Source organism: Pseudonocardia sp. GCM10023141, assembly GCF_042653605.1.
The window spans coordinates 167,193-224,414 of sequence record NZ_JBHSIR010000056.1 but is presented as its reverse complement, the minus strand read 5'-3'; the positions used below and the strand labels follow the sequence as shown (position 1 = coordinate 224,414).

The 57,222-nt window shown below is 72.8% G+C and carries 52 protein-coding genes and 1 pseudogene (2 of these 53 running past the window's edge); 19 read left to right on the top strand and 34 right to left on the bottom strand.

The genetic code is table 11. The annotated features are described in order from the left end of the window. Together ACFPFQ_RS32960 and ACFPFQ_RS32955 are read right to left on the bottom strand one after the other, a co-directional pair. On the bottom strand, positions 1-5 hold the beginning of the coding sequence (locus tag ACFPFQ_RS32960; protein ID WP_379625913.1) for an enoyl-CoA hydratase-related protein. 832 nt of this gene lie to the left of the window's left edge; 5 of the gene's 837 nt are visible here — the first part of the coding sequence; the start codon lies at positions 3-5; its stop codon lies off the left edge, out of view. A gap of 14 nt (positions 6-19) precedes the next feature. Further along, positions 20-988 (bottom strand): LLM class flavin-dependent oxidoreductase, encoded by a 969-nt coding sequence (locus ACFPFQ_RS32955; RefSeq protein WP_379625911.1) that lies wholly within the window; start codon positions 986-988, stop codon positions 20-22. 121 nt (positions 989-1,109) lie between these two features. Between ACFPFQ_RS32955 and ACFPFQ_RS32950 the strand changes: the two genes are divergently transcribed. From ACFPFQ_RS32950 to ACFPFQ_RS32940, 3 genes are read left to right on the top strand one after another with little or no spacing between them, the layout of a single operon-like run. Then, positions 1,110-1,871: a FadR/GntR family transcriptional regulator gene (locus ACFPFQ_RS32950; protein ID WP_379625909.1), complete on the top strand. Its 762-nt coding sequence runs from the start codon at positions 1,110-1,112 to the stop codon at positions 1,869-1,871. Continuing rightward, a complete protein-coding gene (locus tag ACFPFQ_RS32945; protein ID WP_379625907.1) occupies positions 1,872-2,534 on the top strand; it encodes a GntR family transcriptional regulator in 663 nt (220 codons plus the stop codon). 41 nt (positions 2,535-2,575) lie between these two features. Beyond that, complete coding sequence (locus tag ACFPFQ_RS32940; protein ID WP_379625905.1) at positions 2,576-2,845, top strand: hypothetical protein; 270 nt, start codon at positions 2,576-2,578, stop codon at positions 2,843-2,845. Between the two features lie 38 nt (positions 2,846-2,883). Here the strand turns inward: ACFPFQ_RS32940 and ACFPFQ_RS32935 are convergent, their stop codons facing one another. The 11 genes from ACFPFQ_RS32935 to ACFPFQ_RS32885 all read right to left on the bottom strand — a co-directional run bounded on the left by ACFPFQ_RS32935 (position 2,884) and on the right by ACFPFQ_RS32885 (position 16,982). Then, positions 2,884-4,434, bottom strand: a complete 1,551-nt coding sequence (locus ACFPFQ_RS32935; RefSeq protein ID WP_379625903.1) for a class I adenylate-forming enzyme family protein — start codon at positions 4,432-4,434, stop codon at positions 2,884-2,886. Positions 4,435-4,442: 8 nt separating this feature from the next. Then, positions 4,443-5,924 carry an aldehyde dehydrogenase family protein gene (locus ACFPFQ_RS32930; protein ID WP_379625901.1) on the bottom strand — a complete coding sequence of 494 codons (1,482 nt, stop codon included), beginning with the start codon at positions 5,922-5,924 and terminating at the stop codon, positions 4,443-4,445. Continuing rightward, positions 5,912-7,168, bottom strand: coding sequence for an FAS1-like dehydratase domain-containing protein (locus tag ACFPFQ_RS32925; RefSeq protein WP_379625899.1), 1,257 nt, complete (start codon positions 7,166-7,168; stop codon positions 5,912-5,914). Before ACFPFQ_RS32925 ends, ACFPFQ_RS32930 begins: the two co-directional genes overlap by 13 nt. Before the next feature lie 50 nt (positions 7,169-7,218). Further along, positions 7,219-8,862 carry a PEP-utilizing enzyme gene (locus ACFPFQ_RS32920; RefSeq protein ID WP_379625897.1) on the bottom strand — a complete coding sequence of 548 codons (1,644 nt, stop codon included), beginning with the start codon at positions 8,860-8,862 and terminating at the stop codon, positions 7,219-7,221. Between the two features lie 152 nt (positions 8,863-9,014). Then, a complete protein-coding gene (locus ACFPFQ_RS32915) occupies positions 9,015-9,866 on the bottom strand; it encodes an endonuclease domain-containing protein (protein ID WP_379625896.1) in 852 nt (283 codons plus the stop codon). A 168-nt stretch (positions 9,867-10,034) separates the two neighbouring features. Beyond that, on the bottom strand, positions 10,035-10,811 hold the full coding sequence (locus tag ACFPFQ_RS32910) for an enoyl-CoA hydratase/isomerase family protein (RefSeq protein ID WP_379625894.1): 777 nt from the start codon (positions 10,809-10,811) through the stop codon (positions 10,035-10,037). Beyond that, complete coding sequence (locus ACFPFQ_RS32905; protein ID WP_379625892.1) at positions 10,808-12,022, bottom strand: acyl-CoA dehydrogenase family protein; 1,215 nt, start codon at positions 12,020-12,022, stop codon at positions 10,808-10,810. The genes ACFPFQ_RS32910 and ACFPFQ_RS32905 overlap by 4 nt, the downstream gene beginning before the upstream one ends. Positions 12,023-12,032: 10 nt before the next feature. After that, positions 12,033-13,463, bottom strand: a complete 1,431-nt coding sequence (locus tag ACFPFQ_RS32900; RefSeq protein ID WP_379625890.1) for an aldehyde dehydrogenase family protein — start codon at positions 13,461-13,463, stop codon at positions 12,033-12,035. Beyond that, complete coding sequence (locus tag ACFPFQ_RS32895; protein WP_379625956.1) at positions 13,460-14,566, bottom strand: acyl-CoA dehydrogenase family protein; 1,107 nt, start codon at positions 14,564-14,566, stop codon at positions 13,460-13,462. The genes ACFPFQ_RS32900 and ACFPFQ_RS32895 overlap by 4 nt, the downstream gene beginning before the upstream one ends. 5 nt (positions 14,567-14,571) lie before the next feature. Next, the gene (locus ACFPFQ_RS32890) at positions 14,572-15,732 is read right to left on the bottom strand and encodes an acyl-CoA dehydrogenase family protein (RefSeq protein ID WP_379625888.1); all 1,161 of its coding nucleotides are present in this window, start codon (positions 15,730-15,732) and stop codon (positions 14,572-14,574) included. Further along, the gene (locus ACFPFQ_RS32885) at positions 15,729-16,982 is read right to left on the bottom strand and encodes a cytochrome P450 (protein ID WP_379625887.1); all 1,254 of its coding nucleotides are present in this window, start codon (positions 16,980-16,982) and stop codon (positions 15,729-15,731) included. The genes ACFPFQ_RS32890 and ACFPFQ_RS32885 overlap by 4 nt, the downstream gene beginning before the upstream one ends. 54 nt (positions 16,983-17,036) lie before the next feature. On the opposite strand from ACFPFQ_RS32885, the gene ACFPFQ_RS32880 reads away from it, so the two are divergent. Genes ACFPFQ_RS32880 through ACFPFQ_RS32870 form a run of 3 tightly spaced genes read left to right on the top strand, consistent with a single transcriptional unit; the run spans position 17,037 to position 18,916 of the window. Beyond that, the gene (locus ACFPFQ_RS32880; protein ID WP_379625885.1) at positions 17,037-17,231 is read left to right on the top strand and encodes a ferredoxin; all 195 of its coding nucleotides are present in this window, start codon (positions 17,037-17,039) and stop codon (positions 17,229-17,231) included. A 22-nt stretch (positions 17,232-17,253) separates the two neighbouring features. Continuing rightward, positions 17,254-18,009 carry a FadR/GntR family transcriptional regulator gene (locus tag ACFPFQ_RS32875; RefSeq protein WP_379625883.1) on the top strand — a complete coding sequence of 252 codons (756 nt, stop codon included), beginning with the start codon at positions 17,254-17,256 and terminating at the stop codon, positions 18,007-18,009. 52 nt (positions 18,010-18,061) lie between these two features. Then, positions 18,062-18,916 (top strand): mycofactocin-coupled SDR family oxidoreductase, encoded by an 855-nt coding sequence (locus ACFPFQ_RS32870; protein ID WP_379625881.1) that lies wholly within the window; start codon positions 18,062-18,064, stop codon positions 18,914-18,916. Positions 18,917-18,931: 15 nt separating this feature from the next. Here ACFPFQ_RS32870 and ACFPFQ_RS32865 read toward each other — a convergent pair whose 3' ends face one another. After that, positions 18,932-20,533 (bottom strand): pyruvate, phosphate dikinase, encoded by a 1,602-nt coding sequence (locus ACFPFQ_RS32865; protein ID WP_379625879.1) that lies wholly within the window; start codon positions 20,531-20,533, stop codon positions 18,932-18,934. Between the two features lie 54 nt (positions 20,534-20,587). Here ACFPFQ_RS32865 and ACFPFQ_RS32860 point away from each other — a divergent pair, with 54 nt between their 5' ends. Further along, positions 20,588-21,196 carry a MarR family transcriptional regulator gene (locus ACFPFQ_RS32860; protein WP_379625877.1) on the top strand — a complete coding sequence of 203 codons (609 nt, stop codon included), beginning with the start codon at positions 20,588-20,590 and terminating at the stop codon, positions 21,194-21,196. Between the two features lie 27 nt (positions 21,197-21,223). Here ACFPFQ_RS32860 and ACFPFQ_RS32855 read toward each other — a convergent pair whose 3' ends face one another. Beyond that, the gene (locus tag ACFPFQ_RS32855; protein WP_379625875.1) at positions 21,224-22,075 is read right to left on the bottom strand and encodes a mycofactocin-coupled SDR family oxidoreductase; all 852 of its coding nucleotides are present in this window, start codon (positions 22,073-22,075) and stop codon (positions 21,224-21,226) included. A 273-nt stretch (positions 22,076-22,348) separates the two neighbouring features. Continuing rightward, positions 22,349-23,437 carry a VIT1/CCC1 transporter family protein gene (locus ACFPFQ_RS32850; RefSeq protein WP_379625873.1) on the bottom strand — a complete coding sequence of 363 codons (1,089 nt, stop codon included), beginning with the start codon at positions 23,435-23,437 and terminating at the stop codon, positions 22,349-22,351. Positions 23,438-23,561: 124 nt separating this feature from the next. Here ACFPFQ_RS32850 and ACFPFQ_RS32845 point away from each other — a divergent pair, with 124 nt between their 5' ends. After that, positions 23,562-25,280 (top strand): cation acetate symporter, encoded by a 1,719-nt coding sequence (locus ACFPFQ_RS32845; RefSeq protein WP_379625872.1) that lies wholly within the window; start codon positions 23,562-23,564, stop codon positions 25,278-25,280. Here the strand turns inward: ACFPFQ_RS32845 and ACFPFQ_RS32840 are convergent, their stop codons facing one another. The 4 genes and pseudogenes from ACFPFQ_RS32840 to ACFPFQ_RS32825 all read right to left on the bottom strand — a co-directional run bounded on the left by ACFPFQ_RS32840 (position 25,281) and on the right by ACFPFQ_RS32825 (position 30,540). Continuing rightward, entirely contained in the window at positions 25,281-27,020 is a 1,740-nt protein-coding gene (locus ACFPFQ_RS32840; protein ID WP_379625870.1) for a PEP-utilizing enzyme, read from the bottom strand. A gap of 250 nt (positions 27,021-27,270) precedes the next feature. After that, positions 27,271-27,993, bottom strand: a complete 723-nt coding sequence (locus ACFPFQ_RS32835) for a TetR/AcrR family transcriptional regulator (RefSeq protein WP_379625869.1) — start codon at positions 27,991-27,993, stop codon at positions 27,271-27,273. A gap of 62 nt (positions 27,994-28,055) precedes the next feature. Beyond that, a pseudogene (locus ACFPFQ_RS32830) lies at positions 28,056-29,341 on the bottom strand (aldehyde dehydrogenase family protein). Beyond that, entirely contained in the window at positions 29,338-30,540 is a 1,203-nt protein-coding gene (locus tag ACFPFQ_RS32825) for a cytochrome P450 (protein WP_379625868.1), read from the bottom strand. Before ACFPFQ_RS32825 ends, ACFPFQ_RS32830 begins: the two are co-directional and overlap by 4 nt. 108 nt (positions 30,541-30,648) lie before the next feature. Between ACFPFQ_RS32825 and ACFPFQ_RS32820 the strand changes: the two genes are divergently transcribed. The 5 genes from ACFPFQ_RS32820 (at position 30,649) to ACFPFQ_RS32800 (ending at position 35,996) form a co-directional block, all read left to right on the top strand. After that, entirely contained in the window at positions 30,649-31,446 is a 798-nt protein-coding gene (locus ACFPFQ_RS32820) for an SDR family oxidoreductase (protein WP_379625866.1), read from the top strand. A gap of 63 nt (positions 31,447-31,509) precedes the next feature. Further along, on the top strand, positions 31,510-33,033 hold the full coding sequence (locus ACFPFQ_RS32815) for an AMP-binding protein (protein WP_379625864.1): 1,524 nt from the start codon (positions 31,510-31,512) through the stop codon (positions 33,031-33,033). A 34-nt stretch (positions 33,034-33,067) separates the two neighbouring features. After that, on the top strand, positions 33,068-33,727 hold the full coding sequence (locus ACFPFQ_RS32810) for a histidine phosphatase family protein (RefSeq protein ID WP_379625862.1): 660 nt from the start codon (positions 33,068-33,070) through the stop codon (positions 33,725-33,727). Beyond that, a complete protein-coding gene (locus ACFPFQ_RS32805; protein WP_379625860.1) occupies positions 33,724-34,359 on the top strand; it encodes a MarR family transcriptional regulator in 636 nt (211 codons plus the stop codon). Before ACFPFQ_RS32810 ends, ACFPFQ_RS32805 begins: the two co-directional genes overlap by 4 nt. Before the next feature lie 26 nt (positions 34,360-34,385). Then, positions 34,386-35,996 carry a pyruvate, phosphate dikinase gene (locus ACFPFQ_RS32800; RefSeq protein WP_379625858.1) on the top strand — a complete coding sequence of 537 codons (1,611 nt, stop codon included), beginning with the start codon at positions 34,386-34,388 and terminating at the stop codon, positions 35,994-35,996. Positions 35,997-36,091: 95 nt separating this feature from the next. On the opposite strand, the gene katG is transcribed toward ACFPFQ_RS32800, so the two are convergent. The 3 genes from katG to ACFPFQ_RS32785 form a co-directional block, all read right to left on the bottom strand. Continuing rightward, positions 36,092-38,311: a catalase/peroxidase HPI gene (gene katG / locus ACFPFQ_RS32795; RefSeq protein ID WP_379625954.1), complete on the bottom strand. Its 2,220-nt coding sequence runs from the start codon at positions 38,309-38,311 to the stop codon at positions 36,092-36,094. Between the two features lie 63 nt (positions 38,312-38,374). Next, a complete protein-coding gene (locus ACFPFQ_RS32790; protein WP_379625856.1) occupies positions 38,375-38,806 on the bottom strand; it encodes a Fur family transcriptional regulator in 432 nt (143 codons plus the stop codon). A gap of 79 nt (positions 38,807-38,885) precedes the next feature. Beyond that, on the bottom strand, positions 38,886-39,197 hold the full coding sequence (locus ACFPFQ_RS32785; protein WP_379625854.1) for a hypothetical protein: 312 nt from the start codon (positions 39,195-39,197) through the stop codon (positions 38,886-38,888). Positions 39,198-39,470: 273 nt separating this feature from the next. On the opposite strand from ACFPFQ_RS32785, the gene ACFPFQ_RS32780 reads away from it, so the two are divergent. After that, positions 39,471-39,755, top strand: a complete 285-nt coding sequence (locus ACFPFQ_RS32780) for a hypothetical protein (protein WP_379625852.1) — start codon at positions 39,471-39,473, stop codon at positions 39,753-39,755. Between the two features lie 35 nt (positions 39,756-39,790). Here ACFPFQ_RS32780 and ACFPFQ_RS32775 read toward each other — a convergent pair whose 3' ends face one another. Beyond that, positions 39,791-40,201 (bottom strand): hypothetical protein, encoded by a 411-nt coding sequence (locus tag ACFPFQ_RS32775; protein ID WP_379625850.1) that lies wholly within the window; start codon positions 40,199-40,201, stop codon positions 39,791-39,793. Between the two features lie 25 nt (positions 40,202-40,226). Then, complete coding sequence (locus ACFPFQ_RS32770; RefSeq protein WP_379625848.1) at positions 40,227-41,420, bottom strand: acyl-CoA dehydrogenase family protein; 1,194 nt, start codon at positions 41,418-41,420, stop codon at positions 40,227-40,229. Positions 41,421-42,459: 1,039 nt separating this feature from the next. Here ACFPFQ_RS32770 and ACFPFQ_RS32765 point away from each other — a divergent pair. Both ACFPFQ_RS32765 and ACFPFQ_RS32760 read left to right on the top strand, forming a co-directional pair. Continuing rightward, positions 42,460-42,813, top strand: coding sequence for a DUF222 domain-containing protein (locus tag ACFPFQ_RS32765; protein ID WP_379625846.1), 354 nt, complete (start codon positions 42,460-42,462; stop codon positions 42,811-42,813). Next, positions 42,810-43,694 (top strand): HNH endonuclease signature motif containing protein, encoded by an 885-nt coding sequence (locus tag ACFPFQ_RS32760; protein WP_379625844.1) that lies wholly within the window; start codon positions 42,810-42,812, stop codon positions 43,692-43,694. The genes ACFPFQ_RS32765 and ACFPFQ_RS32760 overlap by 4 nt, the downstream gene beginning before the upstream one ends. A gap of 93 nt (positions 43,695-43,787) precedes the next feature. Here the strand turns inward: ACFPFQ_RS32760 and ACFPFQ_RS32755 are convergent, their stop codons facing one another. From ACFPFQ_RS32755 to ACFPFQ_RS32740, 4 genes are all read right to left on the bottom strand, one after another. Next, positions 43,788-46,415: an ATP-binding protein gene (locus tag ACFPFQ_RS32755; protein ID WP_379625842.1), complete on the bottom strand. Its 2,628-nt coding sequence runs from the start codon at positions 46,413-46,415 to the stop codon at positions 43,788-43,790. 143 nt (positions 46,416-46,558) lie between these two features. Next, positions 46,559-47,338 carry an enoyl-CoA hydratase/isomerase family protein gene (locus tag ACFPFQ_RS32750; RefSeq protein WP_379625840.1) on the bottom strand — a complete coding sequence of 260 codons (780 nt, stop codon included), beginning with the start codon at positions 47,336-47,338 and terminating at the stop codon, positions 46,559-46,561. Next, positions 47,335-48,516: an acyl-CoA dehydrogenase family protein gene (locus ACFPFQ_RS32745; RefSeq protein WP_379625952.1), complete on the bottom strand. Its 1,182-nt coding sequence runs from the start codon at positions 48,514-48,516 to the stop codon at positions 47,335-47,337. The genes ACFPFQ_RS32750 and ACFPFQ_RS32745 overlap by 4 nt, the downstream gene beginning before the upstream one ends. 90 nt (positions 48,517-48,606) lie before the next feature. After that, entirely contained in the window at positions 48,607-49,635 is a 1,029-nt protein-coding gene (locus tag ACFPFQ_RS32740) for a phosphotransferase family protein (RefSeq protein WP_379625838.1), read from the bottom strand. A gap of 132 nt (positions 49,636-49,767) precedes the next feature. On the opposite strand from ACFPFQ_RS32740, the gene ACFPFQ_RS32735 reads away from it, so the two are divergent. Further along, positions 49,768-50,622, top strand: coding sequence for a helix-turn-helix domain-containing protein (locus ACFPFQ_RS32735; RefSeq protein WP_379625836.1), 855 nt, complete (start codon positions 49,768-49,770; stop codon positions 50,620-50,622). 22 nt (positions 50,623-50,644) lie between these two features. On the opposite strand, the gene ACFPFQ_RS32730 is transcribed toward ACFPFQ_RS32735, so the two are convergent. After that, positions 50,645-51,982 (bottom strand): PucR family transcriptional regulator, encoded by a 1,338-nt coding sequence (locus tag ACFPFQ_RS32730; RefSeq protein WP_379625834.1) that lies wholly within the window; start codon positions 51,980-51,982, stop codon positions 50,645-50,647. Positions 51,983-52,097: 115 nt separating this feature from the next. On the opposite strand from ACFPFQ_RS32730, the gene ACFPFQ_RS32725 reads away from it, so the two are divergent. Together ACFPFQ_RS32725 and ACFPFQ_RS32720 are read left to right on the top strand one after the other, a co-directional pair. Continuing rightward, complete coding sequence (locus tag ACFPFQ_RS32725; protein WP_379625832.1) at positions 52,098-53,189, top strand: LLM class flavin-dependent oxidoreductase; 1,092 nt, start codon at positions 52,098-52,100, stop codon at positions 53,187-53,189. Between the two features lie 107 nt (positions 53,190-53,296). Next, on the top strand, positions 53,297-53,905 hold the full coding sequence (locus tag ACFPFQ_RS32720) for a TetR/AcrR family transcriptional regulator (RefSeq protein ID WP_379625830.1): 609 nt from the start codon (positions 53,297-53,299) through the stop codon (positions 53,903-53,905). 7 nt (positions 53,906-53,912) lie between these two features. Here ACFPFQ_RS32720 and ACFPFQ_RS32715 read toward each other — a convergent pair whose 3' ends face one another. The 4 genes in view from ACFPFQ_RS32715 to ACFPFQ_RS32700 are tightly spaced (at most 15 nt apart) and all read right to left on the bottom strand, a layout consistent with a single transcriptional unit that may run on beyond the window. After that, positions 53,913-54,641 carry an SDR family NAD(P)-dependent oxidoreductase gene (locus ACFPFQ_RS32715; protein ID WP_379625828.1) on the bottom strand — a complete coding sequence of 243 codons (729 nt, stop codon included), beginning with the start codon at positions 54,639-54,641 and terminating at the stop codon, positions 53,913-53,915. Position 54,642: 1 nt separating this feature from the next. After that, entirely contained in the window at positions 54,643-55,452 is an 810-nt protein-coding gene (locus ACFPFQ_RS32710) for an alpha/beta fold hydrolase (protein WP_379625826.1), read from the bottom strand. A 15-nt stretch (positions 55,453-55,467) separates the two neighbouring features. Further along, the gene (locus tag ACFPFQ_RS32705; protein ID WP_379625824.1) at positions 55,468-57,003 is read right to left on the bottom strand and encodes a long-chain-fatty-acid--CoA ligase; all 1,536 of its coding nucleotides are present in this window, start codon (positions 57,001-57,003) and stop codon (positions 55,468-55,470) included. Further along, on the bottom strand, positions 57,000-57,222 hold the 3' end of the coding sequence (locus ACFPFQ_RS32700) for an LLM class flavin-dependent oxidoreductase (protein ID WP_379625822.1). It continues 821 nt past the right edge of the window; 223 of the gene's 1,044 nt are visible here — the last part of the coding sequence; the start codon falls outside the window, past its right edge — the gene reads right to left on this strand; it ends in the stop codon at positions 57,000-57,002. The genes ACFPFQ_RS32705 and ACFPFQ_RS32700 overlap by 4 nt, the downstream gene beginning before the upstream one ends.

Genomic DNA, 57,222 nt, shown 5'->3' with positions numbered 1-57,222 from the left:
TCCATCGGGCGAGACTCCATCAACCGACCGCCTTCCGGAACGCGCGCAGGTCGGCCAACTGGTCGCCGAGATCGGGTTTGCGCAGCTCGACGACCAGCTCGTCCACGCCGGCCGCGGCGTAGCGCTCGATCCGGTCCCGGATCCGCTGCGGCGACCCGAACAGCCCGATCGCGTCGGCGTAGCCGTCGGGGACGGCGTCGCGGGCGGCCCGCCGGTCACCGTTGCGCCAGTGCTCGCGCACCGCCGCCACCGCGTCCCCGAAGCCCATCGCGCGCGCCGCGTCGGCGTAGAAGGTGCCCATCCCGCCGAGGTAGAGCCCCGACCAGCCCTTCTCCAGCGCCAGCAGCGCCGTGACGTCGGAGCCCATCGCCACCGGGCACACGGGCGCGATCGCGACGGTGCGCCCGTTGCCCGCCAGCCGGTCGACGAGCGGTGCGGCGAAGGTGGCGTGGTGGTCGGGCGAGTACGGCGTCGGCGTCCACCCGTCGGCGGCGTCGGCGGTGAGGCGCTGGTTGCGGGGTCCGAGCGCGCCCAGGTAGATCGGCACGGTGAGGGATCCACCCGTCCACGCCGTGCGCAGCGGCCTGCTGCCGCCCTGCTGCAGCGGCTCCCCCGCCAGCGCGGCCCGGACCACGGCGATCGTCTCCCCCGTGACCGCCACCGGACGCTCGAACGCGACCCCGTGCCAGCCCTCCACCACCTGCGGACCCGACGTGCCCAGCCCCAGCCGGAACCGGCCGTCCGAGAGCGTCTGCAGCGACGTCGCCAGCCCCGCCGTCGCGGCGGCCGTGCGCGCGAACACCGAGACCACGTGCGTGCCGAGCAGGAGCCGCCGGGTGGTGGCCGCGCACCACCCGAGCACGGGACCGGCATCGACGCCCCACGGCTCGCTGACCCACAGCCCGTCGTACCCGCCGTCCTCCGCAGCGCGCACGAGCTCGGCCAGCGCGGCGGGACCCGCGTAGCGCACGCGCAAGGAGACCCTCATATCGATAGAAGTTACAATGAATTATCGGCCGTCGCCATCCGCGGCGAGCCGGTGCGGGGAAACCGTCCCATTCGCTCGTAGAATGATCGGACGCACGTCCGCGTACCCGAGGGGAGCAGCCATGCCGGAACCGGCGACGGCCGGTGCGGCCGCCGTTCAGGTGCCGAAGGCCGCCGAGCTCGTCGCGGCCCAGCTGCGCCGCCAGATCGTGCTGGGCGAACGTGTCGAGGGCGAGCTGTTCCCGCCCGAGCTCAAGCTCATGACCGAGCTCGGCGTGTCGCGCCCGACGTTGCGGCAGGCGCTGCGGATCCTCGAGAACGAGGATCTGGTCCGCATCCATCGCGGCCGCAACGGCGGCACCCGCGTCAGCAGGCCCGCCACCGCCACCGCGGGGCGCTACCTCAACAACCTGCTGCTGTTCCAGGGCGCCACCCTCGACGACGTGCACACCGCGCGCCTGCTGCTCGAACCGGCGGCCGTCGCCGACATCGCCGGCACGCTCGACGCCGCCGCCATCGCGGAGCTGCGCAGCTCCATCGCCGATGCCCAGCGGCAGACCGACGCGGCGGAGGTGCGCCGGATCGGGGCCCGGTTCCACGTGCAGCTCGTCGAGCTCACCGGCAACCGCTCGCTGACGCTGTTCGCGGAGCTGCTCACCGGCCTGCTCGACGTGCCGATGGAGCGCCACAACATCGACCGGCTGGAGAAGCAGATCCCGTCGCAGGCGGCGGGGCTGCTCGACCACCACTCGCGCGTGGTCGACCTCATCGAGGCCGGCGCCGCCCGCGAGGCCGCGCGGCACTGGCGCGAACACCTCGATGCCGTGCACCAGCGGCTCAAGGAGACCGTCAACACCAGCACCGTGCTGGACCTCGAGATCTGAGTGTCCACGGAAACGCTGCGCTCAATGGCGGCCGCGCAGCTGCGCCGTCTCATCCTCGACGGCACGTTCGCCCCTGGTGAGCGGCTGATCGAGGACCGGCTCGCCGAGGTGCTGGGGGTCTCGCGCAACCCGGTCCGCGAGGCGATCCGCGCGCTGGAGGCCGAGGGCTTCATCGACACCACCGCGCGCCGCGGCTCGTTCGTGGCGTCGCTGTCGCCGCAGAAGGCCACCGACCTGTTCGCCGTCCGGCTCGCGCTCGAGCCGCTCGGTGCTCGGCTCGCCGCCGGTGCGCGGTCGAAGGATCACCTCGACCGCATGCGCGCCATCCTGGACCTGGTGGCCGACGAGGAGCCGGAGCGCACCCTCGACGAGCTGTCGGAGCTGCACACCGAGCTGCACTCGCTGATCTTCGAGATGACCGGCAACGCCTACCTGATCGCGATCGCGCTGCCCATGGTCAAGCGCGGGGAGTGGCTGCTGCGCCAGCGGGCACCGCTGCGACGGCCTGCGGCGTGGTCGCAGCACCACGACCTGATCCGGGCGATCGAGATCGGGGACACCGACCTCGCCGAGGCCGCGGCGCGCCACCACGTGCTGAGCGTCCGCAGCTCGCTCGGTGTGGATTCGCCCGACCCGACCGATCCGACCGGCCCGACCACATAGGCCGCTTCAGCCACGTCGTCGCAGGTCTGGATACTTCTCGGGTGAGCGACGTTTCCCCTGAAGTGATCAACGGCTGGATCGAGGCCGTCGCGGTGCTGCACGAGCAGACGGTGCGCAGCGAGGATGCGCAGGAGGCGTCGACGGCAGCGGCGAGCGCCTGGTCGGGGTCGGGCTACCTCGACGCGCCCGCCGAGGTGATGGAGATGCTGACGCAGGCGGTCGAGATCGGCTACGCCACAGCGCTCGACGACCTGCGCAGCGGCCGCCTCGACGACGCCATCCGCGAGTGGCGCCCGGAGCTGGACGACTGACCCGCTCGCACACACCGCAGCGTCCCCGCACACACCTTCTACGGTGTGTGCGGCGATGTTGCGGTGTGTGCGAGCAGACCGACCCCCACCAGCGCGCGGACCATCGCCATCGCCCCCGGCCGGTCGATCTTGCCGTTGGGCACCCTGGGCAGCGCGTCGACGACGAACACCCGCCGCGGTCGCTTGTACGGCGCCAGCCGCGGCGCGACGGTGGCCAGCACCGTCGCGGCGGTGGCCGTGGCCTCCACCAGCGCCACCGGGATCTCGCCGAGCCGCTCGTCGGGGAGGCCGAGCACCACGGCCTCCCGGACGGCGGGGTCGGCGCCCAGCGCCGCCTCGACCTCCTCGGGCACCACGTTGAACCCGCCGCAGATGATGATGTTCTTGATCCGGCCGGTGATGTAGAGGTAGCCGTCGGCGTCGAGGCGTCCGACGTCGCCGGTGCGCAGCCAGCCGTCGGCGTCGAGCGGGCTGGTCGACTCCGCGCCGAGGTACCCCGACGTCGCCGAGCGGCTGCGCACCCGGATCTCACCCTCGCCGCCCGCCGGTGCGTCGGTGCCGTCGCCGGTGACCAGGCGCAGCTCCACGCCCGGCAGCGGCCGCCCCACAGAGCCCGGACGGCGCCGCCCGGCGAGCACGTCGCGCGCGTTCTCGATGCTGATGCCGCCGAACGCCTCCGTCTGCCCGTACGCCTGCAGGACGGGCACGCCGAAGCGCTCCTCGAACTCCTCACGCAGCGCGGCCGTCAGCGGCGCGGTGCCGGACGAGACGTAGCGGACGCGCCCGAGGTCCTCCCCCGGTGCGAGGGAGTCGAGCAGGATGCGCAGCATCGCCGGGTTGATCGTCAGGTTGTCGATGCCGTGGCGGTCGAGCAGCCGCTTGGTGGCATGACCGTCGAACTTGCGCAGCAGCGCCACGCGCCGCCCCACGTAGAGCGCGAACAGCAGCCGCACCACACCCGCGGTGTGCGACAGCGGGTTGGCGATGAGGTTGGGCGGCTTGTCCTCCGGCGCCAGCGGGGTGGGGCTCGTGTCACTGCGGAACGCCGAGACGGTGGCGCGCAGGTTCGACCAGGCGTTGTCGTGGGTGAGCACCACGCCCTTGGGCTCGCCGGTGGAGCCGGAGGTGAGCAGGACGAGCGCGGGCTCGCCCCCCACGTCGGCCGCGGGCGGTGCGAGAAGGTCGGCGTCCGTGGTGTCGCGCGAGGGGAACCGGTCGAACGCCACGAAGGGCACGGCCCCCGCGGCCGGATCCCCCGGGTCACCTACCACCAGCCGCGCACCCATCGCCGCGACGACGCGCACCACCTCCTCGGCGGGCGCCGCCGGGTGCATCGCCACGACCGCCCCACCCCGGCACCAGACGGCCGTGGCCGCCGGCAGGAAGCGCTCGTCGTTGCCGACCCGCACCACGACGCGATCACCCGCTGCCACCCCGTCCAACCGGCGCCCGAGCGCCACCGCGGCCGCCGCGAGCTGCGCGTAGGTCCACGGACCGTCGTCCTCGACGTGCAGGAACCCGCGGTCGGGCGCCTCCTCGACGCGCCAGCGCAGCAGGTGCGCCAGCGAACCTCCCGGTTGCCTGGTCACGATGTCGCTCAGCCCCCGTGGTACTTGATCGTCTTGAGTTGCGTGTACTCGTCGAGCCCCTCGCTGCCGTTCTCGCGGCCCAGCCCCGATCGCTTGTAGCCGCCGAAGGGCACGCCCGGGTTCGTGTAGCCGGGACCGCCGTTGATGTCGACGGTGCCGGTGCGCAGCCGGCACGCGAGCGCGAAGGCGCCCCCGGCATCGGCGGAGACGACGTGCCCGGCCAGGCCGTACGGGCTGTCGTTGGCGATCGCGACGGCCTCGTCGTCGTCGCCGAACCCGATGACGACCCCGACCGGCCCGAAGATCTCCTGCTGCGCCACCGGCCACGAGTTGTCCACATCGGACAGGATCGTGGGGCGGTAGTAGAACCCGCCTACCGCTTCGACGGGCCGCTCCCCGCCCGACACCACCGTGGCCCCCGCGGCGACGGCCCGGTCGACGTGACCCGCCACACGCTCCACCGCGGCGGCCCGGATCAGCGGACCCATCCCCGTGGCGGCGTCCCACGGGTCCCCGACGACGGTGGCGTCGAGCAGCGCGCGCACGCGGTCGAGATATGCGGTACGCACGCGGTGGTGCACGAGGTGGCGGGTGGCCAGCGCGCAGCCCTGCCCGGCGTGGGTGGTGATGTTCTGGACGCCGATCCGGGCGGCCAGCTCGACGTCGGCGTCGGCCCGCACGATCAGCGCCGACTTGCCGCCCAGCTCCAGCAGCACCTTCGTCGTGCGCGGTGCCGCGGCGGCGAGGATGGCCGCGCCCACGGCGTCGGAGCCGGTGAAGCTGACGAGGTCGACGCGCGGGTCGGTGGTGAGCGCCGCGCCGGTGTCGGCGCCCCCGGTGATGACGCTGAGCACGCCGGCCGGCAGGCCCGCGTCCTGGGCGGCCGCGGCCAGCACCAGCGCCGAGTACGGCGTGAGCGGCGACGGCTTGAGCACCACCGAGTTGCCGGCCGCGAGCGCGGGACCGATCTTCATGATGTTCTCGAGCAGCGGGAAGTTGTACGGCGTGATCGCGGCGACCACCCCGTACGGCTCGCGGCGCACGGCCCAGCTGCCGAGCATCGTGGTGCCGTCGCTGCGCGGGGTCAGCACCGGCGGGCGCCCGCTCAGCTGCGGCCGGCGGGCCGCCTCGGCCCAGTGCTCGAGGTGGCGCAGCGGCAGGCCCACCTGCTGGCCGCGGGTCAGCCCCACCGGGCAGCCGGTCTCGGCCACCACGATCTCGACGAGCCGCTCGGTCCAGCCGGTGAGCACGCCGTGCAGCCGGTACAGCGCCTCGCTGCGCTCGCGCGGTGTGGCCCGCGCCCACGGACCCGTGTCGGCGGCCGTCCGGGCCCCCGCCAGCGCCGCGTCGACGTCAGCGGCGCCGGCCCCGGCCACGTCGCCCAGCGGCCTGCCGGTGGCGGGTTCGAGCACGGTCTCCACGGCGCCCGTGCCCGCGCGCCAGTCGCCTGCGACGAACTGGGCGGCAGGCGGGAGGTTCACCGGGCCCACGGGCCCTCCGTCGGCTCCGCCATCCCCTCCAGCAGGCCGTGGTCGGCGGGCGGGGCCGGGAACGCGGGCAGGCCGCGCTCGCGCGAGGGCAACCGCACGCGCAGGGTGCCGCGCGCGGTGTTCTCGTCGAGCTGGTTGGTGCACTGCACCTCGCAGACCACCTCGGGCCACTCCCCCGTGGTGTCGATCGCCGCGACGGTGCCCGTGAGCCTGGTCAGGTCGCCGAGGACGTTGAACCCGGTGATCCGGTCGTCGACGGCGACGAGCACGGCGTCGTCCCCCATCCAGTCGGTGATCACCTGCATCATCCACGCGTTGCGCAGCATCCCGTAGTCATACGCGCGCCGGGCGCCCACCGACTGGGCGTACCCGTCGTCCCAGTGCACGCGCATCGCCGAGTCCCAGGCCCCGTCGCCGTTGCGGGAGTAGAAGCCCCCCATCCGCTGCCGGTTCTGGTAGCCGAGCCGGTACGGGTAGATCTCGCTGCGCCCGTTGCCCTGCAGCCACGCGATGACGTCACCGGTGATCAGGGGGCCGCGGTAGCGGGGCTCGAACGCCTCGCCCACCTCGACGTCCTCGACGTAGCGGGGCTCGGCACCCCGGACCGTCTCCCGCGCGTAGTGCTCGTCGACGACGAGCAGCTCGTCGGAGGTGTAGATGTGCTGGGGCGTCGCGATCTTCGCAGTGTTGCGCTTGGCCGCGGCGTCGCGCTCGGTGTGCACGAAGTCGGCGTCCCAGATCGCGATGAGCTCGCCGCGGTCGTTCCAGTAGACGCGGCGGCGCACCGAGACGGCCGAGGTGCCGCCGAAGCGCGACTCCTTCTCCTGGATGTCGACGTAGAAGCGCCGCACCCAGAGCCGGTCGCCCTCGCGCACCGGGTTGAAGTAGCGCGTGTGGTCACCCGCCCAGAACATGTGGACACCCGAGAGCGCCCCCTTGCCGCGCCCCCTGTCCTCGGGTCGCCGCGGGATCGCCGGGGTCAGGCCGGCGCCCTCCAGGAACCCGGGCGGGGCGATGATGCCGCCCCAGCGGCTGCGCGCACCGTGCCCGGGGTCGACGTAGAGCGGGTTGTCGTCGCCGAACCCGAACGCGTAGTGCCGGATGCCGTCGCGCGTGGCCTCCTCGTTCCAGGTGGTCCACCGGTCGTAGGCCCAGTCCAGGCCGATCTTCTCCCGGAACTTCGCCACGCCCGCGCTCGTGAGCCGGCCGAACTCGGCCTCCGTCTCGGCCGGTGCTGCAGTCATCGTCGCCTCCCCGTTCCCATAAATCGATACATGTAATCACGAATTATGGGTCAGTGGAGTGTGACGGTGCCCGCGCTCCCGTCCACGGTGATCGACTGCCCCTCCCGGATCCGGGTCGTGCCGGTCTTCACGTTGACCACGCACGGGATGCCCACCTCGCGCGCCGCGATCGCGGAGTGCGACATCGGCCCGCCGACGTCGACCACCACCGCGGCGGCCTGGAAGAACAGCGGCGTCCACGCGGAGTCGGTGCCGCGGGCGACCAGCACGTCACCCTCCTCGATCTCCACCGCGTTGGGGTCGTCGACGATCCGGGCGCGCCCGGTGACCGCGCCCGGCGAGCCACCGACGCCGGACAGGCCGCCGTCCGCGGCCGGGGGCGCGGGCGGCAGCACCCCCATCGCCTTCCAGCGGGCCGCACCGATCTCCTCCACGAGCCCCGGCCGGACGTCGAGCATCTCCGGCAGCGGCAGGTCTGCGGCCAGCTCGTGGGTGCGCCTGCGCCGCTTCACCGACTCCTGGACCTCTGCCGCGGGCCGCTGCGACAGCTCGCCGACGAGCTCGTCGAGCCGCAGGAACCAGATGTCGTCGGCGTCGGAGATGCGGCCGCGCTCGGCCAGCCGCCTGCCCGCCTCCCGGCTGATCAGCCGCATCGAGTGCGTGGCCATCGCGGCGGGGACCTTGCCGTTCTCCCGCCAGCGCATGTGCGTCTCGAGCATCCCGAAGACCTTGCCCAGCAGCGCCCACCGCCAGCCGGCCAGCTTCTTGATCCGCGCCCGCGCGGCGTCGCGGCGCTCCACGGTCGCGTCGACGCGCGCGGCGCCGGCAGCGGCGATCAGCCGGTCCAGCGTGGCGGGGTCCTCGCGCCACGGGTGGGCGGCGAGCTCGAACTCGTTGGTGCCGCGGAACCCGTACTCGTCGAGGAACGCCTCGCGGGTCATCTCGCCGCGCGCCACCGCGCCCATCGCGCGGGTCGCCTCGCGCAGGTGGATGCCGCCCAGTCCGGACAGCGCCTCGGTGACCAGCGCCGGCCCGTTCTCGGGATCGAGCTTGCGCACGGCATCGCTGACGTTCTGGAACAGCGGCGCGGAGATCACGCTCGCCTCGACGTGCGGCGCCCGCATCGCGATGTGCTCGGCGCAGTGGCCGCGCAGCCGGGCGGCCAGCACGCCGTCGGGCTCGGTGGCCCAGTCCGTGGCCAGGTCCTTCGCCAGCTGCTCGCGCGCCTGCGCCGTGAACGCGGTGGCGCGCTTGGGGTAGTTGCGCATCACCGAGACGAAGTTCTTGCCGACCCCGGCGACGGCCAGGATGCTGCCCCCGGCCGCCTTCTGCGCCGGCGCGTCGGGATCCTCGGTGACGCCGAAGTAGTCGGCGTAGACCGCCGCCCGGGAGTAGCCGGGCAGGTTGTCAGCCATGTCCGCGGCCGGGGTGACGCCGTAGGTGAACCACCCGTAGAACACGCCGTTCCACGTCCACGGCTCGCTCTTGGGCGCAGTGCCCAGCTCGTCGGCGAAGGCGCGGTCGAGCCCGCGCTCCTGCGGCACCGCGATGAGGTCCTGCGTCAGCGGGGTGAGCGGGCGGGGCCACTGGTCCACGGCGTTGGCCCGCGTGAACAGCGTGGGGACGGTCGGCCAGGTGCACATCTCGTCGTCGAGCTGTTCCTGGTAGGCCGTGAGCGACAGTGCCTCAGCCATCGGATCCCCATCCCTCGCTGCCGATTAAATCGGTGGCTAATATAGCGCTTGAGGGGTGAGCGGCGCCACAGGCCGCTCGTGTCCAGTAGCCCGTCGGTTTCGACGGGTGAGATGTACGTGGTGGGCCTCGGCCGGACGAGCACCGATGACGTTCATCTCAGGCGTTGCAGAGCGCGAGCCACCTCGCCGACGATGCGCTCTGGCTCGCCGTACACGTCGTACTTCGGGTAGCGGTAGATCCGCCACCCCCGATCGACCAGGCGCGTGTAGCGACCCGCGTCCCGCAGCACCACCTCGGGCGTGACATGGTCACCGCCCTCGTACTCGATCCCCACCCGCTGCTCCGGGTACGCCAGGTCCAGCCAGATCGCGGTACGCGCGTGCTCGTCCTGCACCATCCACTGCACCCGGGGCCGGGGCAGGCCGGCGAGGACCAGGAGCATGCGCAGACGCGACTCCATCGGTGAACCGGCGTAGGGGCTTGCGTGCGCCAACACCGTCGCCAGCCGCGACTTGTTCCTCGTGCGCGGACAGTGCACCGCGAAATGCAGCAGCAGGTCGGGGCTGAACCGACCCTTGTCGGCCAGCGCGTCCACCGCGACCACGGCCTCCGTGAGATCGGGCTGCAGAGCCAGGTCGAACGCCGTCCGCAACGCCGTGGTGGTCCGCAGACTGCCGATCTGCCGGATCTCACCAGGTGCCAACTCGTTGCGGCGCACCAGCAACCCCGGATGAGCGCGCTGCCCACCGCCCGGCACCGTGACCTCTGCCGGCGCGCCCTCTGCGGCGCAGGAGACGCCCAGCACCTCGGCCGCCGAGTAGCCCGACAACACACCGCGGCCCTCGACCAACCGGTAGGCGGCGTGGGATCGGAGGTCAAGTCGCGCCTGCTCATCGGTTCGTGCCACGTAGACGTCCGGAAACTGCCGGACGTATCGCGGACCACGCAGGACATCCCAGGTGACGAGCCCGGAGGCCACCGCCAGCGACCCGCGGAACGCCACGGGCCATCCCGGCACGGCCGGTCGGAGCGACGCACTCGACACGACGGGCGGCATGCCCCGAGCAGGCGCCGCCGCGCGGGCGTTCCGACAATACCGCTGAGATGAACGTGATGGGGCCTGGCAAGGTGAGCCAGCCCCATGGCGTTCATCTCAGCCGGGTGGGCCCGCTCAGCGGATCTCCGGCTCGATCCGGGGCCCCGGGGTGAAGTCGGTCTGGCTGGTCGGGTTCGTCAGCTGCGGGTAGATCAGCGGGATCTCGCGCGCGGCGTGCGGTGACATCGACAGCGAGTCCCAGACCGCCTTCACCGTGCCCTGCACCGCCAGCGGCGGCTTGGTGGCCAGCCGCAGCGCCAGGGTGTGGGCGCGGGTCCACAGCTCCTCGACCCCGCCGGGCACGACCTCGCTGACGAGCCCGATCGAGTAGGCGCGCTCGGCACCCATCCGCTCGTCGAGCCCGAACAGCGCGATGCGCATGGCCTCGCCGAACGGGACGCGCCGGGCGAGCGCAGCGGGTTCGAGCGCCGAGAGCATGCCGTAGGTGGTGTGCGGGTCGAAGAACGTGGCGTCCGGCGAGCAGATCACCACGTCGGCCTCGTTGACCCAGTAGAACGCCCCACCCGCGCACATCCCGTTGACGGCGCACAGCAGCGGCTTCCACACCCGGTTCTGCTTGGCGCCCAGGAAGAAGCCGGGGTCATCGGCGCTCCACGGGTTGGGGTGGCGTTCGCGGCCCGCCTTGCGGTCCACACCCGCGGAGAACGCTCGCCCGCCCGCGGCGCGCAGCACGACCACGTGGACGTCGTCGTCGACGCGGCAGCGCTTCCAGATCGCGGCGAACTCGTCGAGCATCCGCTGGTCGAACGCGTTGAGCACCTCCGGACGGTTCAGCGTGATCGTGGCGACGTGGTCGGACACGTCGAACAGGACCGTCTCGTACGGGCTCAACGGGGCTCCTTCGGCAACAGCAACACCCGCTCGGCGAGCATCGTCTTGAGGATCTCCTCGGTGCCACCGGCGATCCGGTAGCCGAGCGCGCCCATCATCCAGCGGTTCCAGCCGAAGGTGCCCCATTCCCCCGTGTCGGCCGCGAACGCGGGGCCGAGCAGCTCCTGCGCCAGCTCACCGATCAGCCGCATGTTCGTGGTGAGCAGGAGCTTGTCGACGGCCCGCTCGGCGCCGCCCAGCGCGCTGGCGCCCTGGTTCTGCAGGCGCTGCTGCTGGAACCGGGCGATGCGCAGCCTGCTGTAGAGCCGCACCCAGTCCTCCCTGGCGAGCGGGTCCTCGTCGACGAGGGTGCGCAGCAGGTTCAGCGCGCGGGCCGTCATCTCGTGCGAGCGGTCCCCGACGGCCTTGCGCTCCCCGGCCAGCGCGGTGGTGGCGACGCGCCAGCCGCTCCCGGAGTCGCCGAGGCGCAGCTCATCCGGCAGGCGCACCCCGTCGAGGAACACCTCCGTGAAGCTGGCCCCGCCGGTCAGCTGGCGCAGCGGCCGGACGGTGATGCCCGGCGCGTCCATGGGCACCAGGAACATCGTCAGGCCGCGGTGCTTGGGCGCGTCCGGGTCGGTGCGCACGAGCGCGAGCCCGACGTCGGCGAACGTGGCGTTGGACGTCCAGACCTTCTGCCCGGTCACCACCCAGCCGTCGCCGTCGCGCACCGCGCGGGTACGGACCCCGGCCAGGTCGGAGCCGGCGTCGGGCTCGGAGAACAGCTGGCACGCGATGAGGTCGCCGCGCTGCAGCCCCGCGGCGTAGGTGCGCACCTGCTCAGGGGTGCCGAACGTGACGATCGCGGGCCCGACGGTGCCCACGCCGATCCGGATCGGGTTCAGGTCCGGCACGGCGAAGGCCGCCTCCAGTAACCGGTAGAGCCGATCGTGCCCCACGGGCAGCCCGGCGCCGCCGAACTCGGGAGGGCCGGTGATCCAGCCGAAGCCCGCGGCCCAGCGCAGGCGCTGCCAGTCGCGCGCGGCATCGGCCTCGCGACGCTCCTCCACATCGGACGTCTCGTGGAACAGGGCCAGGTTCTCCGGGCCGCTCCCCCACGCCGCCTCGGCCGTGACGCGGCGCGGCGCGTGGCCGTCGAGGAACTCCAGCACCTTCACCGCGAAGGCCCGTTCGTCGTCCCCGGCGGCGAGCGCCAGCAGGTCGGTGTGCACGCCGATCTCCCTACAGCTGGACGTGGACGTTCTTGGTGCGCAGGTACTCCCGCAGGCCGGCGAGCCCGCCCTCGACACCGCTGCCGCTGGCCTTCCAACCGCCGAACGGCGCCGCGGGCGGCAACCCGGCCAGCCCGTTGACGCTGACGTAGCCCGCGTCGAGCCGGTCGGCCACGCGGTGTGCCCGCGACAGGTCGCGCGTCCAGACGTAGCCGGCGAGGCCGAAGCGCGTGCCGTTGGCCAGCGCGACGGCCTCGTCCTCGTCGTCGAACGGGGTGACGGCCAGCACCGGGCCGAACACCTCCTCCTGCGCCAGCGCGCTCGCCGGGTCGACGTCGGCGAACACCGTGGGCGCCACGAACGCGCCGGTGCGGCTGCCGCCCGCGACCAGCCGGCCACCCCCGCCGCGGATGACCCCCTCGATCCGGGCCGCCGCGGCCTCGTCGACCACTGGGCCCATCGACGTCGCCGGGTCGAACGGATCGCCGATGCGCGCCTTCGCGACCGTGGCGAGGACGGCGTCGAGCACCGGCTCGTAGACGCCGCGCTGCACGAGCAGCCGGGTCGGCAGGAAGCAGCCCTGGCCGCTGTTCTGGATGCAGCCCAGCACCGCGGCGAGCTTGCCGACCCGCGCCGGGTCGGCGTCGTCGAACACCAGCGACGCTGACTTGCCACCGAGTTCGAGCACCGCGGGGACGCCCCGGGCCGCGGCCACGGCCGCCACCGCGGCACCGGCCGCGTTGCCGCCGGTGAAGGTGACCATGTCGACGTCCGGGTGCGCGACCAGCCGGGATCCCGCGTCCGGGCCGCCGCCGACGACCCCGAACACACCCGGTGGGAGACCCGCGGCGACGAACAGCCCGGCGAGGTGCAGCGCGGCGAAGGGCGCCAGCTCCGACGGCTTGAGCACCACGCAGTTGCCCGCGGCGAGCGCCGGGGCGACCTTGAGCGCCAGCGCCACCACCGGCCCGTTCCACGGGATGATCGCGCCGACGACGCCCCGCGGCGAGTACCCGATGTAGTCGTGGACGCCCGCCCCGACCGGCGCCGTCGCCCCGTAGATCTTGTCGGCCCAGCCCGCGTGGTGCGCGAACCACTCGGCCGCCTGCCCCGCGCCCGCGGCGGCCGCCCGGATCGGCATCCCCATCTCCAGCGTGCCGAGCGCCGCGAGGTCTCCGGCGTTGGCGCGGATCGTGCGCGCCAGCTCGAACAGCAGGTCCCGGCGCACGCCAGGGGCCAGCGCCCGCCACGCGGGCAGCGCGGCCCGCGCGGCGGCGACGGCGGCGTCCACCTCGGCCGGGCCGCCGAGTGCGGGCTCCGCGAAGGCCGTGCCGTCACCGGGGTGGCGGTAGGCACGCGTGACGCCGGTGCCGTCGACGAACCCGTCGCCGACGAACGTCGTGGCCTTCGGGACCAGCCGCTGCGCCTCCTCGCGGTTCACGCGCCGAACCCGAGCCGCTGGGCGAGGAGCTCGCGGTGCTGGCGCGGCGAGCCGAGCAGGATCTCCGTGCTGGTGGCGCGCTTGAAGTACAGGTGCGCGGGATGTTCCCAGGTGAAGCCGATGCCGCCGTGGATCTGGATGTTCTCGGCAGCGCAGTGGTGGTAGGCCTCGGAGCAGTAGGCCTTGGCCATGCTCGCGAGCACGCCGCTCTCCTCGGTGGCGTCGTCGAGCGCCCAGCCCGCGGCATAGGCGGCCGACGTGGCCGACTCCGCCTCGAGCAGCATGTCGGCGCACTTGTGCTTGATCGCCTGGTAGGAGCCGATGGGACGGCCGAACTGCTCGCGCACGCACGCGTAGTCCACGGCCATCTCCAGCACGCGCCGCGCGCCGCCCGCCTGCTCGGCGGCGAGCACGGCGGCCCCGATGTCGAGCGCCGCGGCCAGCGGTGCGGCGGCGCCGCCGTCGGTGCCGATCAGCGTGGCGGGCGTGGCGTCGAAGACGATGCCGGCCTGCTTGCGGGTGGCGTCCAGTGTGGACATCGGCGTGCGCTGCCCGCCGGTGGTGGCGAACAGGCCCGGCCCGGCGTCCGTGCGCGCGACGACGAGCACCAGGTCGGCGATCGTGGCGTCGAGGACGTAGAGCTTCTCGCCGGTGAGCACGTGGCCCGCACCTGAGGGCTCGGCCCGGGTGCCGACGTCGGCGGCGTCCCAGCTGCCGGCCCCCTCGGTGACGGCGAGCGTCGCGATCGTCGAGCCGTCGGCCATGCCGGGCAGGTGCTGCGCGCACGCCGCGTCGTCACCCGCGGTCAGCAGCGCCGCAGTGGCCAGCACCGCCGAGGACAGGAACGGCGCGCACAGCAGGGCGCGACCCATCTCCTCGGCCACGATCTGCAGCTCGACGACGCCGAACCCGGCGCCGCCGAACCGCTCCGGGACCAGCAGCCCGGCCAGCCCCAGCTGACCGGCCAGCACCGACCACGCGCTCGGGTCGTAGCCGTCGGCGGTCTCCATCAACCTGCGCACCTCGGACTCCGGCGAGCGGTCGGCGAGGAACCTCCGCACCGTGGCGCGCAGGTCGTCGTGCTCGGTGGTGAACGCGAACATGGTCGTCACAGGTGTTCCTCCGCTGGCAGTCCCAGCACCTTCTCGGCGATCGTGGTGCGCTGGATCTCGGCCGTGCCGGCCCCGATCGTCGACGCCCTGGTGCGGAGGTATCCGCGCACCCACCGGCCGTCGCGCTCCAGGCGCGGGTCGGCGGCGTCGAGCATGCCGTCGGGGCCGAGCAGCTCGACGGCCAGCGCGTGCAGCCGCTGCTCGAACACGCCGTGCTGCAACCGGATCGTGGAGGCGACCGGTCCCGGCGCCTGCCCCTGCAGCACCTGTCCGAGTACCCGCCCGCCGGCCCATTCGAGCAGCCGCGCGCCCGTGACGAGGTGGGCGAGCTCCTGGCGGGTGGCTGCCGAGCCGAGCCGGGCGCGGGCGCGCGCGAGCTCGACGAGGTCGCGCACCACCCGCTGGTAACGCACGCCCGCGGCGGCGAGCGACGTGGAGCGCTCGTGCCCGAGCGTTGCGCGGGCGCTGCGCCAGCCGTCGTCGTGCGCCCCGACCCGGTCGGCGACGGGCACCACGACATCGTCCAGCGCGACCTCGGCGAAGAAGGTGCTCCCGGTCATGTCCCGCAGCGGCGACACCGTGACGCCGGGCGCGTGCATGTCGAGCACGAGGCAGGTGATGCCCCGCGAGCGCGACGCCGTGGTGCCGGTGCGCGCGAGCAGCAGCATCCGGTGTGCGACCGGCGCGTTGGACGTCCAGATCTTGCGGCCGGTGACGCGGTAGGCGTCGCCGTCGAGGACGGCGCGGGTGCGCAACGCCGCCAGGTCCGACCCGGCGTCCGGTTCGGAGAAGCCCTGACACCACAGCTCGTCGGCCCGCAGCATCGGGCGCAGGTAGCGCTCGCGCTGCGCGTCGGTGCCGTGCTCCAGGATCGTGGGGCCCACGATGCCGACCGCGTTGGTGGGCGGCACCGGCGCGCGGCCGAGCATCATCTCGCGGTGGTGCACCGCCTGCAGCCCCACGGGCAGGCCCATCCCGCCCCAGCGCCGCGGCCAGCCCGGCGCCACCCAGCCGGCGTCGGTGAGCGTGGCCTGCCAGGCGCGCAGGAACGGCAGCTTCGCCGCACCGCGCGGGGTCGGACCGGGGTGGTGCCCGCCCAGGAACGCGCGCAGCTGCGCGGCGAACGCCTGCTCGTCGAGCGTGGACCGATCGGTCACCACACCAGTTCCAGCGCGTCGATCCCCATCGCCCCGCCGGCGTGCACGGTGATCGGGTGACCGTCGGCGACGGCGTAGGAGGGAATGTGCCGGTGCCACGTCGCGACGGCCGTGGCGAGCTCGTCGCGGGCCAGGTGCGAGCCCGCGCAGCGATGCGGACCCGCACCGAACGCGACGTGGCGGTTGCCGGGCCGGTCGAAGCGGACGACCAGCGGGTCGGGGAACTCGTCGGGATCGGTGCTGGCCAGGTTGGTGGACACCAGCAGCCGCTCGCCCGCCCTCATCGTGACGCCCGCGAACTCCAGGTCGCGGGTCACGGTGCGCGCCGGGTTGATGAACGCGTGCACGCGCAGCAGCTCCTCCACCGCGCTCGGGATCAGGCCTGGGTCGGCCACGAGCTGCGCGCGGTGGTCGGGGTGCTCGGCCAGGAACCGGAAGATGAACGACAGCGCGGCGGTCACGGTGTCGAGCCCGGCCACGAACAGCATGAACGTGAGGTTCTGGACCTCGTCCTCCCGGATCGGACGCCCGTCGACGGGGCTCGCGAGCAGCGCCGACACGAGGTCGTCGCGCGGCTCGGCGCGGCGCTGCGCGATCAGCTCGCGCAGGTAGGCGTTGATGTCGTCACCGGCCCGGCGGCGGGCGGCGGGATCGCCGTGGGAGTGCAGCAGCACGTTGTTCCACCCGACGAACCGCTCCGACTCCGCGGCCGGGAGCCCGAGCATGTTCGTGAAGACCGTGGTGGGGAACGGCTGCGCGAACTCGGCGATGAAGTCGCAGCGGCCCTTGCCGGCCAGACCGTCGACCAGCTGCTCGCAGGTGCGGTCGATCGCCGCGGTCCGGGCCGTCACGGCCTTGGGGGCGAACATCGGCGCGAGCACGCGGCGGTACGCGGTGTGGTCGGGCGGATCCAGCTCCAGCGGCACCATGCGCTCGCGCCTGCTCGGGTGCACCGGGATGCCGGTGGGCCAGTTGGAGAACAGCTCGGCGTGCTGCAGCGCCTCGCGGATGTCGGCCATCCGCGTCAGCACCCAGTAGCCACCGTGGTGCGGGCTCCAGAACGCGCGGTCGCGGCGCGCCTCCTGGAACGCGGCGAACGGGTCGCGCGCGAAGTCGGCGCCCATGACATGGTCGAAGTCGCGGACCAGCTCCGCCGGCACGTGGTCGGGCCTGGTGGCCGCGAAGTCGGTAGCCACGGGGTCGGCGCGGCCGTCGGCATGGTTCGGCTGCTTGTCGTCGCGGAGCGGCATGCGTTGACGGTACCGTGAAAGCACTATAACTTCCATCGAATTATGGAGGATGCGATGCGCGTGCGGGTCAACCGGGAGGCCTGCCAGGGCAACGGGCGGTGCGTGGCCGTGGCGCCGGAGATCTACACCCTCGACGACCTGGGCTACAACGTCTCCGGGGAGTTCACCATCACCGACGAGCAGGGCGAGGCCGCCTTCCGGGGCGCGGCCGAATGCCCCGAGCGGGCCATCCATGTCCACTTCGACTGAGATCACCCGGTACGGTCGGCGGATGCCAGCCAGGCTCGAGGCCGTTCGGCTCCCGAAGGCCGCCGAGATCGTCGCGCGCACGTTGCGGCGCAAGATCGTCACGCACGAGCTGCAGGCGGGTGATCCGCTGCCGCCCGAGGACCAGCTCATGGCCGAGATGGCCGTGGCGCGCACCACCGTCCGCGAGGCGCTGCGCATCCTGGAGTCCGAGGGGCTCGTCGTCGTGCGCCGCGGCGCCGGTGGCGGCGCCCGCATCCGCACCCCCGCCGTGCCGATGGTGGCCCGCTACATCGGACTGCTGCTGCAGTACGAGGGCGCCACCGTCGAGGACGTGCACCGCGCCCGCGTGATGCTCGAAGCCCCCGCGGCCGGGCTGCTCGCCGAGCGCTCCGACCCGGCCGTCGTCGAGGCGCTGCGCGCGGCTCTGGCCGACGAGGCCGCCGCGATCGATGACCCGGCCACGCTCTCGCGCGCCCACGGCCGCTTCCACCAGCGCGTCGTGCAGCTCACCGACAGCCACACCTACGACGCCCTCAGCGCCGTGGCCAACCGCATCATCCAGGCCCAGGCCGACCGGTTCGTCGCCGCGCACGGCGCGGAGGAGGCCACCCTCGAGGGGCTGGCCACGGCCCATCGCGCGCACGCCCGGCTCGTCGACCTCATCGCCGCGGGTGCGGCGCAGGACGCCGAGGACCTGTGGCGACGTCACCTCGAGGCAGGCGACGCCCACCTGCTGTCCGACCCCGGCGCGCACTCGGTGCTCGACCTGCTCGAGTAGGCGCCGCGGCGATATAGACTGAAGTTATACCGAAATCGACGGAGGCTTCAGCATGGGCAGGGTCGAGAACAAGATCGTCCTCATCACCGGGGCGGCCCGCGGACAGGGCCGCAGCCACGCCGTGCGGCTGGCAGGCGAGGGGGCCGACATCGTCGCGATCGACCTGTGCGCCGACATCGACTCGGTGCCCTACCCGCTCGGCACCGCCGTGGAGCTGGCCGAGACGGCCGCGCTCGTCGAGAAGCAGGGCAGGCGCGCCCTCACCGTGACGGCCGACGTCCGCGAGCCCGCCGCCATGCGCGAGGCTGTCGCGGCGGCGCTGGCCGAGTTCGGCCGGCTCGACGTCGTGATCGCCCAGGCCGGCATCGCCCCGCTCGGCACCGGGACCGGGCGCCAGGCGCTGATGGACACCGTGGACGTCAACCTCGTCGGCGTGCTCAACACCCTCCACGCCACGGTGCCGCACCTCGAACCGGGTGCCTCGGTGATCGCCACCGGCTCGCTCGCCGCGCTGCGCCCCCGCAGCAGCACCGGCACGGGCGGGCTCGGCTCGGTGGGCTACAAGTTCGCCAAGCAGTCGCTCGCCCGCTACGTCCACGACCTGGCAACGGCGCTGGCGCCCGAGCAGATCCGCGTGAACGCCGTGCACCCGACGAACACCGACACCGAGATGCTGCACAACGAGGGCATGTACCGGATGTTCCGGCCCGACCTGGAGTCACCGACACGCGCCGAGGCCGAGGCCTCCTTCCCGTCGATGAACGCCATGCCGGTGCCCTACGTGCAGCCCGAGGACGTCAGCCACGCCGTGGTCTACCTGGCCTCTGACGAGTCCCGGTTCGTCACCGGCATGCAGCTGCGGGTGGACGCGGGCGGCTACCTGAAGGTGCACGACTGGCGCCCCTGAGCAGCCGACCTCCCGTCAGCGACCCTGCAGCACCGGCTCCAGTGCCCGCTGTCCGGCCGCGAGCCGGGCGGCAGGCGAGCCACCGGCAGCGCCGCCCGCCAGCTCGTCGGCCCACCCGAGCAGCGTCTGCAGCTCCGGGCACGCGGCGGGCGCCACCGTGCGGGCCCGGCCCGCCACCACCTCGCCGGACGCCCCGTCGATCGTGACGACGTCGCCGGCGCGCAGCACGACGTCGCCGATCCGGACGCACCCGGCGGCCTCGTCGACGACCATCCCCGCCACCCCGACGACCGCCGGCACGCCCAGGTCGCGCGCTACGACGGCGGCATGGCTGACCAGCCCGCCGGTGGCGGTGAGGATGCCGTCGGCCACCGCCATGCCGTGCACGTCCGACGGCGAGGTCTCGGCCCGGGTCAGCACCACGCCCGCGCCCTCGTCGCCGACATCGGCGACGTCGTCGGCGGTCAGGCAGATCCGGCCCGACGCGACGCCGGGCGAGGCGCCGAGCCCGGTGGCCAGCACGTGGTGCTCGCCCAGCGGGTCCAGGTGCGGGCGGGCCAGCCGCTCCAGGTGCACCGCGCCGATGCGTCGCACCGCCTCCGCGCGGTCGATCACGCCCTCCTGCGCCAGCTCCACCGCGATCCGGACGGCCGCCGCGGCGGCCCGCTTGCCCGACCGCATCTGCAGCACGTAGAGGGTGCCGCTCTCCACGGTGAACTCGATGTCGAGCATCTCCCGGGACTGGCGCTCGAGCGCCCGCAGCACCCGCCCCAGCTCCGCCCAGATGTCCGGGAGCCGGTCGGCGAGCACCGCGACCGGCAACGTCGCGTGCCGCCCGGCGACGACGTCCTCGCCCTGCGCCCGGAACAGGAAGTCGCCGTAGAGCGCCGCCGCACCCGTGTTGGGATCGCGGGTGAAGACCACGCCCGTTCCGCTGCGGTCGTCCAGGTTGCCGAACACCATCGCCTGCACGACGACCGCGGTACCCAGGTCGTCCGAGATGCCCTGCAGCCTGCGGTAGGCCTGCGCGCGCGGGCTGTTCCAGGACCGGAAGACGGCCTCGATCGCCACCCGCAGCTGTGCGCGTGGGTCGTCGACGAAACCGTGCTCGGCACACAGCCGGGTGATCGCCGCGATCCGCATCTCGGGGTCCCCGTCGGGGACGGCGTCGAACGCTTGCTGCGGGATGCCGAGCACCACCGTGCCGAAGGATTCGAGGAACCGCCGGTGCGAGTCCAGCGCGAACCGCGGATCGCCGCGCCGGGCCAGCGCCGGGCGCGTGGCCGCGCTGCCACCCAGGTCGAGCACCGTGTCCATCATCCCGGGCATCGACACCGGCGCGCCGGACCGCACCGACAGCAGCAACGGCGCCTCCGGATCGCCCAGGCGCAGACCGCGGCGGGCCTCGAGCTCGGCCAGCGCACCGTCGACGGCCGAGAGCAGCCCGGCGGGCAACGCCCCGGTGGCGAGGTAGCTGCGACACGCGTCGGTCGTGATCACGAACGCGGGCGGCACCCGCAGCCCGGATGCGAGCATGCGCACCAACCCGGCGCCCTTGTTGCCCAGGAGCGCCCGGTCGGCGTCCACTTCTTCGTGGACAGTGATGACCTGGGACATGCGAGCAATATACGGTACAGGTTAAGACGATTTCTAGGATCGAGAGAGGTTGCCGTGACTGAACCCCGCCTGCTCGTGCTCCACATCCTGCGCCTGCGCGGTCTCGCCGCCGGTGCCGCGATCGCCGGCGGCACCGGGCTGCCTGCCGCCCAGGTGACCGGGCTGCTCGCGGAGCTGGTCGATGCCGGGCTGGTCAAGGAGCGCGGCGGCCGGCTGCCGGGCTTCGCACTGACCCCTGAGGGCCGGGCGGCGCACGCCGCCGGGATCGGCGAGGACCTCTCCCCCGCCGAGCGCGCCGACGTCGAGACCGGCTACAGCGGCTTCCTCCCGCTCAACACCACCTTCAAGCAGCTGTGCACCGACTGGCAGCTGCGCGGGCCCGAGGAGCCCAACGACCACACCGACGCGGGCTACGACGCGGCCGTCGTCGAGCGGCTGGCCACGCTGCACGTCGCCGTCGCACCGGTGCTGGCCGGCGTTCGGGTCGAGCGCTTCGACGGCTACCCGCCCCGCTTCGCGGCCGCGCTGCGGCGGGTGCAGGACGGCGACCGCACCGCGTTCGCCCGGCCGCTGGCCGACTCCTACCACGACGCGTGGATGGAGCTGCACGAGGATTTCCTGCTCAGCCTCGGCCGCACCCGGGAAGCCGCCGACGGGCACTGACCCGCACCCCTCTCACCAGCGCCCCGCTCACCAGCGGACCGACTGCCCGGCGTCCACCGGGAACGCGATCCCGGTGATCGTGCGGGCCGCTTCCGAGACGAGGAACAGCACGATGTCGCTGATGTCGGCCGGTTCCGACCAGGGCGTCGGGAGCACGTTGAGGCTGCGGGCGACGCGCTCGAACTGCTCGGGCGTGGGGTTCGCGCGGCCGGGCAGGAACAGCTCCCAGGTGGGCGCGTTCTGCAGCATCGCGGTGTTGACGCTGTTGGGATGGATCGTGTTGACGCGGATGTCGTGGCGGCCCAGCTCCAGTGCGAGCGCCTTCGCCATGCCCACCAGCCCGTGCTTGGCCGTGACGTAGTGGACGCAGTTCTGCAGGCCGCGCAGGCCCGCCGTCGAGCTGGTCAGCACGATCGAGCCGCCGCGCCCACCCGCGATCAGGTGCGGCAGGGCCGCCTTGACCGTCCACCAGACCCCGTTGAGGTCGACGTCGATCAGCTGGGTCCAGTCGTCGTCGTCGAGGTCGACGGCCCGGCTGTAGTGCGCGATCCCGGCATTGGCCAGCACGATGTCGAGCCGCCCGAACGCGGCGACCCCGTCGGCGACGGCCGCGCGCAGCGCCGCCGGATCCCGGACGTCGGCCTGCCGGGCGACGATCCGCCGTCCCGTCGCCTCCACCTGGCGGACGGTCTCGGCCAGGTCGGCCGCGTCGGCCATCGGGTAGGGCGCCGTGGGATCCGGGGCGCAGACGTCGACCGCGATGATGTCGGCGCCCTCCGCCGCGAGCCGGACCGCGTGGCTGCGGCCCTGACCACGGGCCGCACCGGTGACGAAGGCGACCTTCCCCTGGACCTGACCACCCGCGGGCTGTGCGTCCACATCGTCCTCTCGTAGGCCAACTCGATGCATGTTATAGCGGAAGGCCGTCAATTGGACAGTTGCGCGGGGCTCCTTGCCCAGCCGGTGAGGTCCGACGTCGCACACACTCTCCCGACTTCGCACACCGTTACCCGTGCTCGCAGGGTGTGGAACGCGTGCGAGGACCCGCGACGGTGTGCGAAGTCGACTCCGGTTCCCCGTGACGAGGCTCCGGGAGCAGGTGCGGGTCACGCTGCGGGAGGTGCTGGGCGAGGTGCCGGAGCCGGCAGGCGGTCAGCCCGTCACGGCCCCGAACAGCAGGCCCAGCCCGTAGGTCACCGCGGCCGCGACCACGCCGATCGCGAGCTGGCGCAGCGCCCGGCGCAGCGGCGGCCCGCCGGAGAGCACCCCGACCGTCGCTCCGGTGAGCATCAGGGCGAAGCCGACGAGCACCGAGGCGGTGACCAGCGCGACGGTGGGGTGCAGGCCGAACAGGAACGGCAGGACGGGGACGGCCGCGCCGGACGCGAAGAAGCAGAAGCTCGAGAGCGCGGCGCTCAGGCCGGTGCCGACCACGTCGTGGTCGTCGGGCGCGGTGCCCGGCGCGTCCGACACGGCGAAGGCCGGGTTGCGCAGCACCTCCGCGGCGCGGCGCTGCGCCTGCTCCGCTGACATCCCGCGGGCGCGGTAGACCAGCGCGAGCTCGTTGGCATCGACGTCGAGATCGGGCACGATCTGCTGCGCGGGGGTGCCGGGCGTCGAGGCGGCCAGCAGCTCACGCTGGGAGCGCACGGAGATGAACTCGCCCGCGCCCATCGACAGCGCGCCGGCCAGCAGGCCCGACAGGCCGGTGAGCAGCACGGTGGCCGTCGAGGCGCCGCCGCCGGAGACACCGAGCACGAGCGACAGGTTGCTGAGCAGGCCGTCGTTGGCCCCGAACACCGCGGCCCGGAACGTGCCCGACACCCGGGCGCGGCCCCGCGCGGCGAGCCCGCGCACCACCTCCTCGTGGACGTGCTCGTCGGCGATCATCGCCGCGGTGGCGTCGACGTCGGAGAAGTTGGACGAGCGACTCTCGGCCCGCTGGACCAGCGCCAGCACGAACACCGACCCGAAGCGGCTGGCCAGCAGCGCCAGCAGCCGCAGGCGCAGGTTGCCGCGCCGCGGGCTGCCGAGGTCGCTGCCGAGCAGCTGCTCCCAGTGCGCGGCGTGGCGCTCCTCCGCCTTCGCCAGCTCCAGCAGGATCTCCCGCTCCGTACCCGACCGGCGCCCGGCCAGGTCGCGGTAGACCTGCGACTCCTGCCGCTCGTCGGCCAGCCGCCGCTGCCACCGCCGCACCGAGCCGGATCGGTCCCTCGTCTCCTCCGCCACGGTGTCAGCCAAGCACCGATGCCCAGAACTGCCCCCGCAACGCGCGGGCGCCCCGGACAGCGGTGGCGGGCGGGCCGGTGCGCCGGTAGTTTCCACGGGCGCAACCGCGATCGACCGGTGCCGCCGAGGAGGGCTCGTGAGCACCGCGACGGTGATCAGCCTGCTGGGCATGGCACTCGTGGTCGGCGCGTCCGCGGTCATCAACTTCCTCGGGGCGTCCGCCCGCAACACCTCGGACTTCCTGCTCGCCTCCCGCACGCTCGGCCCGGCCACGAACGCCGCCGCCATCTCCGGGGAGTACCTGTCGGCCGCGTCGTTCCTCGGCGTGGCCGGGCTGGTGATGCGCGACGGTGCCGACGCGCTCTGGTACCCGGTCGGGTTCACCGCCGGCTACCTGGCGCTGCTGCTCTTCGTGGCCGCGCCGCTGCGCCGCTCGGGCGCCTACACCGTGCCGGACTTCGCCGAGCTGCGCCTGCAGTCGCGGCCGCTGCGACGGGTGTGCACGCTGGTCACGATCGTGCTCGGCTGGTTGTTCATCCTGCCGCAGCTGCAGGGGGCCGGCCTGACCGTGGCCACGATCTCACCGTTCCCGAGCTGGAGCGGGATCGCGGCGGCCGGCGTCGTCGTGCTCGCCACCGTGCTGTTCGGTGGCCTGCGTTCCATGACCCTGGTGCAGGCGTTCCAGTACTTCCTCAAGCTCTTCGCGCTCGCGGTGCCGACGGTGCTGCTCGTGCTGCACTTCGCCGGCGGTGGCCCGGGCACGACGCGACCCAGCACGCCCGCGTTCACCACCGAGACCACCGTCACCGTCCGGGCCGACGTGGGGATACAGGTCGAGGGTCCCATCATCGTCACGGTCATCGGCACGCTCGACGAGACGCCGCGGACCGGACCCGTGACGTGGTCGCGGGGCACCCACACGGTGGCGGCCGGCACCACGCTGGTCTTCCCGGCGGGCACGCCCGTGCCCTCCCCGGTCAGCGTCGCAGGCGTCGACGACGGCTGGCTGGTCCCGCTCGCCCCCGGCGGGCACTACTCGCTGCTGGCGACGTACTCGCTGATACTGGCGCTGCTGCTCGGCACCATGGGCCTGCCCAGCATCCTGGCCCGCTTCTACAGCAACCCCGACGGCCGGGCCGCGCGCCAGACCGCGATCATCGCGCTGGCGCTGGTCGGCGGGTTCTACCTGTTCCCGATCCTGCTCGGCGTGCTGTCGCGCTTCTACACCCCGCAGCTGCTGCTCACCGGCCAGTCCGACGCCGTCGTCCTGCTCCTGCCCTCGGCGGCGCTGGGCCCGGGGTGGGTGGCGGACGTGCTCACCGGGCTGATCACCGCAGGGGCCTGGGCGGCGTTCCTGTCCACCGCAACCGGCGTCGCGGTGAGCGTGGCCGGCGTGATCCACACCGATGTGCTGCGCCAGGGTCGCGCGAGCTACTTCCGCCTCGCCGCGCTGATCGCCACCGTGGTGCCGCTGGGTGCGGCACTGCTGGTGACGCACCTGGAGTTCACCGAGGCGGTGGCACTGGCGTTCGCCGTGGCCGCCTCCACCTTCTGTCCCCTGCTCGTGCTCGGCATCTGGTGGCGACGCCTGACCGACCACGGCGCGATCGCCGGGATGCTGGTGGGCGGCATCCTGGCCATCGGCGCCACGGCGGTGTCGCTGACCGGCCTGCACGACACCGAGTGGCCCGTGATGCTGCTGGCCCGCCCGGCCGTGGTCAGCGCTCCCGCCGCGTTCCTGACCATGATCGTGGTCAGCCTGCTCACGGCGAAGCGCCGCCCACCCGATGTCGACCAGCTGCTGCTGCGGTTGCACGCCCCCGAACGGCTCGGGCTGGGGGCGCCCCGCTCCTGATCAGAGCTCGAGGATCGTGACCGTGGCCGCGGTGCCGTCGACCTCGATCAGCGCGCCGTCGGGGATCCGGCCGGTGGCGTCGGTCGCCGAGACCACGCAGGGGATCCCGAGCTCCCGGCTGACGATCGCCGCGTGCGAGAACGGCGCGCCGACGTCGACGACGACCGCGGCCGCCGCGACGAACAGCGGTGTCCACGACGGGTCGGTGATCGGGGCGACGAGGATGTCGCCCGGCTCGAGCGCCGACGGGTCGTTCGGGTCGGTGAGGACCCGGGCCCGGCCCCTGGTGACGCCGGTGCAGCCCGACACGCCCGTGATGACCTCGCCGACGACCGCGGCGGTGTGCGAGCGGTCCGAGCGCCGCTTCCACTCCGACAGCGGCGGGGCCTCCCCCACCACCACGAACGGCGGCTCGTGGTCGAAGAGCTCGAGGTAGGTCTTCTCGCGGTCCTTGACCGTGCCGGTGAACGACCCCGGGCTCGCCACGTAGGCGGGGAGCTCGTCGGCGAACAGCATGAAGATCTGCTTCGCGTCGTCGAGGTGGCCGGCAGCGACACCGCGGCGGCCCAGCTCGAGTGCCGGCAGCCGCAGCTCGTGCACGAGCATCGCGGACGTGGTGCGGGAGCGTTCCCGACCGCGCAGCCACAGCGCCGCGGCGCGGAGCGCCACCTCGAACTGGCCGGCTGCCTCGGGGTTGCCCGCCACCAGCTCGCGCACGACCGCGGTGGCGGCCTCGCGCTCGGCGGCACGCTGCGCGTTCTTGATCGCCGGCGCCTCGCCGTCGTCGATGCCGCGCATGCGGTCGACGGTGTGCAGGGCGAGCTCGGGCCGCAGCGACCAGGTGAGCGCGCGCAGCTCCCACTCCGCGGGGCCGCGGAAGTCCCACTCGGTCAGGAAGGCGTCGAGCTCGGACCGGAACGCGACGACCTCGGGGTCGGTGCTCGCGGCGATCCGCTCGTACAGCCCGCCGACGCCCTCGTCGAACAGTGCAGCGACGGCACCCGAGCGGGCCTTGCGACTGAGTGCCCACATCCCGGTGGAGGGGCCTGCCGAGTCGACGTCGCCGATCCCGCTGACGAGCGTGAGGCCGAGCTCCGGCTTGCCCACCGCCGCGGCGAGCTGGCCGATGGCACCGAGACCGACACCGGACTTGAGGCTCGACTCGATGTGGTGCTGGAACAGCCGGCGCTGCAGGTCGGCGAACGAGGTGATCCGCGCCGCCAGCTCCGCGTCGGTGAGCGCCGCGATGTCCGGGCGGGCGGCGCGGATCGCGAGCACCTCGGCCCGGTCGGCGTCGTAGGCGGGCAGGCCCTCGGCGAGCAGGACCTCCTCCATCAGCCAGGCGCCCGCCCGCTCCGATGCCGCGGGGTCGTCATCGAAGTCGCGCTTCTCGCTCGCGTAGGACGGGATGCCGGGCATGTCGCCGAAGTACTGCAGGTCCACGGCCTCGGCACCCATGCCGGGCACCCGCACGCCGAAGAGCCGCATGAGCGACATGTTGATGTAGAGGTAGCTGCCGAAGGCCGGCAGTACGTTGCGGTCGACGGCCTTGTCGTAGAGGTGGTGATCCCAGACCCGGCACGCCACGAAGGCGTCCTGCCAGCCCGGTTCCAGGTTGGCCTGGAAGCCGGCGGAGGCGTTCAGCGGGGAGATCGGGTCGGGGAAGATCTCCCCCACGTTGGCCCGCGAGTACAGCGGGAACGTCTTCGAGGTGCTGTCGAAGATCGGCCAGTCGGTCACGGAGCGGTCTCCCTCGTCACTGAGGCTCGGTGGGCACATTGCTGGAGCTCGGGCCGGCCCGGGAGAACTGCATCCGGGCGGTGTCGCCGAAACGCGGACCCGCATTTCATTCTGCGACGAACAAGTCACATATTGACCTGCCGGCGAGGCGGTGTCAACCCACCCCGCGGGTATCGCCGGACCGGATCCGGGCACGTCAGAACCGCTCCCGACCGGCACGGGGAAAGCAGCTGCGGGCGCGCGGGACCGATCAGCCGGTGACGGCCCCGGCCACGTGCTCGGAGCCGGGCCGTGACGGATCCGCCGCATCCTCGGTGCGGGGCAGCGAGCGGTGCCACACCCCGCTGACGGCCGCGGCCAGCTCGTGGATCCGCTCGGGACGCGGCGCCTCGGCGGGGAGCCCGATGTGGACGTAGGCGGTCTGCTCGATGGCCGAGCCGAGCACGTCGGCGAGCAACTCGAAGTCGGTCTCCCCGATGCGGCCCTGCACGTGCAGCCGCCGCAGCCAGCGGGCGGTGCGTTCCACGTAGCTCGCGCGCTGGCGCAGCCAGAGCTCGGCGAACCCGTCGTCCGCGCTGGACGCGGCGGCCTCCCGCATGACACGCAGGATGTGCCGGTTGCGGGAGTAGGACGCGAAGTACGACGTGGTCAGCGCCGTCATCGTGGCGAGATCGACGCCGTCGCCGACCACCGCCCGCGACGTGGACGCCGCCAGCTCGTCGAGGCTCGGTCGCAGTGCCTCGAGGAAGATCTCGTTCTTGCTCTGGAAGTGGCGGTAGAAGTTGCCCTGCGAGACCCCGGCCCGGAAGACGATGTCGGAGATCCGCGTGCGCGCGTAGCCGTACTCGGAGAAGCAGCTCAGCGCCGCGTCCAGCAGTTCCTGCCGGGTGCGCAGGCCACGGACGTTCTTGCCGCGACGGACGGGCTGCTTCGCGGTGTCGCCTGTCACCGATGGCGCCTCCAGCTCGGACACGGCCGCTCCGCTCTCCCTCGTGATGTGAACCGGTGTCACCATATCCCGTGCCTGCCCGCGGCTCAGCCGAGCAGCGCGGTCATCTCCACGAACTCGTCGATGCCGTACCGGCCGAGCTCACGACCGAGGCCCGAGCGCCCGGTCGCCGACCAGATCCCGGCCGCCAGCCCGTACTCGGTGTCGTTGGCCAGCTCCACCGCCGGCGCGTCGGCCGGCCCGGCAGCGTAGGTCTGCACGGCGAGCACCGGCCCGAACACCTCCTCGCGCGCCAGCGCCATGTCCGGCGTGACGCCCGTGAACGCGGTGGGCCGGTGGTAGAAGCCCGTGGCGAGCCCCTCGGGCGCCTCGGGTCCGCCGATCAGCAGCGTCGCGCCGTCGTCGACCGCGCGGCGGACGTGGCCGCGGACCGCGGTGCGCTGGTGCTCGCTGACCAGCGGACCGAGCTCCGACGCGCCGTCGAACGGGTCGCCGACCCGCAGCGCGCCGATGACCGCCACGAGCCGCTCGCAGACCTCGTCGTGCAGCGACGCGGGCACCAGCAGCCGGGTCAGCGCGTTGCACGCCTGCCCGGAGTTGAGAAGGCCTGCTGCACGGCGCTGGGCACCGCCTCGTCGAGCGGCGCGTCGTCGAGCAGCACGTTGGCCGACTTCCCGCCCAGCTCCAGGCAGACCCGCGTGATGCCCGGCGCAGCCAGCTCGGCGACCCGGGCTCCCGAGCGCACGCTCCCGGTCAGCGACACCCCGTCGGGCAGGCCCACCTCGCACGCGAGCTCGGCGAGCGCGTAGGCGCACAGGGGCGCCACCTCGCTCGGCTTGAGCACCACCGTGCACCCGGCCACCAGCGCCGGACCGATCTTCGCCGCGATCTGGTGCAGCGGCATGTTCCACGGGGTGATCGCGACAACGACGCCGGCGGGTCGGCGCAGCAGGGTGCCGGTGGCCAACGGCTCGCTCCACGGGTAGGAGGCCGCGAGATCGGCCGTGAGCCGCAGTACCTGCGCCGGCATCCGCACCTGCGCCGCGACGGCGAGGTGCCACGGCATGCCGACCTCCGTGGCGACCACGCCGGCGATCTCCTCGGCGTGGTCGTCGAGCGCGGCAGCAAGGCGCCGGACGAGCTCGGCCCGCTCCGCGACGGGGGTGGCGGCCCAGCCCGGCCCGGCGGCGTGCGCCGCATCCACCGCGGCCCGCGCCTCGGCGGCGGTGCCGGCCGGCACGTGCGCCACGATCTGCTCGGTGGCGGGGTCCACCACCGCGATCCGGCCACCGGTTGCCGGGACCCAGCGCCCACCGATGAGGTGCTCGGCGCGGTCGTGGACGAGCGCCGCACCGGGGCGGGTCGTGATCATCCACGCCCCTGCGTCATGCGGACCGGCAGGCGCTTGATGCCCCGGAACCAGTTGGACAGCAGCCGGTCGGGCTCGCCGAGCAGCTCGACGTGGATGTCGCGGGCCAGCAGCTGCTCGTAGAAGACGCGCGTCTCCATCCGGGCCAGGTGCGCGCCGAGGCAGAAGTGCGGGCCGGCACCGAAGCCCAGGTGCCGGTTGGGCGTGCGGTCGAGCCGGAACTCGTCCGGCTCCGGGAACATCCGCTCGTCGCGGTTGGCCGCAGCGAACCAGAGCACGACCTTCTCCCCCGCCCGCACCGTCTGCCCGTGCAGCTCGACGTCGGTGGTGGCGGTGCGGCGCATGTGCACCACCGGGGAGACCCAGCGCACCATCTCCTCGATCCCGGTGCGCAGCAGGCCCGGGTCGGCCCGCAGCGCCGGCCAGAGACCGCGCTGCCCGAGCAGGGCGACCGAGCCGCTGAGCAGGTTGCGCGTGGTCTCGTTGCCGGCGACCGTGAGCACCATGTAGTACGGGTTGAGCCACTCCTGGGTCAGCGGCGCACCGTCGATCTGCGCCTGCACCAGCGTGCTGACGACGTCCTCGCGCGGGCAGGACCGGCGCTGCTGCGTCAGCTCGGCGTAGTAGGCGAACAGCTCGTCGCGGGCCTTCGCCGCGGTCTCCGGCCCGGCCGAGTACTCGGGGTCCTCGCTGCTCGACTCGTTGGTCCAGCGCAGCAGCAGGTCGGCGTCCTCGACCGGAACGCCCAGCATGGGTGCGAACACCAGCAGCGGCAGCCGCGACGCGATGACCTTGACGAAGTCGAACTCGCCCAGCTCCAGCGCCTCGTCGAGCAGCGCGGCGGTGACCGTCTCGACGCGCTCGGCGAGCTTCTCCACCGCACGTGGCATGAACGTGGAGGTGAGCAGCCTGCGCATCGGCCCGTGCTCGGGCGCGTCCATGTTGTGGATCTGGCGCGGCCCCGTGCCCTCCGCACGGCGGTTCGGGATCTGGGTGCCCTCGGCGTTGCCGAACCGCGCGGCGTCCTTGGCCAGCGCCTCGACGTCGGCGTAGCGGGTGACCGACCAGAACCCCTCCTCGGCGCCCGGTCCCGGGTTCCAGAACAGGGGTGCCTCGTGCCGCAGGGTGCGGAACACCTCGCCGTCGCGGTCCTCGGCGAAGACCTGCGCGTCGAGGAGATCGACCCCCTCCGGCCGAGACACCGGGCAAGCACTCGTCGTGACCATCGCCGGCTCCATCCCTTCGCTGCCTTGCTGCCTGTTTTGCGACTGAACCTATACATCTCGCGGCGAAGATGGAAGGGTGGCGACATGGCCAGCACCGCGGATCCCTCCTGCCTCGTGGTCACCGGCGCGGCATCCGGCATCGGAGCGGCGCTGGCGAGCCGGCTCGTCGCCGCCGGCCGCCGGGTCATCGGGGTCGACCGCACGGCCGCGATGCCGGCCGGGGTCGAGCCGGTCACCTGCGACGTCACCGATCCGGCAGCCGTCGCCGACGCGCTGGACACGATCGCCGCCCGCTCCCCCGCCGGCACCGTCGACGGCCTCGCCGCCGTGGCGGGCGTGCCGGGCACGGCGGCGGCCGACGTCGTGTACGCCGTCAACCTGCTCGGACTGCGCCGGTTCACCGAGGCGCTGCTCCCCCGCATCGCCGATGGCGGGTCGATCGTCCTGCTCTCGTCGATGGCCGGCTACCGCGGCGCCGCGACCGGCGAGGATGCCGCCGCACTGCTCGCACTGCCCGACGGTGCGCTGCTGCAGCGCCTGCAGGATCACGGGCTGGACGGACCGGCGGCCTACCAGCTCTCCAAGCAGCTGGTGCAGCGCTACGCACTGGAGCTGGCGGCACGGATGCACCCGCGCGGGGTCCGCTGCGTCAGCGTCAGCCCCGGTCCCGTGCAGACGCCGATACTGAACGACTTCCGCACCACGATGCCCACGCTCGACGCCGCGGAGCGGCTCGTCGGCCGCCACGCGCGGCCCGACGAGATCGCCGCGGTCGTGGCGTTCGCGCTGTCCCCGGAGGCCTCCTGGCTCAACGGGGTCGACCTGCGCCTCGACGGCGGGCTCACAGCACTGCGCAGCACCCCTTCCGCCGCTGTAGTGTGACGATTTAGTCACTTTACAAGAACGCAGCTCCTTGTCCTTCGCTCCAACGACCTCGGAGGTCGCATGTACCCCGGCAGCGTGGCCGCGCTGGTCCCGGACCGCCCCGCGATCGTCCTCGCGGCGAGCGGGCAGCGGCGCACCTACGCCGAGCTCGACGACCGCAGCGCCCGGCTGGCCGCGCTGCTGCGCGACCGGGGTCTGCGCCGCGGCGACACGGTGCTCGTACTGCTCGGCAACGACCTCCGCTGGGCCGAGGTCGCCTGGGCGTGCTGGCGCAGGGGGCTCTACCTGGGCGCCGCCAACCGGCACCTCACCGCGGCCGAACTCGCACCGCTGCTCACGGAGGCCGCGCCCAGGGCGATCGTGACCTCGGAGGCACTGGCAGCCACCGTGCGGACCGCCGTCGCGCTCGCCGGACTGCCGCACGTTCCTGAGGTGTTCAGTGCCGACGGCGACTACGAGGACGTGCTCGCCACGGCCGTCCGGGATCCGGACCTGCGCGAGACCGCGGGCGGGCGGCTGCTGTTCAGCTCCGGCACCACCGGGCGGCCCAAGCCGTTCCGCGTCCCCCCGCAGGACGTCCACCCCGACGACGTCCCGGTTCGCTCCGCGGGCCTGATGGAGGCGCTGGAGTTCGACGACACCGGCAACGTCCTGCTCGTCCCCGGGCCCGCCTACCACGCCGGGCCGCTCGGGTTCCTGCAGTCGGTGCACCAGCTCGGCGGCACCGTGGTCCTCATGGAGCGCTTCGATCCCGAGGCCGCGCTCGCAGCGATCGAGCGGCACGGCGTCACCCACAGCCAGTGGGTGCCCACGATGTTCGTGCGGATGCTGCGGTTGCCCGCGGCGGTGCGGGCTCGTTACGACCTGTCGTCGCACCGCGTCGCCGTGCACGCGGCGGCGCCGTGCCCGCCGGACGTGAAGCGCGCGATGCTCGACTGGTGGGGCCCGATCGTGCACGAGTACTACGGCGCGAGCGAGGGCTACGGCCGCACCACCATCGGCCCCCACGAGTGGCTCGCCCACCCCGGGTCCGTCGGCCGCGCGGTGGACAGCACGATCCACATCGCCGACGCGGCCGGGCGGCCGCTGCCCGCAGGTGAGATCGGCGCGGTGTGGTTCGCGAAGCCCGGCGCCGCGCTGCCGGTCCGCGCCGCGGACGGTGCGGCCGATCTCGGTGCGACACCCGGCTGGGGCACCGCCGGTGATCTCGGCAGGCTCGACGGCGACGGCTACCTCCACCTCACCGGCCGGGCGGGTCAGACGATCATCTCCGGCGGGGTCAACGTCTACCCGCGGGAGATCGAGGACGTGCTGGCCCTGCATCCGGACGTCACCGACATCGCGGTGCTCGGGGTGCCCGACCCCGATCTGGGCGAGCAGGTCCGGGCCGTGGTCGTGGCCGCACCGGACGCCGTGGCCGGCCCGGAGCTCGCGGCCACGCTGATCGAGTACTGCCGGCAGCGGCTGGCTCACTTCAAGTGCCCGCGCGCGGTCGACTTCGTCGACACGCTGCCCCGCAGTGATGCCGGGAAGGTGCTGCTGCAGGACCTGCGCGACCGCTACCGGACGGTGGCGACCGCATGACGGCGCCACGCCACCACGACGACCGGAACCGCTGATGGAACTGCTGTTGATCAGGCACGGGCGGCCACGACCCGAGCACACGAGCACCGCCGACGGCGCCGACCCGTCGCTGACCGACCGCGGCCGGGCCGAGGCCGAGTTGCTGGGCCGCCACGTCGCGGCCGGCGCCGTCCCGGCACCCACGGTGGTCTACGCCAGCCCGATGCGGCGCGCCCGCGAGACCGCGGAGGCGATCACGGAGTGCTGCCCCGTGCCGCTGATCGTCGACGCGCGGTTGCGGGAGTTCGACCACGGCGCCGCCAGCTACACACCACCGGAGCTGATCACCGCGGGCCCCGAGCACCGCAGGCAGCTCTGGCGGGCGCTGGAGACGGGGGTGTGGGGCAGCCACACCTTCGACCCCGATGAGTTCGAGCACCGCGTCGCCGGTGCCTTCACCGACATCATCGCGGCGCACGCCTCGGAGGTGGTGGCGGTCGTCTGCCACTCCGGGGTGATCAACTCCTTCCTGGGCGCGGTGCTCGACCGGCCCCGCGGGATGTTCTTCCAGCCCGACTACACGTCGGTGAGCCGGGTCGTCGCGTCGGACCGCGGCCGCCGCCAGGTGCTGAGCCTGAACGAGACCGCCCACCTCCAGCACGCCCACGTCCGGCACGCCCACCACCTCCAGCACACCGAGAGGCCATCATCGTGAGCCCATCACTGAGCACCACCGACTCCCGGCTCCTCGTGCTGCACCTGCTGCGGCTGACCGGGTTCGTCGCCGCCGAGCGCATCGCGCGCGACACGGGCCTGACCGGCGTCGAGGTCGTCGCGGTCCTGGACGGGGCGAGCTCCGCCGGGCACGCCACCGAGCGGACCGGGCGGATCAGCGGCTGGACGCTCACCGCGGCGGGCCGGGCGGCGCACGCGGCGCTGCTCGCCGAGGAGCTGGAGCAGCGCGGTGCCCGCGCGGACGTCGAGGTGGCCGACCGGGCCTTCGTCACGCTCAACGAGCCGTTCAAGGTGGTGTGCTCGCGGTGGCAGCTGCGGCCCGACGGCACCGTCAACGACCACCAGGATCCGTCCTACGACGCCGCGGTCGTCGCCGAGCTCGAGCCGGTGCACGAGCAGGTCGTCGCCCTCACCACCCGGCTCGCCGCGGCGCTGCCCCGGTTCGGGCGCTACCCGCGCGCCTTCGCCGCCGCCCGGGAGCGGCTACTCGCCGGTGATCGCCGCGCGTTCGCCGCACCGCTGTCGGAGAGCTACCACGACGCGTGGATGGAACTGCACCAGGATCTGCTCTCCACACTCGGACGCGAGCGGTCCACCGCCGACGGCCACTAGTGATCACCAGCAGAGGAGCGACGGCCGTGATCCGCACCCCCGCCCGTCCCGGGTCCACCGTGGACCCGGTTGCCGGCAACGTCTTCGCGTTCGACCACGCCCACGCCGTCGCGCCGCGCGAGCTGGCGGGGCTGCTCGGCGGCAAGGGCGCCGGGCTGGCCGAGATGACCTCGGTGCTGGACCTGCCGGTGCCCCCGGGCTTCACCATCGCGCTGCCGGTGTGTCGGGCCTACCGCGACGGCGGCTGGCCCGCGGGTCTCGACGCCGCGATCGACGAGCACTGCGCGGCGCTGGAGGCGCGGATCGGCAGGCGTTTCGGCGATCCCACCGATCCGTTGCTGGTGGCCGTGCGCAGCGGCGCCCCGCGCTCGATGCCGGGCATGCTCGACACCGTCCTGAACCTGGGGCTCAACGACCACACCGTCGAGGGGCTCGCCGCGGCGTCCGGTGATCCGGCGTTCGCCTGGGACAGCTACCGCCGCTTCCTCACCATGTACGCCACCACCGTGCTCGGGGCAGACCTCGAGCGGCTCCGCCACGCCCCGGCCCCCTCCGGGACGGCCGGCGTCCGCGCCGTCCGGGACGAGCTCGCCCGGCTCGGGGTGGAGGTGCCCGCCGATCCCGCCCGGCAGCTGCGCGGCGCCGTCGAGGCCGTGTTCCGCAGCTGGGACGGCCCGCGGGCGCGCAGCTACCGCGCCCACGAGGGCATCGACGACGGACTGGGCACGGCCGTGAACGTGCAGGCGATGGTCTTCGGGAACTACGACGACGACTCCGGCACCGGTGTCGTGTTCACCCGCGACCCGTCGACCGGCGCGGACCGCCCCTACGGCGACTTCCTGCCGCGCGCGCAGGGCGAGGACGTGGTCGCCGGCACCGCCCGCACGCTCACGCTCGACGACATGGCAGCGCGGCTGCCCGCGGCGCACCGCGACCTCACGGAGCGGCTGGCCCGGCTCGAGGGGCACTACCGCGACATGTGCGACGTCGAGTTCACGGTGGAGCGGGGAACGCTGTGGATCCTGCAGACGCGGATCGGCAAGCGCGGCGCCGTCGCGGCGGTGCGGCTGGCCGCGCGGATGATGGCCGACCCGCGGATCGCGCTGACCCTCGACGAGGCCCGGGCCCGGGTCGACGCCGAGGTGCTCGACCGGGCGCGTGCCGAGGTCGTCGCCGCGGCGCGGCAGGGCGCAACGACCGAGCCGGCGTGCCGCGGGCTGCCTGCCTCCCCCGGCCGGGCCAGCGGGGCGGTCGTCCTCGACGCCGAGACCGCCGCCGACGCCGAGGTCCCGGTGATCCTCGTGCGGCCGGAGACCAGCCCCGAGGACGTCCACGGGATGTCGGTGGCCGAGGGCATCCTGACCAGCACCGGTGGACTGGTCAGCCACGCCGCGGTCGTCGCGCGCGGCTGGGGCATCCCCGCGGTGGTCGGCGCGGGCGAGCTCGTCGTCGGGGCCACCGACGTCCGTGACGCGACGGGCCGGGTGCTGTTCGCCGCGGGCGACATCATCACCATCGACGGCAGCACCGGTGAGGTGTGGCTGGGAGCAGCCGCCGCGGACTCCGTCGATCGCCGCAGCGACGCCGAGATCCTCGCCGCCGACCTGCCCGAGCTGGCGCTGCTGACCGGGAACTGAGGCGCCGCCGCTCTCCCCGGATGGCAGGAAGGCCACCTTCCCGCAAGGATCTTGCGGCAAGGTGGCCTTCCTGCAACTACCGAACAGCGAGCAGATCAGACGTCGTACCGGTCCAGGTTCGTGACCTTGACGAACGCGGCGACGAAGTCCTGCACGAACTTCTCCTTGGCGTCGTCGGAGGCGTAGACCTCCGCGAGGGCGCGCAGCTCGGAGTTCGAGCCGAACACCAGGTCGACGCGGCTACCGGTCCACTTGGCCGCACCGGTGGCGCGGTCGGTGGCCTCGAAGGAGTCGTCGTCGCCCGCAACCGACTTCCACTCGATGTCCATGTCGAGCAGGTTGGTGAAGAAGTCGTTGGTCAGCGTGCCCGGCGTCGAGGTGAGCACACCCGCGGTGGACCCGTTGGTGTTGGCGCCCAGCACCCGCAGCCCGCCGACGAGGACGGTCATCTCCGGCGCGCTCAGACCCAGCAGGTTCGCGCGGTCGACGAGGAGGTACTCGCCCGGGAGGCGGTGCCCCTTGCCACGGTAGTTGCGGAACCCGTCGGCGCTCGGCTCCAGGTAGGAGAAGGAGTCGACGTCGGTCTGGTCCTGCGTCGCGTCGGTGCGGCCCGCGGTGAAGGCGACCGCCACCTCGACGCCACCGTCCTTCGCGGCCTTCTCGACGGCGGCGACGCCGCCCAGCACGACGAGGTCGGCGAACGAGACCTTCTTGCCACCCGCCGCCGAGGCGTTGAAGTCGGCCTGGATGCTCTCCAGCGCCCGGATGACGAGCGCGAGCTCGTCGGGGTTGTTGGCCTCCCAGCCGACCTGCGGCTGCAGGCGGATGCGGCCACCGTTGGCGCCACCGCGCTTGTCGCTGATGCGGAACGACGAGGTGGCCGCCCACGCCGCGGAGACGAGCTGCGACACCGTCAGACCCGAGTCGAGGATCTTCGCCTTGAGCGCCGCGATGTCGGCGTCGTCGACCAGCGGGTGGTCGACGGCCGGCACCGGGTCCTGCCAGAGCAGCTCCTCCTGCGGGACGAGCGGGCCGACGTAGCGCTGGATCGGGCCCATGTCGCGGTGGGTGAGCTTGTACCAGGCGCGGGCGAACGCGTCGGCGAACTGCTCGGGGTTCTCGTGGAAGCGGCGCGAGATGGGCTCGTAGATCGGGTCGGCCCGCAGCGCGATGTCGCTGGTCAGCATGGTCGGCGGGCGGGTGAGCTCACCGGACTCGGGGTCGGGCACGGTGTTGGCGCCCGCGCCGTTCTTTGGCTGCCACTGGTTGGCGCCCGCGGGGCTCTTCGTCAGCTCCCACTCGAAGCCGAACAGGTTGTCGAAGAACAGGTTGGTCCACTGCGTCGGCTTCTGGGTCCAGGTGACCTCGAGACCGCTGGTGATCGTGTCGCGGCCCTTGCCGCTGCCGAAGCCCTGCTTCCAGCCGAGGCCCTGCTGCTCGATCGAGGCGCCCTCGGGCTCGGGGCCGACGTTGGTCACGCCGTCCGCGTTCAGCTCGTCGGGGTTGGCCGCACCGTGGGCCTTGCCGAAGGTGTGCCCGCCGGCGATCAGCGCGACGGTCTCCTCGTCGTTCATCGCCATGCGGGCGAAGGTCTCGCGGATGTCGCGGGCCGAGCCGATCGGGTCCGGGTTGGCGTTCGGGCCCTCCGGGTTGACGTAGATCAGGCCCATCTGCACGGCGCCGAGCGGCTTCTCCAGCTCGCGGTCACCGGTGTAGCGCTCGTCGCCGAGCCAGGTGCGCTCCGGACCCCAGTAGACGTCCTCGTCGGGCTCCCACACGTCGGCGCGGCCGCCGGCGAAGCCGAACGTCGTGAAGCCCATCGTCTCCAGGGCGCGGTTGCCCGTGAAGATCATGAGGTCGGCCCACGAGACCTTCTGGCCGTACTTCTTCTTGACCGGCCACAGCAGCCGGCGGGCCTTGTCGAGGTTGCCGTTGTCCGGCCAGCTGTTGAGCGGCGCGAAGCGCTGCATGCCGGCACCCGCGCCACCACGACCGTCCTCGACGCGGTAGGTGCCCGCGCTGTGCCACGCCATGCGGATCATGAACGGGCCGTAGTGCCCGAAGTCGGCGGGCCACCAGTCCTTCGAGTCCGTCAGCACCGCGTCGACGTCCGCGGCCAGCGCGTCCAGGTCGACGGTGGCGAACGCGGCGGCGTAGTCGAAGTCCGCTGCCATCGGGTTGGCGGCGGCCGGGTGCTTGCGCAGGATCTTCAGGTTGAGCTGGTTGGGCCACCAGTCGGTGTTGCTGGCGCTCTCGGTGGGGTGGCCGAGGCGTCCGGCGTGGACGGGGCAGCCTGCTGCCCCCTCCTCGTTCATGCTCTTCTCGACGGTGGTGTGGTCGTCAGACACGAGACTTCCTTCCGGGAACAGAGGGGGTGCTCAGGAAACGGTGGTGGTGGAGCAGTCGGGGCAGAAGCCCCAGTAGACGACCTCGGCCTCGTCGATCGTGAAACCGTGATCGTTGGACGCGGTCAGACACGGCGTGTCACCGACGGCGCAGTCGACATCGGCGATGTCGCCGCAGGAGCGGCACACGACGTGGTGGTGGTTGTCCCCGACCCGCGACTCGTAGCGCGCGAGCGAGCCCGGCGGCTGGATGCGACGCACCAGCTTCGCTACGGTCAGCGCGCGCAGGACGTCGTAGACGGCCTGGTGGGACACGTCACCGAGGTTCTCCCGCACGGCCTTGATGATCGAGTCCGTGTCGGCGTGCGGGTGATCGTGCACAGCGGTGAGCACCGCCAGCCGAGGGCGCGTCACCCGCAGAGCGGCTCCGCGGAGCATGCGCTCGAGTTCCGGAGTCGTAGGCACGGGCCGCAGTCTGTCGGAGATTCTGGAATGAATCAAGAATCACGCCGCGGGGCCTCACCCTCTAGTGGGGTCGGCCGGGTCATGCCGCCCGATCGGGTCGGCCCCAGCGGGGATCCAGCCGCAGCGCGATGCCGATGCTGCGCCATGCCGCCGCCAGCCGGGGCGAGGCGGCGACCCCGCCGCGATGGCAGTCCTCGATCGCGCCCAGCAGCCGGTAGAGCACCCGTGCCGTCAGGTCGTCGGGCAGCGCGGCGACCGCGGCACTCGCCCGGCGCACGGCGGCGCCGACGGCCGGTGCCCCCGGTTGCGCGCGCAGCAGCGCCACGGCGGCGGTCACCACGTCGACGGCGAGTTCGAGGTCTCCGCCGTCACGGGCACGCACGATGGTCATGGTCGGGCTTCCTCCGGAGTGCTTCCGGGGAACCGGCGCAGCGTCGCCCGGCACGGGGGCGCGCTGCGCCGGCTCCCCGCCGGCGCGCGCAGCGGCGCGCGTGCGACTACTTCTTCTTCTTGCCCTTCTTGCCCTTCTTCTTCTTCGACATGTCGGCGCCTCCTCTCCCCAGGCCCATGGGCGCGCCTCGCGGCCACCCACCACGTCAACCCGAGGTTGACCAGACGCGTCAACTTAGCATTGACGATCCCGGCGTCAAGCTACAGTCGACGCATGGCCGGCAAGCCGTCACTCAAACAGGTCCGGCACGCGCTGGAGGCGATCGAGTCGGCGCCCCATCCGCTGGGCGCGCTCGCCGCGGCCCGCCGCCTGCGCGAGGCGGCCGAGCAGCTCGAGCTCGCCGCCGCCGCGCAGGTCCGCGGCAACGGCGGCACCTGGAGCGAGATCGGCGCCGTCTACGGCACCACCAAACAGGGGGCGCAGCAACGGTTCCGCGATGCGCTGGCTCGCCAGGACGGGGATGCGGGCGGACGCGGAACGACCGCGCCGACCCCGTAGCTGCGGTCGGCGCGGTCGGTGAGGACGCGGCAGGGTCAGGCGTTCAGGCCGGTGCGCGTCCAGTACTCGGCGAAGGACGGCGGGCAGATGTCGGTGCCCCGCACGACCTTGCCGTCGACGAACTGGTGGGTCATGACCATCGTGAAGTCGAGGACGTCCTCTCCGAGCCTGCGGTAAGCGCGGATCCAGGCGACGACGATCCCCTCGTCGGTCTCGTCGGTGCGGACCACCTCGTTGCGGGCCTCGTCGAGCTTGGCCAGGATGCCGAAGGCCGCCAGGAACTCGCCCTTGGTGTAGACGCGCTGGGTGCCGTCGAGGGTGAACCCCGCCCACGTCATGTCGTCGGCGTAGAGGCCGACGAGCAGGCCCGCGTCGCCCTCGTCGGCAGCGGCGAACGCGGCGGTGAGGGCGTCGGCGTTGGACGGGGTGCCGGTGGACTGGCTCATGGCGTTTCTCCGTATCCGAGTGCGGTCAGGCCTGCGGCAGGTAGCCGGCGAGGATGGTCGGCGAGGCCTCGACCAGCGTCATCGGCTCGACGAGCAGGTGGCGGGCTCCGACCGTGATGTCGCGCAGGCAGCGGCCCAGCACGCTCGGGTTGCGGATCGACGCGCTGCCGCCCCAGTTGTAGGCGAACGTCACGATCTCCTGAGCGACGCCCTGCACCCAGGTCGTGACCTGGCGCAGGCGCGCCCGCTGCTCCTCGGTGACCTCGGCGCCGGACTCGGCCGTGGCCTCGGCGTCCGCGTGGGCGTCGTAGACGTAGCGGCGGGCGGCCTGCAGCAGCGCCTCGTTGGTGACGAACTCGCGGCGGAACATCTCCGAGTCGCCGACGACCGTCGGGTAGCCGGGGCGGGACTTCGTCGTCGCGATCTTCGCGATCTCCTCGAGCGCGCGCTGCGCGATGCCCAGCGCCACCGGGGCGTGCCCGCCGACACCGATGCCGAGCAGGCCCAGCTTGTAGACGGCCTCGGGCCGGACCGGGACCGTCGAGAAGGTGTCCATCGCGTGGGCGTCGGGCACGAACAGGTCAGTGGCGGAGTAGTTGTAGCTGCCCGTGGCGACCATGCCCATGACGTCCCAGCCGCCGAGGAAGGTGACCTCGTCGCGCGGGACGAAAGCGACGCGGCAGACCGGCTGGCCGTCGTCGGAGATCACGGGGTTGCCCTCGTCGTCGTACACGACGAAGCCGGCGCCGATCCACGACGCGTGGTTGGATCCGCTGCCGAAGGCGTAGGTGCCGTTGACCCGGTAACCACCCTCGACCCGCACGCCATTGCCGGTCGGCAGGATCATGCCGGCGGTGATCGCCTTGTCCGCGCCGCCGAAGAGGTCGCTCGCACCCTCGGCGTTCAGGAAGCCGACGGCGATGCCGGTGCTGAACGCGTTGGCCATGAACGCCCAGCCCGTGGAGCCGTCGGCGCGGGCGAGCTCTTCGACGACCTTGAGCGAGGTCACCAGGCTCTGCCCGGCACCGCCGAACTCCTGCGGCACCAGCAGCCAGAACAGACCGTTCTCGGCGAGCGCCTCGACCACGGCCGGGGTGATGGTGCGCCCCGCCTCCATCGCATCGGCCTCGGCGTTGATGATCGGCGCAATCGCTCGGGCCCTGGCGATGTAGCTGTCCCCATCGAGTGCCGGCTCCGGCCTGCTGATGGTCTGGGTCATGGGTTCGGCCTCCGTTGGTCGCACGTCCGCTGTGACGAGGACCACGATGACGGCGGGCGGTGGCCGGCGGACCCGGGAGACCACGTGGTCCGCCACGTGGTCAGGTTCCGCCCGCTCCCCCGCACCGATTTCGCCATCCCGACACGCCGATTTCGCCTTTCCAACACGGCGAGTTGGCCATCTCGGCACACGGACGCGAGTCGGGGTGGAACGCCCCGCGAGTTGCGCGCGAACGCACCGCGAGTTGCGATGGATCGGCCCGCGAGTTGGGGTGGACGAAGGGTCGCGTCCGTTGCGTGCCCCGGCTTTTAGGGCCGCCTCGCCGGCGGGGCAGGTCTCCAGGAGGTGGGGGTCGTGTCCCGGTGTGCGCGCAGCGCGCACCTGGGCTCTTGGCCCGGCAGGGCACGGGCAGCAGACGCACGGCTTGCCGCAAGCTGCGACGGAAGGACCCGCGAGTTGGGGTCGCGTTGCACGGCCAGATGAGCTTGATCAGCGATTGCGGTACCTGAGCTGCATCGGCGCACCTCAGGTACCGCACCTGGCGATCATGGCCGGCGCTCCGCGACCGATGCGATAGGTGTGACCGTTGTGCCGGGAGTGACGGCAGCGGCGGGGCGCCCGGCCCGGCCGCGCCCAGCGGCCGCGGCGACGGAGGCCGGACTCTCCGCCCGGCAGGGCACGGTGCAGCAGACGCACGGCTTGCCGCGAGTTGCGGTGGATGGCCCCGCGAGTTGCGACGGAAGGACCCGCGAGTTGGGGTCGCGTTGAACGGCCAGATGAGCTTGATCAGCGATTGCGGTACCTGAGCTGCATGGGTGCACCTCCGGTACCGCACCCGGCGATCATGGCCGATGCTCCGCAACCGACACAAACTTGTGCCGGGAGTGACCGCGACGGCGGCGTCTCCCGGCCGGGCCGGCAGGGCTTCGTCGAGAACGAAGTTAATGTGATCAACAGGACCATTCGATCACCACAAGTACGTTCTCGATGGCAATTTCCAGGCTAGCGATCGAACGCGCATTCGGATAGAATCAAGCCTATGAGAACAGCCTGGCAAGCCTCCGATGAGGAGATCCTGCACGGGCTCGCCACAATAGAGACGCAGAAGAATCTACTGCGCCTCTCGGAGTTCGAATTGGTACGCGAAGCTGACATTCGCGGACTCGCCGGCGCACACGGCTACAACACCACCAACGAACTCCTGCAATGCACCCAGAACATCACCAAAGCCGAAGCGCGACGCCGGATCACCGCCGCCAAGGACGTGCTGCCCGGACGCTCCCCCAGCGGTGACGCGTTGCCTGCGGCGCTGCCGGAGACCGCGAAGGCCCTCGCCGAGGGCGCGATCTCCGCTGACCACATCGCGGTGATCCAGAAGACACTGGCGGGTTGAAGCCGGACCTCGAACCACACCGTGCCGAGCTGGAGTCCTACCTCGCCGCGCACGCCCGCGTGTTCAACCCCTACGAGCTGGGCGTCCTCGCCCGCCGACGCCTGGCGTTCCTCGACCCCGACGGCGCCGAACCCCGCGACACCCCACCCACGCAGGACCACCTCTCCTTCACCGCGAACGGCGAAGGCTTCGACCTGCGCGGCTGGCTCAGCAACGAATCCGCTGCCGACCTGAACACTGCGCTTTCACCTCTGGCGGCACCCCAACCGGCTGAGGACGGCACCCCGGACCCGCGGACCAAGACCGAACGCGACGCCGACGCCCTCGTCGACCTCGCCCGCCGATCCCTGACCTGTCGACAGCTCCCCGTCGATGGCGGCGAACGCCCGCACATCAACGTCACCATCACCCTGCAAGACCTCGAAAACCGACTCGGTACCGGCCTGCGCGACTTCGGCGACGGCTCCATGACCGGCCCGATCTCCGCCGAGGACGCCCGCCGCCTGGCCTGCGACGCCGAGATCATCCCCATCGTCCTCGGCGGCGACAGCGAACCACTCGACATCGGCCGCTCCCAACGCGTGGTACCCCGATGGATGCGCCGGGCATTAGCCCAACGCGACAGCGGCTGCGCCTTCCCCGGCTGCACAGCCGCAGCCCCATGGTGCTCCTCACACCACATCATCCACTGGGCCCGCGGCGGCATCACCGCACTCAGCAACCTGGTATTGCTGTGCACCCACCACCACATGGTGATGCACAAAGAAGAATGGGAAGTCACCATCACCAACGGCTTCCCACTCTTCCACCCACCACCCTGGATACCAGGCGGCCCCCGCCGCAATCAGATGCATCGCATCGATCCACCCATGAGCGCCTGAATGGACGCTGTCGCATGCCGTGGCGCACGCAGCGCGCATTCCCGGGGCCGTCGTGCCCTCCCAGAGACCTGCCCGCGGCGAGGCGCCCTTCGATCAGCGGTGCTGGTCGGCGGAGGATCCGGCCGTCGCCAGCGCCACCGCCACCTCGTTGCGGTTCTGCATCCGCAGCTTCTGCAGGATGTGCTCCACATGCCCCTCGACGGTGCGGTGCGACAGCACCAGCGCCTGGGCGATCTGGCGGTTCGACATCCCCGCCGCCAGGTGCCGGGCCACCTCGCGTTCCCGCGGCGACAGCGCGGCTACCAGTACGGTCTCCGGCTGCGGCGGCGCCACCCGCGTGTCCTGGTCGAGCGCGAAGTCCATGAGCTCGCCCATGCCCATCGCCGCGCCGCGGCGCTTCTGGGCCTCGTAGGCGGCGACGCCGAGCTCGTTGCGGGCGCGCAGCTCGAAGCGTTCGCGGCGCGCCATCCACGGTGTCGAGCCGTAGAGCTGCCGGCCGAACGCGCGCCACAGCACCGACGCCGCGCCGATGAGGGTGGCGGCCCTGGCGGCCGACCCCGCGCCCGCCTCGGCCCAGCCCAGCAGCTCGACGGCCAGCGGCGTGCCGACGGAGTCCTCGAAGTCCCGCTTGAGGCACAGGCTCGCCCTGGCCAGCTCGACGCCCTCGGCGTAGCGGCCATCGGTGACCGCGACCAGGCACTGCCCGAACACGGCGTAGGACAACATCCAGCGCTCACCGACCAGCTCGCAGCGGCGCCGGACGTCGTCGAAGTACTGTTGGGCCTCGCAGGTGCGCCCGTCGAAGCAGTGCAGCATCCCGAGATGCACCTGCACAGCGCAGGTGAGGTCGCCGGGCACGTCCGGGCAGGTCGCGTACAGCGCGAGCGACTCGGTGAGCAGCTCCTCGGCGAGCTCGTGGTCGCCGTGGAAGAACGCCCCCAGCCCGCGGGCGTCCTGCACGAACGCCGCGGCCGGCACGTCGCCTGCGCCGCGAGCAAGGCCCAGCGCCTCCCCCAGCACCGGTTCGACGTCGGCCCGGTAGCCCTGCATCGTGCGCACCAGCCCGAGCGTGCCCAGCACGCTTGCCCGCCGGCCCGGCCCCAGGTGGTCGAGCTCCAGCACGCGGCCCAGCCACATGGCGTGCTCGCGCGCGGAGAGGCCGCACGCCCACAGGAACCACGGTGCGGACACCAGCTCGGCCGCCGACGGCCCCCGCGTCTCACCGACGAGGGCGAGCGCGGTCTCCAGCGCCGTGCGGACGTTGGCCAGGTTGACGCGCAGCTGCTCGGAGATCGCGAACTGCCGGTCGCTGAACCACGACCGGACCGACTCGGTGACCAGCCCGGCGCACCACTCGAGGTGGCGCCTGCGCAGGCGATCGTTCTCGGACGGGGTGAGGATCGCGTGGCCGAACTCGCGGATCGTCTCGAGGATCCGGAACCGCACCCGTCCCCGCGACTCCTCGCGTTGCAGCAGCGACTTGCCCACGAGGTCGTAGAGGCAGTCGAGGATCGCGCCCGCCGGCAACTCGTCATCGCAGCAGACGGCCTCGGCCGCGGCGGTGTCGAACCCGCCTGCGAACACCGAGACCCTCGTCCAGAGCAGCTGCTGCTCGCGGGTGCAGAGCCCGTAGCTCCACGCCATCGCCGCCTGCAGGCTCTGGTGGCGTTCCGCGCCGCCCCGGCCGCGGGTGGACAGCAGGTCGAAGCTGTCGGCCAGCCGCTCCGCGAGCTCGCCGACCGACAGCACCCGCAGCCGCGCGCACGCCAGCTCGATGGCCAGTGGCAGCCCGTCGAGCCGCTCGCACACGCGCCGGACGGCGTCGCGGTTGGCGTCGTCGATCGCGAAGCTCGCCACGACGTCCCGGGCCCGGCTCTCGAACAGCGCCATCGCGGGCACGGCCGGGTCGGTGGTGGAGAGCGGATGCAGGACGGTGATCCGCTCGCCGGGCAGGTTGAGCACCTCACGGCTCGTGGCCAGGAAGTGGACGTGCGACGTGGCGCGCAGGACGTCGTCGACGAACCGGGCGCTCGCGTCGAGCACGTGCTCGCAGTTGTCGAGCACGATCAGCAGGTGGCGGGTGCGCACATGCTCCACGAGCGCGTCGACGACCGGCCGGTCGGGCTGGTCGAGGTGCGCGATCCCCAGCCCGTCGAACACGGTCTGGGCCAGCAGCGCCGGGTTGCGCAGCGCCGCGAGCTCGACGACCCGCACGCCGTCAGGGAACGCCCGGCGCAGCTCGACGGCCGCCTGGGTGGCGAGGCGGGTCTTCCCGACCCCGCCGACGCCTGTGATGGTGACGAGCCGGTGGTTGCCCAGCAGCTCCCGCACCAGGCGCAGCTCGGCGCGGCGGCCGATGAACTCCGTGGCGAACTCCGGGGCCGAGAAGGTGACCTGCCGGCGTGTCGCGGCGGCCGCGCCCACCACCCGACGCTCCTGCTCGACGCGCTTCGCGAGGGTGGTCCGCGAGCGCTCCCAGCCGATCCGCTCCCCGATCTGCGCGATCGTGAGACCGGGCTCGACGGCCAGCAGCTCCCGGATCCGCTCCGCGTAGGCGTCGGTCGCCGAGCCGCGGCCGGGGCGGTGGTCCGGCGGCGGGGCGTCGAACGACAGCGCCCGCCGCACCGTGTTGCGCGACATGCCGAGGTGGGCCGCCATGCCCTTGATCGACATTCCCGTTGCGCTCAGCCGATGGATCTCACTCCATTCGTCGCTGTTCAACGGTTCCTCCGGCACTCCGCGATGAGGCTTTCCCACCCTCCAGAGCACCCCGCCGGGCTGTCAAGCGAACCGCGGGGAAGCGCGTGGCGCCGACGCGACCAGGGGGGTCAACATGCGTCACGGACACCCGCGTACCCGCGGGTTCAGCCTCCCGAGCTGGGGAACCGCGCCGAACGCTTCGCGACGAAGGCGGCCACACCCTCCCGGCCGTCCGGGCCCGCGGCGGCGGCGCGGATGGACAGGGTCTCGCGCCGCAGCGCGCCCTCGGCACCCGGCAACGCGACGTCGCGCAGCAGGCGCTTGGCCGCGACCTGCGCGGTGCGCGACCCGGCGAGCAGCTGCGCGACGACCCGCTCCACCGCGGCATCGAGCTCATCGTCGGGGTGGACCTCCGCCACCAGTCCCGCCGCGTGCGCCTGCTCGGCGGTCAGCACCGGGTTGAGCAGGGCCAGGTGCAGGGCCCGGTGCAGGCCCAGCGAGGCGGTGAGCAACGAGCTGCCGCCATCAGGTGACAGCCCGATCTTGGTGTACGCGAGGGTGAACCGCGCCGACGCGCCGGCCAGCACGACGTCGGCGGCCGCGGCCAGCGGCACCCCCGCACCGGCTGCGGTGCCGTGCACCACCGAGACGACGACGGCGTTCATCCGATGCAGGTCGCTGACGGCGCGGTGCAGCGTCTCGGCCAGGTCGTCGACGAGCTGCTCGGGGTCCTCGGCGGCGGCGAAGGCGCCGACGTCGCCACCGAAGCTGAAGGCCCGTCCCTGCCCGCGCAGCACGACGACGCGGGCGTCGTCGGCGCGGGCGCGGCGCACCGCATGCAGCAAAGCCGCGGCCATGGCCGGGTCGAGCGGGTTGCCACGCTGCGGGTCGGCCAGCGTGATGCGCGCCGCGCCGCCGTCGAACGCGTAGTGGACGCTGCTCACGGATTCACCTGACCCGGCGCCAGCACCGGGGTACCGCCCAGCTCGGCCCTGGCGATCGAGCGCAGGTGCACCTCGTCGGGGCCGTCGAACAGGCGCATGGCCCGGTGCCAGCCGTACATCGCCGCCAGCGGGGTGACGTCGGTGACGCCCGCTCCCCCGTGCACCTGGATGGCGCGGTCGATGACGGCGGTGGCAGCCCGCGGGACGGCGACCTTCGCCATCGCCACCAGGGTGCGCGCGGCCTTGTTGCCCTGGGTGTCGATCACCTGGCAGGCCCGGTAGCACAGCAGCCGGGCCTGCTCGATCTCCAGGCGCGACTCGGCGATCTGCGCCTGCACCATGCCCTGGTCGGCGAGCGGGCCGCCGAAGGCGACGCGGTCCTTCGCGCGGGCGACCATGAGCGCGAGCGCGCGCTCCGCGGCACCGAGCGCGCGCATGCAGTGGTGGATGCGGCCGGGTCCGAGGCGGGCCTGCGCGGCCGCGAAGCCGCCACCCTCCTCGCCGATCACGTTGCGCGCCGGGACGCGAGCGCCGTCGAAGCGGACCTCGGCGTGCCCGTGCTGGTCGTGGTGGCCGAACACCGGCAGGTCGCGCACGATCGTCACGCCCGGGGTGTCACGCGGCACGATCACCATCGTCTGCTGCCGGTGCGTCGCCGCACTCGGATCGGTCTTACCCATGACGATCAGCACGGCGCAGCGCGGGTCCATCGCGCCGCTGGTCCACCACTTGCGCCCGGTGATGACGTACTCGTCCCCGTCGCGCTCGATCCGGGTGGCGATGTTGGTGGCGTCGCTGCTCGCCACGTCCGGCTCGGTCATCGCGAACGCCGAGCGGATCTGCCCGGCCAGCAACGGCGCCAGCCACTCCTGCTGCTGCTCCGGGCTGCCCAGCAGGTGCAGCAGCTCCATGTTGCCGGTGTCGGGCGCCTGGCAGTTGATCGCCTCCGGCGCCAGGTCATTGCTCCAGCCCGACAGCTCGGCGATGGGCGCGTACTCCAGCTGGGTCAGCCCGGACTCGGCCGGCAGGAACAGGTTCCACAGCCCCCGCTCCTGGGCCTGCTTCTTGAGCTCCTCGATGACGGGCGGCACGGTGTGGCCGTCCGGACCGGCCTCGCGGCGATGGGCCAGGTATGCGGCCTCGGCGGGCAGCACGAGCTCGTGCACGAAGGCGAGCATGCGTTCCTGCAGCTGCGCGGCACGGGCCGAGGGAGCGGGGAGTGAGTAGTCAGCGGGCACGACGTCCTCCAGGAGACGGGTTGGGCCTGATCATGTCGTGGCGTCGAGCGCGGCGTGGCCCCGCTCGACGAGCGGCGCGACCATCCGGCCGAGCTGCTCGAAACCGTCACCGACGGTGAGGCCCTGCTGCGTGCGGAAGTGGATGCCCTCGAAGATCGCGGCGATCTTGAAGTAGGCGAAGCCGAGGTACCAGTGCAGCGGGGCGAGGTCGAGGGCGCTCTGCCGGCCGTAGGCGGCGAGCAGGTGATCGCCGTCGGGATAGCCGGGCACGTCCACCGGTACCGCCGCGACCGGGCTGTCGAGGCCACGGATGCCGTCCCACCACACCAGCGTGGACGCGAGGTCGGCGAGCGGGTCGCCCAGGGTGGCCATCTCCCAGTCCAGCACGGCCACGATCCGCCCGCTCGCGGGATCGACGACCACGTTGTCGAGGCGGTAGTCGCCGTGCACGATCGACCCGCTCCCCTGGCTCACCGGCACCCGCTCGCCGAGCCGGTCCCCGAGCCGGGTCAGCTCCGGCAGGTCGCGGCTGTGGGACGACGCGAGTTGCCGTGCCCAGCGCCGCAGCTGCCGGTCCAGGTAGCCCTGCGGGCGGCCCAGATCGCCCAGCCCCACCTGCTGCGGGTCGAGCCGGTGCAGGCGCACCAGTACGTCGACCAGCTCGTCGGCCAGCGCCGTGGCCGCGGTCGCGTCGAGCCGCTCCAGCTGGGCCCGGTCGCGCAGCACCTGCCCGTCGGCGAACGCCATGACGTAGAACGGCGCGCCGATCACGTCCGGACCGGCCAGCAGCAGCGGCGTGGGAACCGGGACGTCGGTCGGCGCCAGCGCGGCGAGCAGCCGGTGCTCGCGCCCCATGTCGTGCGCCGTCTCCAGCACGTGGCCCAAGGGTGGTCTGCGCAGGACCCAGCGGTTGCGGCCGTCGGTGATCAGGTAGGTCAGGTTGGAGCGGCCACCGGCGAGCAGCTGCGCGGACAGCGGGCCCTGCAGCAGCTCGGGCAGCTCGTGGTGCAGGTGCTTCTCCAGCGCCGCCAGCGGCAGCCCGGGCGGGTCCTCGGTCACGTCGGGCCTCCTGCTGAACGGACGAACGATCGCTCGACTCTGTTCAGTCAGGATGCGATGCGCAGTGATAGTCGGTCAAGTCGAGGACGGGACAACCGTTGTGAGTTGTCATTGTTTAGATATACTGAACACATGTCCGCAAGCCGCCCTGCCGACGCCACACTGGGCGCCCGGGTGCGGGCGGCGCGGCAGGCCAACGGGCTGAGCCTGCGTGCGCTCGCCGCGCTCCTCGAGGTCAGCCCGGCCACCGTGAGCCAGATCGAGAACGGCCGCACCGGGCTGTCGGTGAGCAGGCTGAGCCGGATCGCCGAGGTGCTCGGTCTGACCGTGGGCCAGATACTGGACGCCCCGCTGCTCGACGTCCCGCCCGCGCCCGCGCCTCGACTCCCCGAGCCCGCGCCGCGCTGGCGCGACTACCCGCCGCTGACGTTCGACCCCGTCCTGACCGCGGCGCTCGCGGAGTTCCTCGCGATCGGCTACCACGGCGCCACCATGCGCGGGATCGCCGCGCGGTGCGGCCTGTCCGTCGCGGGGATCTACCACTACCAGCCGAGCAAGCAGCACATGCTCGTCGCGCTCATGGACTTCACGATGACCGATCTGCTCGCCCGGTCCCGGGCGGCGCGCGCCGAGGGCAGCGATCCGGTCGATCGGTTCAGCCTGCTCGTCGAGAACCTCGCGCTCTACCACACCCACCGCAGCGAGCTGGGCTTCGTGGGGGCCAGCGAGATGCGCAGCTTCGAGACCGCCAACCGGCAGAAGATCGCCGATCTCCGCACGGTGCAGCAGCGCATGGTCGACCACGAGGTCGACGCCGCGGTGGAGCAGGGCCGCTTCCACGCCGAGCACCCGCGCGAGGCGGCCCGCGCGGTCGTCACGATGTGCACCGCGCTGCCCACCTGGTGGCGGCCCGGCGGCCCGCTGTCGCCGGAGGAGGTCGCCGAGCGCTATGTCGGCGTCGCGCTCGACGTGATGCGCTACCGCTGAGCGAGCAGGCGTCGCTCGCCGATCAGGGCTGGGCCGGCGCGCCGAGCTCCTCCACCTGGAAGGCGAGCTGCGCGGTCAGCAGCATGTCGAACCGGCGCATGTCCAGCCCGGTGACGTGCTCGATGCGGCCGAGCCGGTAGCGCACGGTGTTCTCGTGCACCGCCAGCGCCCGGGCCGTCGCGCGGACCTGCGCGCCCATCGCCAGGTAGCACCGCAGCGTCTCGACCAGGTTGCCGCCGGTCGCGGCGTCGTTGCGGCGCAACGGGCCCAGCCGATCCTCGGCGAAGCGCAGCGCGATCTCGGCCCGGTCGCTGTTGACGACCAGCCGCAGCGCGCTGAGCTCGGTGACCGACACGACGTCGGCCCGCCCGCCCAGCGCCGCCACGATCGCGTCGACCTCCCGCGTCTCGGCGTGTGCGGCAGGGAAGTCGGGAACGTCGCAGCAGACGCCCGAGACGACAGCCCTCCGCACGCCGGTGCGGGCGTGGACGGCGTCGAGCACCTCGCGCAGCGCGGCCTGGACGCGCCGGATCGCGGGCGGGCCGGGTTCGTCGGGCAGCCGGACGACGAGCACGACCGCCTCGGGGCAGACGACGGCGCACGGCTGCTCGCCCAGCGCGGCGCCGACGGTGGCCACGACGCCTGCCCGGCACGCCGCCGGTGAGCGGGACGGATCGACGGGCAGCCGGATCACGACGTGGGAGCCCTGCAGGTCCAGTCCGACGTGGACGGCGAGCCGGCGCAGGTCGGCGGCGGAGCGGGAGCCGCCGAGCAGGTCGGCCAGCACGTCGTCGCGGGCCTGCGTCGACGCCCGGATCTGGCGGGCCTCGCCCAGCAGTTGCAGCGACACGATGGCTGCCGCGTACTCGGCGAGCAGCGTCTCGATGGAGCCCAGCGGCCGACCCACCTCCATGACGTCGAGGTATCCCGCGACCTCGCCCTCCGCGATGAGCACGGCGACGAGGTGGCGGCGGGTCAGCCCGGACGGCAGGTGCGGGGCCAGCTCGACGGAGGGCCGGGTGGGCCCGAGCGCATCGAGGGCCGCCCGGACAGCCGCGTTGGCGAGGACGGCGGCGGCCAGGCTCGGTGGCGCGTTGAGCCGCAGGACGCTCGGTGCGGCCCAGCGGCGGACCCGCAGCAGCGGGTCGAGCAGCGCGACGGGCCTGCCCAGCAGCTCCGACAGCACGTCGACGACGTCGTCGGCCTCGGCTCCGCCGAGTACCGCGCCGGTCAGCCGGGACTGCAACTGCTGGGCCAGCTCGGCTGCTGCGAGACCGGGCCGGAGCCGGTTGGCAGGGTTCTCGGGCACGGGTGCGGCGGTCGGCATCGCGATCGACTCGAGTGCGCTCGGACCCGACATGTCGTCTCGCCACCTCCGTTGGTGCCTTGACCGCCTGTGGGCGTCGGCCTACCGTGGCACCTCTAACAGTCGTTAGGCAAGTCCCAGGAAGCGATCTCTCGGGAGGAACACCCACATGGACGTCGGTGTACTGCTGGTCTTCCAGAACTGGCACGAGAATCTGAGCGACGGCGAGATGTTCCAGCAGGAGGCGGAGCTGGGAGTGCTTGCCGAGGAATACGGCTTCGACTCCGTCTGGGCTGCCGAGCACCATTTCGACGACTACTCGATGTGCCCGGACAACCTGCAGTTGATGACGTACCTGGCGGCGAAGACGAGCCGGATCAAGCTGGGCACCGGCGCCGTGATCCTCCCTTGGAACCAGCCGCTGCGCGTCGTCGAGAAGGTCACGATGCTCGACCACCTCTCCGGTGGTCGAGTCGTGTTCGGCATGGGTCGTGGCCTCGCCAAGATGGAGTACGAGGGCTTCGGCGTCGACATGAACGAGTCGCGCCAGCGGTTCGACGAGGCCGCCGCCATGATCATCCGCGGCCTGCGCGACGGCTACGTCGAGAACGACGGCCCCTTCTACCCACAGCCCCGGGTGCAGGTGCGGCCCGCTCCGAACCCCGACTACAGCTGGGACGACCGCATCTACGGCGTGGCCATGTCACCCGACTCGGTGCCCGCCGTGGCGAACCTCGGCGCCCGGATGATGACGTTCATGCAGTACCCGGCCGAGGTGCACGCCGAGTCGATCAACAAGTACCGCGACCTGTACCGGCAGGCTCATGGCAGCGAGCCCGGCCCGGTGCACACCCAGGACTTCGTGTACTGCCACGAGGATCCCGCGGAGGCCGAGCGGATTGCGCGCGACTACCTGAGCAAGTACTTCCTGTCGGTGGTCAAGCACTACGACTTCGCGGGCAAGCACTGGCGCGAGACGAAGGGCTACGAGGCCTACCAGGTCGGCGCGGACATGATCCGCGAGGCCGGGATGGAGAATGCGGCCGCCGGCTACGCCGACACGCAGATCTGGGGAACACCCGACCAGATCCTCGAGAAGTTCCGCCACCGCGCCGAGGTGCTCGGCCCGCACAACCCGAGCATCGCGCCGTCGTTCGCCGGACTGCCCTTCGACAAGGTCCGCGCGAGCCTCAAGCTGTTCGGCGAGGAAGTCATCCCGGAACTGCACAAGATGGGCGTCACCGCCTCGGTCCCGGCCTGATGTGCCCCGGGTCGCGGATGCCACGCCGGTGGCGTCCGCGGCCCGGAGTACGGGATCTGCGACGATGACAGCCCCATGGAAGGACCATCCCTGATGAGCGCGTCCCGGTGAGCGCCGTCGAGCAGGGCGACGCACCGCAGGGCAGGGCCTCCAATGCGCGCCGGTCCGAGCTCATCGCGCTGGCCAGCAGGCTGTTCCGGGAGCGCGGCTATCACGGGGTCGGGATGCGGGCGCTCGCCGAGTCAGCAGGGATCCAGGCGGCCTCGCTGTACTACCACTTCCGCAACAAGGAGGAGCTGCTCCTCGAAGCGATCTTCGTGGTCGATCGCGACCTGATCGTCGACCAGCTCCCGATGCTCGACGGCCCCGGCACGCACGCCGAACGGCTGGCCCGCCTCGTGCAGGCGCACATCCTCCACATCGGAGCCAACCGGGACGCCTGGTGGGTCGCGGCCCGCGAGCTGCGGGCGCTCTCGCCCGAGAAGCTCGACGCCGTGCAGGTCTACCGGCGCCGCTACCAGCACCGGATCGCGCGGCACCTCGCCGAGGGCACGATCGCGGGCGAGTTCGTCTGCACCGACCCGCGGCTGAGCACCCTCGCGCTGCTCGACATGATCAACGGGCTGAACGAGTGGTTCAACCCGCAGGGACGGCTGACGATCGAGGACATCGCCGGCAGCTATGCGGAGCTGGCGGTCCGCCAGCTCACGCCGTGAGCGCGGTCTAGGTCCGGGCTGTCGGAGCCGCCCCGAACGACGCGAGCAGCCCGCCGTCCACCGCCACCGTCGAGCCCGTCATGTAGCTCGCCCCGGCCACGGCCCACACGATGTCGGCGATCTCCGCTGCCCGACCGGGGCGCCCCAGCGGGATGCCCGCGACGATGCGGTCGTGCGCCCTCGGCGTCAGCCCCGCGGTCATGGTCGTCTCCACGAAGCCCGGCACCACCAGGTTGACCCGGATCCCGTGCGGCGCGAACTCCATCGCGAGCGTCTGCGTCAGCCCGGAGAGGCCCGCCTTCGCCGAGCCGTAGGCGGCATCGCCCGGGAAGCCGCGCAGCCCCACCACCGCACCGATGTTGACCACGCAGGCGCCGGTGGGCAGCAGCGGCCGCGCCGCCCGTACCACCGTGAACGCGCCCGTCAGGTTCGTGGCCAGCACCTCGGCCCAGGCGTCGTCGCCGACCAGCTCGATCCGGCCGCCGCGGTGCACACCGGCCGCGTTGACCAGCACGTCGACCGAGCCGCTCCCCCGCTCGATCTCGGCGAAGGCCGCGGTCACCGATGCGGGGTCGGTGACATCGGTCGGGATCGGGCGCAGCCGTTCCCGTCGCGCAGCCGCCCGCTCGACGGAGCGCGACAGCACGTAGGCGGTGTCCCCCTCCGCGAGCACCCGGTCGACCACCGCCGCCCCGATGCCGCTGGAGCCACCGGTCACCACCCACGTGCGGGCCACCTCAGGCCGGCAGGCCGGCGAGGAAGGAGAGCAGCTCGGCGCGGTAGGTCTCGCCGTCCTCCAGGAACGGCGCGTGCCCGCAGCCCCCGAACTCGACGAGCCGCGCGTCGGCGTACAGCTCCTTCGACGCCGCGACCGCGTCGAAGGGGACGAAGGCGTCCTCGCGGCCGCTCAGCAGCAGCACCGGGCAGGTCAGCGCGGGCAGCAGGGTCCGCTGGTCGATGGCAGCGAGGTCGCGCAGCGTGGCGTCGGCGCGGGGCCCGGACTGCAGGAACTGCAGCCACATCGCCTCCACGACGTCCGCACCGACCGGCTTGGCGCACACCGCTCCGGCCACCGCCCGGAACGTCGTCGGGCGGTCCGCGGCCAGCGCGCCGAGCACGCCCTCGACGTCGGCGGTGGTGCCGCCGTGGGGCCAGCCCTCGGCGGCGGTGTAGCGCGGGGTCGCACCGCCGGTCAGCACCAGCCCGGCCAGGTTGGCGCCCAGTCGCGTCGCGGCCTCGACGGCGACGGCGCCGCCGAGCGACCACCCGCTGATCACCGGTTTGCGCAGGTCGAGACGCTCGACGAGCGCCACCACATCGGACGCGACGGCGGCGACGGACGTGTCGGTGAAGTCCTTGTCCGAACGGCCGCAGGCGCGGTGGTCCAGCGTCACCACGGCGTGGCCCGCCGCCAGCAGCGCGGGGACGGTCGTGTCCCAGCACTGCGCGTTCACCGCCCACCCGTGCACCAGCACGACCGGCCGACCCGGCCCGGCGTGGTGCTCGTAGTACACGTGCTTGCCGTCCTCGACCTCGAGCAACGCCATGGTGTTCTCCTCTGTTCAGCCTCGACCGGAGTGCTGCGCGCGCAGCCGCCGCTTGTCCGTCTTCCCCACGCTGGTGCGGGGCAGCTCCGCCACCACCTCGACCTGGTCGGGCAACCACCACCGCGGCACCCGTTCGGCCAGCCGCGTCCGGACGTCGTCCCCGGTGATCGCGGCGCCCTCGCGCAGCACGACCACTGCCAGTGGCCGCTCCTGCCAGCGCTCGTGCGGGACGGCCACCACGGCGGCGTCCGCGACGTCGGGATCGAGCAGCAGCGCCTGCTCCACCGCGACCGAGCTGATCCACTCGCCGCCGCTCTTGATCAGGTCCTTGGTGCGGTCGACGATCTGCAGCCAGCCGTCCCCGTCGATCGTGGCGACGTCGCCGGTGCGCAGCCAGCCGTCGTCGAACCGGTCCGGCGCCTCGCCGAGGTGGTACGCCGTCGCGACCCACAGCCCGCGTACCTGCAGCTCCCCCGCCGACACGCCGTCGAAGGGCAGCTCGTGGCCGGTGTCGTCGACGATGCGCCATTCCAGTCCGGGCAGCAACCTGCCCTGCGTGCGCGTGAGCCGGTAGCGCTCCTCGGGATCGGCGACCGGTGCGGGCGGGCGGGTGAACGTCGCCATCGGCGAGATCTCGGTCATCCCCCAGCCCTGGAAGACGGGGACGCCCAGCTCCTCCCACTCCCGGATCAGCCTGACCGCGGGCGTGGAGCCACCGAGGACGAGCGCACGCAGGCTCGAGAGGTCCGCGCCGTGGGTGCGCACGTGCGCGAGCAGGTCGACCGCCACCGTCGGGACCATGCCGACGTAGGTCACCCGTTCCCGCTCGATGATCGACGCGATCTGGGCGACGGTCGGGTGCGGACCGGGCAGCACCTGCGCGGCACCGGCCATCGTCGCGGCGAACGGGATGCCCCAGGCGTTCGCGTGGAACAGCGGGACGACGTGCAGCACCGTGTCCCTGGCGGAGATGGCGTGGCCGTCGGCCAGGCAGGCCGCGAAGGTGTGCAGGTACAGCGCGCGGTGCGAGTAGCCGACGCCCTTCGGACGGCCCGTGGTGCCCGAGGTGTAGCAGAGCACCGCGAGGTCGTGCTCGGACCGCGGCGGTGACTCCGTGAGCGCGGGCCCTTCGGCGATCAGGCGCTCGTACCCGTCGAGCGAGTCGATCACGCCCAGCTCGGGCTGCACCCCGTCGAGCAGGGGCATCAGGGCCGGATCCGCGATGATCATCCGGTCGTCGGCGTGCCCGGCGATGTAGGCGATCTCCGCGGCCGACAGGCGCAGGTTGAGCGTATGGAGCACCGCGCCGGCGAGCGGGACCGCGGCGTAGAGCTCCAGGTGGCGGTGGTGGTTCCACGCCAGGCTCGCCACCCGATCACCCGGCCGGACGCCGAGGCGGCGCAGCGCACCCGCCAGCCGGTCGACCCGCTCGGCGTAGGCGCCGTAGTCGTAGCGCTGCACCACCTCACCGTCGACGTACGCGGTGATCGGGCGCCGGGGATGCTGCCGGCGGGCCCGCGCGACGAAGTCGGTGACCAGCAGCTCCGTCACGAACCGGCCCGCAACCGCTCCCGGACGGCGGGGACGACCTTGTCGGCCAGGTACTCGATGCGCTCCGAACCGCTGTCGACCGGCTCGCCGGGCAGCTGTGCCCAGAAGTGCACGTCCTTGATCTGCGGGCGGTCGCGCAGCATCGTCGACAGCTCCGTCACGGCCATTTCCGCGTCCATCAGCTGGTAGGCGCCCGCGGCGAGGATCTGCGCCGGGTCC

Coding starts and splice junctions, on each gene's coding strand:
- ACFPFQ_RS32955 (WP_379625911.1), bottom strand. CDS start 988: ATGAGGGTCTCCTTGCGCGTGCGCTACGCGGGTCCCGCCGCGCTGGCC.
- ACFPFQ_RS32950 (WP_379625909.1), top strand. CDS start 1,110: ATGCCGGAACCGGCGACGGCCGGTGCGGCCGCCGTTCAGGTGCCGAAG.
- ACFPFQ_RS32925 (WP_379625899.1), bottom strand. CDS start 7,168: ATGACTGCAGCACCGGCCGAGACGGAGGCCGAGTTCGGCCGGCTCACG.
- ACFPFQ_RS32920 (WP_379625897.1), bottom strand. CDS start 8,862: ATGGCTGAGGCACTGTCGCTCACGGCCTACCAGGAACAGCTCGACGAC.
- ACFPFQ_RS32895 (WP_379625956.1), bottom strand. CDS start 14,566: ATGTTCGCGTTCACCACCGAGCACGACGACCTGCGCGCCACGGTGCGG.
- ACFPFQ_RS32885 (WP_379625887.1), bottom strand. CDS start 16,982: ATGCCGCTCCGCGACGACAAGCAGCCGAACCATGCCGACGGCCGCGCC.
- ACFPFQ_RS32880 (WP_379625885.1), top strand. CDS start 17,037: ATGCGCGTGCGGGTCAACCGGGAGGCCTGCCAGGGCAACGGGCGGTGC.
- ACFPFQ_RS32875 (WP_379625883.1), top strand. CDS start 17,254: ATGCCAGCCAGGCTCGAGGCCGTTCGGCTCCCGAAGGCCGCCGAGATC.
- ACFPFQ_RS32870 (WP_379625881.1), top strand. CDS start 18,062: ATGGGCAGGGTCGAGAACAAGATCGTCCTCATCACCGGGGCGGCCCGC.
- ACFPFQ_RS32865 (WP_379625879.1), bottom strand. CDS start 20,533: ATGTCCCAGGTCATCACTGTCCACGAAGAAGTGGACGCCGACCGGGCG.
- ACFPFQ_RS32820 (WP_379625866.1), top strand. CDS start 30,649: ATGGCCAGCACCGCGGATCCCTCCTGCCTCGTGGTCACCGGCGCGGCA.
- ACFPFQ_RS32815 (WP_379625864.1), top strand. CDS start 31,510: ATGTACCCCGGCAGCGTGGCCGCGCTGGTCCCGGACCGCCCCGCGATC.
- ACFPFQ_RS32810 (WP_379625862.1), top strand. CDS start 33,068: ATGGAACTGCTGTTGATCAGGCACGGGCGGCCACGACCCGAGCACACG.
- katG (WP_379625954.1), bottom strand. CDS start 38,311: ATGAACGAGGAGGGGGCAGCAGGCTGCCCCGTCCACGCCGGACGCCTC.
- ACFPFQ_RS32785 (WP_379625854.1), bottom strand. CDS start 39,197: ATGACCATCGTGCGTGCCCGTGACGGCGGAGACCTCGAACTCGCCGTC.
- ACFPFQ_RS32780 (WP_379625852.1), top strand. CDS start 39,471: ATGGCCGGCAAGCCGTCACTCAAACAGGTCCGGCACGCGCTGGAGGCG.
- ACFPFQ_RS32775 (WP_379625850.1), bottom strand. CDS start 40,201: ATGAGCCAGTCCACCGGCACCCCGTCCAACGCCGACGCCCTCACCGCC.
- ACFPFQ_RS32770 (WP_379625848.1), bottom strand. CDS start 41,420: ATGACCCAGACCATCAGCAGGCCGGAGCCGGCACTCGATGGGGACAGC.
- ACFPFQ_RS32765 (WP_379625846.1), top strand. CDS start 42,460: ATGAGAACAGCCTGGCAAGCCTCCGATGAGGAGATCCTGCACGGGCTC.
- ACFPFQ_RS32745 (WP_379625952.1), bottom strand. CDS start 48,516: ATGCTCGCCTTCGTGCACGAGCTCGTGCTGCCCGCCGAGGCCGCATAC.
- ACFPFQ_RS32735 (WP_379625836.1), top strand. CDS start 49,768: ATGTCCGCAAGCCGCCCTGCCGACGCCACACTGGGCGCCCGGGTGCGG.
- ACFPFQ_RS32730 (WP_379625834.1), bottom strand. CDS start 51,982: ATGTCGGGTCCGAGCGCACTCGAGTCGATCGCGATGCCGACCGCCGCA.
- ACFPFQ_RS32725 (WP_379625832.1), top strand. CDS start 52,098: ATGGACGTCGGTGTACTGCTGGTCTTCCAGAACTGGCACGAGAATCTG.
- ACFPFQ_RS32710 (WP_379625826.1), bottom strand. CDS start 55,452: ATGGCGTTGCTCGAGGTCGAGGACGGCAAGCACGTGTACTACGAGCAC.